Raw genomic sequence first — 53,028 nt, 5'->3', positions numbered from 1 at the left:
GCAAGGCGATGCAGACCACGATGCGCTCGGGTGCCAAGGGCATCCGGATCCAGTGCTCGGGTCGCCTCAACGGCGCCGAGATGTCGCGCACGGAGTTCTACCGCGAGGGCCGCGTGCCCCTGCACACCCTGCGTGCCGACATCGACTACGGCTTCTACGAGGCCAAGACCACCTTCGGCCGCATCGGCGTGAAGGTCTGGATCTACAAGGGCGAGGTGTCCGGCTCCCGTGCCGAGCGCCAGGCCCAGGCCGCCTCGCGCGCCGGCGTCCCCGGCCGCGGTGGCAGCAACCGCCCCGCCCGTGGTGGCGAGCGTCCCAGCCGCGGCACCCGCGGCGACCGCCCGGCCCGTTCGGACCGCGAGGGCTCGGCCCCCGCTGCCGACGCGCCGGCGCAGGCCGCTCCCGCGAGCACCCCCGCTGAGTCCACGGCCGGATCGGAGGCCTGAGAAAATGTTGATGCCCCGTCGCGTCAAGCACCGCAAGCAGCACCACCCCAAGCGGACCGGTATGGCCAAGGGCGGCACCCAGCTCGCCTTCGGTGACTTCGGTATCCAGGCGGTGGAGGGTCACTACGTCACGAACCGGCAGATCGAGTCGGCTCGTATCGCGATGACCCGTCACATCAAGCGAGGCGGCAAGGTGTGGATCAACATCTACCCCGACCGCCCGCTGACCAAGAAGCCCGCCGAGACCCGCATGGGTTCCGGCAAGGGCTCCCCCGAGTGGTGGGTGGCGAACGTCAAGCCCGGCCGCGTCATGTTCGAACTTTCCGGCGTCTCGGAGGACGTTGCTCGCGAGGCCATGCGCCGTGCGATGCACAAGCTCCCGATGAAGTGCCGGTTCATCTCGCGAGAGGCGGGTGAATTCTGATGGCCAACGGTGTCAAGGCCCACGAGCTCGACGAGATGAACGACGTCGACCTCGAGGCACGTCTGCGCGAGGCCAAGGAGGAGCTCTTCAACCTCCGGTTCCAGGCGGCCACCGGCCAGCTGGAGAGCCACGGTCGTCTGCGGACGGTCAAGAAGGACATCGCCCGGATCTACACCGTGGTGCGTGAGCGCGAGCTCGGCATCCGGACCACCCCGGGCAGCGACGAGAACGAGGACGGTGCCGCATGAGCGAGCAGGCAGTAGACAACGGCACCCCGCGCAACGACCGCAAGGTCCGCGAGGGTCTCGTCGTCAGCGACAAGATGGACAAGACCGTGGTCGTCTCCGTCGAGGACCGCGTCAAGCACGCGCTCTACGGCAAGGTGCTGCGCAAGACCAGCAAGCTCAAGGCGCACGACGAGCAGAACGAGTGCGGCACCGGCGACCGGGTCCTGATCATGGAGACCCGTCCGCTGTCGGCGACCAAGCGCTGGCGCGTGGTCGAGATCCTCGAGCGCGCCAAGTGACCCCTCGCCCCGGGCGAGAGAACAACCCCACAAGTTCGGCCAGGCTCGCCGTCCCTGAGACGCCGAGAACCGGCACGACAACCAGGAGAAATCGATGATTCAGCAGGAGTCGCGACTCAAGGTCGCCGACAACACCGGTGCGAAGGAGATCCTCTGCATCCGTGTTCTCGGCGGCTCGGGTCGGCGCTACGCCGGTATCGGCGACACCATCGTCGCCACCGTCAAGGACGCGATCCCCGGCGGCAACGTGAAGAAGGGTGACGTCGTCAAGGCCGTCATCGTGCGCACCGTCAAGGAGCGCCGCCGGGCCGACGGGTCCTACATCCGCTTCGACGAGAACGCGGCAGTGATCCTCAAGACCGATGGCGAGCCGCGCGGTACGCGCATCTTCGGCCCCGTCGGTCGTGAGCTTCGTGAGAAGAAGTTCATGAAGATCATCTCGCTCGCCCCGGAGGTGCTCTGAAGCCATGGCGAAGAGTGTGAACATCAAGAAGGGCGACACCGTCAAGGTGATCGCAGGCAAGGACAAGGGTGCCGAGGGCAAGGTCATCCAGGTGCTCCGTGAGGAGCAGCGGGTGATCGTCGAGGGTGTGAACCGCATCAAGCGCCACACCAAGGTCGTCAACCAGGGTGGGCGTGCCGGCAACACCGGCGGCATCATCACCGCTGAGGCCCCCATCCACGTCTCCAACGTGATGCTGCTCGAGGACGGCGCCACGACCCGGATCGGCTTCCGCCGCGACCAGGTCACCAAGCGTCGCCCGGACGGCTCGACCTACGAGGCCGAGCGCAGCGTCCGCATCTCGCGCAAGACCGGCAAGGAGATCTGAGATGACTGAGACCCAGACCACCGACGCGCCGGAGATCTCGGCCAAGGTGCCGCCCCGGTTCAAGACCCGCTACCGCGAGGAGATCCTCCCCGCGCTCAAGGCGGAGTTCGAGATCGCGAACGTCATGCAGGTGCCCGGCCTGACCAAGATCGTGGTCAACATGGGCGTCGGCGAGGCCGCGCGCGACTCGAAGCTGATCGAGGGTGCGGTCAAGGACCTCACCGCGATCACCGGCCAGAAGCCGACCGTGACCAAGGCCCGCAAGTCCATCGCGCAGTTCAAGCTGCGCGAGGGCATGCCGATCGGTGCGCACGTCACGCTGCGCGGCGACCGGATGTGGGAGTTCCTGGACCGGCTGCTGACCCTGGCGCTGCCCCGCATCCGCGACTTCCGGGGTCTGAACCCCGGCCAGTTCGACGGTCGTGGCAACTACACCTTCGGTCTGACCGAGCAGGTCATGTTCCACGAGATCGACCAGGACAAGATCGACCGCTCGCGCGGCATGGACATCACCGTGGTCACCACGGCCACCACTGACGACCAGGGCCGCGCGCTGCTCAAGCAGCTCGGCTTCCCGTTCAAGGAGAACTGACATGGCGAAGACCTCCCTGAGGGTCAAGGCTGCTCGCAAGCCGAAGTTCGCGGTGCGTGGCTACACCCGTTGCCAGCGCTGCGGCCGTCCCAAGGCCGTGTACCGCAAGTTCGGCCTGTGCCGCATCTGCCTGCGGGAGATGGCGCACCGCGGCGAGCTGCCCGGTGTGACCAAGTCCAGCTGGTGAACCAGACCTCACGTTCCATCTACACACGATCGCTGCAGGTCGCCCTTGAGATGCAGGGGCGATACCACGGTGGAGAAAGGGCCTCACGGCCATGACGATGACTGACCCGATCGCAGACATGCTGACCCGTCTGCGCAACGCCAACCAGGCGTACCACGACGCTGTGACCATGCCTTACAGCAAGCTCAAGCAGGGCGTCGCGGAGATCCTCAAGCAGGAGGGGTACATCACCTCCTTCGACGTTGCCGAGCCGGCTGAGGGCGAGGTCGGCAAGACGCTGACCATCACCCTCAAGTACGGCCGCAACCGCGAGCGCTCCATCGCGGGCGTTCGCCGCATCAGCAAGCCGGGCCTGCGGGTCTACGCCAAGCACACGGGTCTCCCGAAGGTGCTCGGCGGACTGGGCGTCGCGATCATCTCGACGAGCCAGGGCCTGCTGACCGACCGCCAGGCAAACCAGAAGGGCGTGGGTGGGGAAGTCCTCGCCTACGTCTGGTGACGACGAGACCGAGATAGGAGAACTTCAAGCATGTCGCGAATTGGCAAGCTCCCCGTCGCGGTCCCGTCCGGTGTCGACGTGGCGATCGACGGCCCGCTGGTGACTGTGAAGGGGCCCAAGGGCACCCTCTCGCACTCCGTGGCGAGCCCGATCACCGTCGAGCAGGGTGACGGCGTCCTCGACGTCAAGCGTCCTGACGACGAGCGCGAGTCGCGCTCGTTGCACGGACTGACCCGCACGCTGGTCAACAACATGGTCGTCGGTGTCACCGACGGCTACGAGAAGAAGCTCGAGATCGTGGGCGTGGGCTACCGCGTCCTCTCCAAGGGCCCGACCCAGCTGGAGTTCCAGCTCGGGTACTCCCACCCGATCATCTTCGACGCTCCCGAGGGCATCTCGTTCACGGTCGAGGGCCCCACCAAGCTCGGTGTCCAGGGCATCGACAAGCAGCTCGTCGGTGAGGTCGCGGCCAACATCCGCAAGCTGCGCAAGCCCGAGCCCTACAAGGGCAAGGGCGTGCGCTACGCCGGCGAGCAGGTCCGCCGCAAGGTCGGAAAGGCTGGTAAGTGACCATGGGTATCTCGCTGTCGAACAACAAGCACACTGCGACGCGCACCCGTTCGCGTCTGCGCCGTCAGATGCGCGGTCGCAAGAAGGTGCACGGCACCGCCGAGCGTCCGCGTCTCGTCGTGACCCGCAGCTCCAAGCACATCTCCGTCCAGGTCGTCGACGACCTGGTCGGCAAGACGCTGGCCAGCGCCTCCACCATGGAGGGCGACCTGCGGGGCTACGAGGGCGACAAGACGGCCAAGGCGAAGAAGGTCGGCGAGATCGTCGCCGAGCGTGCCAAGGCTGCCGGAGTCGACGAGGTCGTCTTCGACCGCGCCGGCAACAAGTACCACGGTCGCGTCGCGGCCCTGGCGGACGGCGCCCGCTCGGGCGGCCTGACCTTCTGATCGCACGTCAAGCAATAGAGAAGAGGAAAGTCTCATGAGCGGAGCCCAGCGCGGACAGCGTGGTGGCGAGCGCCGTGGTCGCGACGACCGTCGCGGTAACCAGGGTGCGGACAAGACCGCCTACATCGAGCGCGTCGTTGCGATCAACCGTGTCGCCAAGGTCGTGAAGGGTGGTCGTCGCTTCAGCTTCACCGCCCTCGTGGTCGTCGGCGACGGTGAGGGTCTGGTCGGCGTCGGCTACGGCAAGGCCAAGGAGGTGCCCGCGGCGATCGCCAAGGGCGTCGAGGAGGCGAAGAAGAACTTCTTCCGCGTCCCTCGCATCCAGGGCACCATCCCGCACCCGGTCCAGGGGGAGAAGGCGGCTGGCGTCGTCATGCTCCGCCCGGCCGCGCCCGGTACCGGTGTGATCGCCGGTGGCCCGGTGCGTGCGGTGCTCGAGTGCGCCGGCATCCACGACATCCTGAGCAAGTCGCTCGGGTCGTCGAACCAGATCAACATCGTGCACGCGACGGTCGAGGCGCTGCGCATGCTCGAGCAGCCCGAGGCCGTGGCCGCCCGTCGTGGGCTCCCGGTCGAGGACGTCGCCCCGGCGGCGCTGCTCCGGGCGCGCACCGAGGTCCCGGCGGGCGTGTCGCAGGAGGTGTCCTCCTGATGGCACAGCTCAAGGTCCAGCAGAACAAGGGCCTGGTCGGTCTCAAGGCCAACCAGCGCGAGACGCTGCGCACGCTCGGTCTCAAGCGGATCGGCGACGTGGTCGTCAAGGAGGACCGCCCGGAGATCCGGGGCATGGTCAACACGGTTCGTCACCTGGTGACCGTCGAGGAGGTCGAGTGACATGGCAACGCTGAAGCTGCACCACCTGCGCCCGGCCAAGGGCGCGAAGACCGCCAAGACCCGCGTTGGTCGCGGTGAGGCCTCGAAGGGCAAGACCTCGGGTCGCGGTACCAAGGGCACCAAGGCCCGTTACCAGGTCCCGGTCGCCTTCGAGGGTGGCCAGATGCCCATCCACATGCGGCTCCCGAAGCTCAAGGGCTTCAAGAACCCGTTCAAGGTGGAGTTCCAGGTCGTCAACCTCGACCGCCTGAGCACGCTGTTCCCCGAGGGTGGCACCGTCACCGTCGAGGACCTCGTCGCCAAGGGGGCCGTGCGTGAGGGCCACCCGGTGAAGGTGCTGGGCCAGGGCGACATCTCGGTCAAGGTCGACGTGAGCGCCCAGGCGTTCTCGGCCTCGGCCGTCTCGAAGATCGAGGCCGCCGGCGGCTCGACCACCACGGTCTGAGTCCAGGCGAGACCACGATGAGGGCGCGGGAGAGCGCCGCCGTGAGGCGGCCTCCCGCGCCCTTCGTCGTTCTCGCGCCCGGGTGCCTGCCCCGCCCGCCGGGGAGCGTGACATCGTGGCGCCGTCAGCCTGTTAGGCTTCCCGAGGCTTCCTGGGTGTGCCCGGGGAGCCGTCATTCTGTGTGGAGAAAGAGGATCTCGTGCTAGGCGCTTTCGCCAACGCTTTCAGGACGCCGGACCTGCGGCGCAAGCTGCTGTTCGTCCTGATGATCATCGTGATCTTCCGGGCCGGATCCCAGATCCCGGCACCGGGGGTGGACGTCGCCAACGTGCAGCAGTGCATCGACCTGGCCTCCCAGGGCGAGAACGCCAGCCTGTACAGCCTGGTGAACCTGTTCTCGGGCGGGGCGCTGCTGCAGCTGACGATCTTCGCGCTCGGGATCATGCCGTACATCACCGCCAGCATCATCCTGCAGCTGCTCGTCGTGGTCATCCCACGGCTCGAGGCGCTGAAGAAGGAGGGCCAGGCGGGCCAGACCAAGATCACCCAGTACACGCGCTACCTGACGCTGGGGCTCTCGGTCCTGCAGGCGACGGGCATCGTGGCGCTGGCGCGCTCGGGCAACCTGCTGCAGTGCAACCTGCCGCTGCTGCACGACGACTCCACCTCGACCTTCCTGGTCATGGTGATCACCATGACCGCCGGCACGGCCGTGATCATGTGGCTCGGTGAGCTGATCACCGAGCGCGGCGTCGGCAACGGCATGTCGATCCTGATCTTCTGCCAGGTCGTCGCGACCTTCCCGGCCGCCCTGTGGGAGGTCCAGAAGTCGCAGGGCTGGTGGCTCTTCGGCGTGGTCCTGGCCATCGGCCTGGTGATCGTGGCCGCGGTGATCTTCATCGAGCAGGCCCAGCGCCGCATCCCCGTGCAGTACGCGCGTCGGATGGTCGGGCGCAAGATGTTCGGCGGCTCCTCGACCTACATCCCGCTCAAGGTGAACCAGGCCGGCATCATCCCGGTCATCTTCGCCTCCTCGCTGCTCTACCTGCCGGCCATGGCCGTGCAGTTCAACCAGAACAGCGACTCGGGCTGGATCACGTTCGTCAGCCGCTACTTCGTCAACGGCGACCACCCGTTCTACATGATCACCTACTTCGCGCTGATCGTGTTCTTCACCTACTTCTACGTGTCGATCACCTTCAACCCCCACGAGGTGGCCGACAACATGAAGAAGTACGGCGGCTTCATCCCCGGGATCCGGGCGGGCAAGCCGACCGAGGACTACCTGTCCTACGTCCTGTCCCGCATCACGCTGCCGGGCGCTCTCTACCTGGGTCTGATCGCACTCATCCCGCTGATCGCGCTGGTGCTGATCGAGGCCAACCAGAACTTCCCGTTCGGCGGAACCTCCATCCTGATCATGGTGGGCGTCGCGCTCGACACGGTGAAGCAGATCGAGAGCCAGCTCCAGCAGCGCAACTACGAAGGATTCCTGCGTTGAGGCTGATCCTGATGGGCCCCCCGGGGGCCGGCAAGGGCACCCAGGCCAAGTTCGTGGCCGAGCACTACTCGGTGCCCGCGATCTCCACCGGTGACATCTTCCGGGCCAACGTCTCCCAGGGCACCCCCCTGGGCCTGGAGGCCCAGCGCTACATGGACGCCGGTGACTACGTCCCCGACGAGGTCACCAACTCGATGGTGGCCAACCGCATCGCCGAGGACGACGCCGAGAACGGCTTCCTGCTCGACGGCTACCCGCGCACCCTCGCCCAGGTCGAGGAGCTCGACACGATGGTCGGCGCCCGCGACGAGCGCATCGACGCCGTGGTGGTCCTGACCGTCGAGATGGACGAGATCGTGCAGCGGCTGCTGCAGCGTGCGCAGACCGAGGGTCGTGCCGACGACACCGAAGAGGTGATCCGGCGCCGCCAGGAGATCTACGCCGAGCAGACCGAGCCGCTCATCGAGGTCTACCGCGAGCGCGGGCTGCTCGTCGAGGTCGACGGCATGGGCGAGGTCGCCGAGGTGACCCGCCGGGTGCTCGAGGCGCTCGACTCCTCGCCGCGCGGCTGAGGCTGCACCGTGGGACTGCGTGACCGCGGGCTCGAGATCAAGAGCCCCGAGCAGGTCGACCTGATGCGCCGGGCCGGGCTGGTCGTGGGGGAGACCCTCGAGCTGCTGCGCTCCTCGGTGCGCGCCGGCATCTCCACCGCCGAGCTCGACGCGATCGCCGAGGACAGCATCCGCTCGCGCGGCGCGACGCCCTCGTTCAAGGGCTACTACGGGTTCCCGGGCTCGATCTGCGCCTCGGTCAACGAGGTGGTGGTGCACGGCATCCCCGACGGGCGCGTCCTCGCCGACGGCGACGTGATCTCCATCGACTGCGGTGCGATCGTGGACGGCTGGCACGGCGACGCGGCCGTGACCGTCGCGGTGGGGGAGGTCCCCGACGAGGTGCGCGCTCTCATGCGCACCACCGAGGAGGCGCTGTGGCGCGGCATCGCCGCCGCCCGTGCCGGTGGCCGCGTCACCGACATCTCCCACGCCGTGGAGACCCACGTGCGGGCCCAGGGGTCCTACGGCATCCTCGAGGACTACGTCGGGCACGGCATCGGCACCGAGATGCACCTGCCCCCCAACGTCCCCAACTACGGCAAGCCCGGCCGGGGTCCGCGCCTGGTCGAGGGCCTGGCCCTGGCCGTCGAGCCGATGATCACCCTGGGCGGCAAGGAGACCGCGGTCCTCGAGGACGACTGGACCGTGGTGACCACCGACGCGAGCTGGTCGGCCCACTACGAGCACACCTTCACCCTGACCGAGACCGGCACCTGGGTGCTGACCGCCCTCGACGGCGGCGAGGCCGCGCTCGCCGAGCTCGGCGTCGCGTTCGGCGGTCGCTGAGCGGCGTACGACGCCGGCGTCGTCGGCGACGCGGGCTTGTGTGGTCGCGCGTGCCATGATGGGCGCCGCAGGGGGGAGTATTCCTTCGTCACCGCCTCGTCAGCACGACCGGTCCTCGACCGGTCCGGGGCCGTGGGTCGCAGCAGCGGCGGGAGAGACCTCGGCGCCCTCGCCAACCCCATGACCCAGGAGGAACCCTGTGGACGTCTCCGCCCTCGAGTGGGGCATCACGATCACCGTCACGTGTGCCGTGCTGCTCTTCGACGTCATCATCATCTCGCGCAAGCCGCACGAGCCGACCATGCGCGAGAGCACCATCGCCTTCATCCTCTACATGGCCGCGGCGGTCGCGTTCGGCTTCTGGACCTGGATCTTCCACGGCCAGGAGTACGGCGTCGACTACTTCACCGGCTTCGTGGTGGAGAAGAGCCTCTCGGTCGACAACCTCTTCGTCTTCCTGGTGCTGATGGCGGCCCTCAAGGTGCCGCGCAAGTACCAGCAGGAGGCCCTGATGGTGGGCATCATCCTGGCGCTGGTCTTCCGTGGCATCTTCATCGCCGTCGGCTACGCGCTGATCCAGAACTTCAGCTGGGTCTTCTACATCTTCGGTGCCTTCCTGATCTACACCGCGATCAACCTGGTGCGCTCCTACCGCAAGCACGAGGAGGAGCACCCCGAGGACTCCCGGATCGTGAAGTTCGCCCAGAACCACCTCAACGTCGGCGACTCGTGGCACGGCCTGAAGCTCTTCTACCGCGAGAACGGGGTGCGCTTCGCCTCCCCGATGCTGATCGTCATCATCGCGCTGGGCTTCACCGACGTGCTGTTCGCGCTGGACTCGATCCCCGCGATCTTCGGCATCACCCAGGAGCCCTACCTGGTCTTCACCGCCAACGTCTTCGCGCTGATGGGCCTGCGCCAGCTCTACTTCCTCATCGGCGGCCTGCTCGAGCGCCTGGTCTACCTGTCGCTGGGCCTGTCGTTCATCCTGGCCTGGATCGGCGCCAAGCTGGTGATCCACGCGCTCCACGAGAGCGAGGTCATCGGCTGGGAGGTGCCGACGCTGCTGAGCCTGGCGGTGATCCTGGTGGCCCTGACCATCACGGCCGTGGCCAGCCTGGCCAAGACGAAGTCCGACGAGAAGGCCGAGGTGGAGGCGACCGACTCGGTGCCGCCCGCGCCCCGGCCCTCCGAGTAGCAGGCACGGAATAAGCGACCGGCCGTCGGGCGCTCCTCCCGGGTGACCTCGCCGACTCTCTCCGTCCTCGACCTGGTGCCCGTGCGCACCGACCAGACCACCTCGGACGCGGTGCGCGCCAGCCTCGACCTGGCCCGCGTCGCCGACGAGGTCGGGGCCGCGCGCTACTGGGTGGCCGAGCACCACAACATGCCGGCCGTGGCGGCCACCAACCCGCCCGTGCTGATCGGCCTGCTGGCCGCGGCCACCAGCCGCATCCGGGTCGGCTCCGGCGGGGTGATGCTGCCCAACCACGCACCGCTGGTCGTCGCCGAGCAGTTCAGCCTGCTCGAGGCCGCGTTCCCCGGTCGGATCGACCTGGGCATCGGTCGCGCGCCCGGCACCGACCCGGTCACGTCGTACGCGCTGCGCCACGGCGCGGGCGGGGTCGGCGACGACGCCGTCTCTCGCTTCCCCGAGTACGTCGACAACGTCGCGGCGATGATGGCGCCGGAGGGCGTCGGCGTCTCGGTGCAGGGCCGGACCCAGTCGTTGCGGGCCACCCCGGTGGCCGCGAGCGTGCCGACCCTGTGGCTGCTGGGCTCCTCCGACTACTCCGCACGGCTGGCCGCCGAGCGCGGTCTTCCCTACGTCTTCGCGCACCACTTCTCGGGGCAGGGGACCGCCGAGGCCCTGGCGCTCTACCGCGAGGGCTTCCGGCCCTCGGAGGTGCTCGACGCGCCGCGCACCTTCCTGACCGTCAACGCCGCCGTCGCCCCCACGACCGAGGAGGCGCAGCGGCTGGCGCTGCCGCACCTGCAGATGATGCTGGCGCTGCGCACCGGCCAGCCGCTCAGCGCCCAGCGCCTGGTCGAGGAGGCCGAGGAGGTGGGCATCCCCGAGCAGCAGCAGCCGCTGGTGGAGGCCATGTCGCGACGCTGGGTGATCGGTGACCCCGAGACCGCACGCGCCCGGATCGCCGAGCTCGCCGCCGAGCACGGGGTCGACGAGGTGATGGTGCACCCGGTGGCGTCGGCGTACGCCGGCACCGACCCGGCCACCTCGCCCGCCCGCGAGCAGACCCTGCGGCTGCTGGCGTCCTGATTAGGGATCCCGAGCAGGCCACGTCTATGCTGGCGTGTCGGCCCAACGTGGGTCTGTTTCGTGGCGCCTCGCGGCTGCCCGATGTCGTGCTCGACCATCTCGACAGAGAGGGTCAGGCACGTCCGGGTGAGGGGCCAGGGGACGACCGCACGAGGTCCACCGGCACGAGGTCCGCCTCGTCGCCGGAGGTTCCCGGGCCACCTGCCCCGGCACCCGCCGGTGCAGTGCAGCAAACGATAGACAACAGATTGTGGAGGACATGCCGAAGAAAGAAGGCGTGATCGAGATCGAGGGCTCCGTCGTGGAAGCCCTGCCGAATGCCATGTTCCGCGTCGAGCTGAGCAACGGGCACAAGGTTCTCGCCCACATCAGCGGCAAGATGCGACAGCACTACATCCGGATCCTCCCCGAGGACCGCGTGGTGGTGGAGCTCTCGCCGTACGACCTCACCCGAGGTCGGATCGTCTACCGCTACAAGTAAGCGAAGCCGACGGTTCCCGGCGGGAGCCACGAAAGGACCTCGACATGAAGGTCAAGCCCAGCGTCAAGCGCATCTGCGACAAGTGCCAGGTGATCCGTCGCCACGGCCGCGTCATGGTGATCTGCTCCAACCCGCGCCACAAGCAGCGCCAGGGCTGAGCAGGCGCCGGCCCCGGCCGGCACCACACAACTGAACAACCTCCATACGTGAACGCTTAGCCGCACACCGCGGTGAAACCACCCCCGGAGCAGAAGGCCGGGGCCCGACCTACGAGGGACGGGACGCGTCACGACCGACACCTCTGCGAACCACCGAAAGGCCATCACATGGCACGCCTCGTTGGTGTGGACCTCCCGCGCGACAAGCGCATCGAGATCGCACTCACCTACATCTACGGCATCGGCCGTACCTCCGCCCAGCAGCTGCTCGCCGAGACCGGGGTCAACCCGAACACTCGGGTGCACGAGCTCGGCGACGACGAGCTGGTCAAGCTCCGCGACGCCATCGACGCCAACTTCAAGATCGAGGGTGACCTCCGACGCGAGGTCCAGGCCGACATCCGTCGCAAGATCGAGATCGGCAGCTACCAGGGTCGCCGTCACCGCATGGGCCTCCCGGTCCGCGGTCAGCGCACCAAGACCAACGCGCGCACCCGCAAGGGTCCCAAGCGCACGGTCGCCGGCAAGAAGAAGTCCAAGTGATCGCACGCCCCCGGGCGTCTCACTGCACTTCGATCTCGAACTCACCGACCAGCTAACCCAGGAGTACATCTATGCCTCCCAAGAGCCGCACCGCGGCCGGCGCCAAGAAGGTGCGCCGCAAGGAGAAGAAGAACGTTGCGCAGGGCGAAGCCCACATCAAGAGCACGTTCAACAACACCATCGTCACCATCACCGACCCCACCGGTGCGGTGATCGCGTGGGCCTCGGCCGGCACCGTCGGCTTCAAGGGCTCGCGCAAGTCCACCCCGTTCGCCGCGCAGATGGCCGCCGAGGCCGCCGGTCGTCGGGCGATGGAGCACGGCATGAAGAAGATCGACGTCTTCGTCAAGGGCCCCGGCTCCGGGCGCGAGACGGCGATCCGTTCCCTGGGTGCGATCGGCCTCGAGGTCGGCACCATCCAGGACGTCACGCCCACGCCCCACAACGGCTGCCGCCCGCCCAAGCGCCGCCGCGTCTGACCCGCGCCCGAGAACAGGAGACTTGAGAGATGGCCCGTTACACCGGCCCCATGACCCGGAAGTCCCGCCGTCTCGGCGTGGACCTCGTCGGCGGTGACGCTTCGTTCGAGCGTCGCCCCTACCCTCCCGGCGCGCACGGCCGTGCCCGCATCAAGGAGAGCGAGTACCGCTCGCAGCTGCAGGAGAAGCAGAAGGCCCGCTTCACCTACGGCGTGATGGAGAAGCAGTTCCTGAACTACTACAAGGAGGCCTCGCGCCGCTCTGGCAAGACGGGTGACAACCTGCTCCAGATGCTCGAGTGCCGTCTCGACAACGTGGTCTACCGCGCCGGGTTCGCCCGCACGCGTCGCCACGCCCGCCAGCTGGTCTCGCACGGCCACTTCCTGGTCAACGGCAAGAAGGTCGACATCCCGTCGTTCCAGGTGACCGCGCACGACATCATCGACGTGCGGGAGAAGTCCCTGGAGATGACGCCCTTCATCGTGGCTCGCGAGACCCACGGCGAGCGCGTCGTCCCGGCCTGGCTCGAGGCGCTGCCCGAGCGGATGCGGGTCCTGGTCCACCAGGTCCCCACCCGCGCGCAGATCGACCTGCCGGTCCAGGAGCAGCTCATCGTCGAGTACTACTCGAAGAAGTAAACGCTCAGGGGCTCCGCCCCCGAGTGCCCCCGCTGGGGGCTCCGCCCCCAGACCCCCGGAACCACGTTCCGGGTGGGCGGGTCCCCGGCGGGGACCGCTCCATCTTCCTTCCACCTCGCAGTTCGGGCCCGTCAAATAGCGGTCGGACCCGGAAAGGAAAGAACCAGTGCTCATCGCACAGCGCCCCACCCTCTCGGAAGAGACCGTCGACGAGTTCCGCTCGCGCTTCGTCATCGAGCCCCTCGAGCCCGGCTTCGGCTACACGCTCGGCAACTCGCTGCGTCGCACCCTGCTCAGCTCGATCCCCGGCGCCTCGGTGACCAGCATCAAGATCGACAACGTCCTGCACGAGTTCTCGACCGTCGAGGGCGTCCGCGAGGACGTCACCGAGCTGATCCTGAACCTCAAGGGCCTCGTCGTCTCCTCCGAGCACGACGAGCCGGTGACCATGTACCTGCGCAAGTCCGGCGCCGGTGACGTCACCGCCGCCGACATCGCTCCGCCGGCCGGTGTCGAGGTGCACAACCCCGACCTCAAGATCGCCACGCTGTCCGACAAGGGCAAGCTGGAGATGGAGCTGGTCGTCGAGCGTGGCCGCGGCTACGTCTCGGCCGTGCTCAACAAGGGTGCCGACAACGAGATCGGCCGGATGCCGGTCGACTCGATCTACAGCCCCGTGCTGAAGGTGACCTACAAGGTCGAGGCCACCCGTGTCGAGCAGCGCACCGACTTCGACAAGCTCGTCATCGACGTCGAGACCAAGCCCTCGATCCGTCCCCGCGACGCGATCGCCTCGGCCGGCAAGACGCTGGTCGAGCTCTTCGGCCTGGCCCGTGAGCTCAACGTCGAGGCCGAGGGCATCGACATCGGCCCGTCGCCCGTCGACGAGCAGCTGGCTGCCGACCTCGCCCTCCCGGTCGAGGACCTGCAGCTGACCGTGCGCTCCTACAACTGCCTCAAGCGCGAGGGCATCCACACCGTGGGTGAGCTCATCGGCCGCTCGGAGCAGGACCTGCTCGACATCCGCAACTTCGGTGCGAAGTCGATCGACGAGGTCAAGGCCAAGCTGGTCGAGATGGGTCTGTCCCTCAAGGACAGCGCGCCCGGCTTCGACCCGCAGGCCGCCCTCGCGGCCTACGGCGACGACGACGACGACGCGTTCGTCGAGGACGAGCAGTACTGACGCTCAGGGGCTCCGCCCCCGAGTGCCCCCGCTGGGGGGCTCCGCCCCCCAGACCCCCCGGTCCCTGAGGACCGGGACAAGAGAAAACCGCACCCGAGCAAGCTCGAGCGCGTCTACCCCGGTACCTGGTACGGCCGGAGAGAAGAGAGAGAACGATGCCCAAGCCCACCAAGGGTCCCCGCCTCGGCGGCAGCCCCTCCCACCAGCGCCTGATCCTGGCGAACCTGGCCACCCAGCTCTTCGAGCACGGCCGGATCACCACCACCGAGTCGCGGGCCCGTGCCCTGCGTCCGTGGGCCGAGAAGCTGATCACCAAGGCCAAGAAGGGCGACCTGCACAACCGTCGCGAGGTCCTCAAGACCATCCGTGACAAGGGTGTCGTGCACGTCCTCTTCACCGAGATCGCCCCGACCTTCTCGGAGCGCCCCGGCGGCTACACCCGCATCACCAAGATCGGTCCCCGCAAGGGCGACAACGCACCGATGGCCGTGATCGAGCTCGTCACCGAGGCCTACAGCCCCACGCCGAAGGCGGCCGCGCCCGCCAAGGCCGCCCCGGCTGCCGAGGAGACGCCTGCCGAGGAGACCCCCGCCGAGGAGGCTCCCGCCGAGGAGACCGCCACGGAGGAGACCGCCACCGCCGAGGCCCCGACCGAGCTCAGCGAGGAGGCCTCCCCCGAGGAGTCCGTCGTCGCCGAGGCCGAGGCCGCCGACGAGGGCGACGCCAAGGCCTGAGTGGCCTGAGCAGCACCGCTCCACGAGGGGAGGTCCACCGGTTCGCCGGGGGGCCTCCCCTTCGGCGTACCCGGCCCCGGTACGGCCTAGACCTGCTCGCCGAGGACGGTGAGCAGGTCGGCGGCGTCCATGGCTCGCACGTCGCTGGCGTCGCGCGCCAGCCGGTTGACCGTGCGCTGGACCAGCTCGTTGGCCGGGGTGGGCACCCCGTGCAGGCGGCCCAGCAGCACCACCTCCCCGTTGAGGTGGTCGACCTCGACGTCGCCGGTGCGGCGCGCCAGGCTCTGCCACGTCGACGAGCCCGCCTCGTCGCGGCGCACCAGCGGGCGCAGCAGCTCGCCCCGCCGGGCCAGGTCGTCCTCGCGGGAGACGACCGCCACGCCGGCCGCGCGCAGCACGCGCTCGCCCTCCTCGCGCACCAGGGCGACCAGCCGCTCGGCGGCCGCACCGTCCTGGCAGGCGGCGTCGACGCCGTTGCCGAGGTTCATCAGCAGCTTGCGGTGCTTCCAGGCCATCGCGTCGGGTCGCGGGAGGCTCTCGAACCCGGCGGCGCGCAGGTCGGCGCTGAGCGCCTCGTCGACCGCGTCGACCCCGGCGGGGTAGGAGCCGACGTCGAGCAGGCCCGGCGCACCCAGCGAGTGCACGACGACCCGCCCCGGGGCCAGGTGGCTGGCCGGCATCATCACCGTCACCGCGTGCACGTGGGCGAAGTGGCGCAGCGCCGCCCGCTCGTTGCTGACCCCGTTCTGCAGGCACACCACCGGGGTCTCTGGCGGCGCGTGGGCCGCCAGGTCGGCCAGCACAGCGGCGGTCTGCTGCGACTTGACCGCCAGCAGCACCACCGTCTCGTCGTGCCAGTCGACCTCGCCGACGCTGCCGACCGTGCGCAGCCGCACCACCCGCTCCTCGTGCCCGACGCTGAGGCGCAGGCCCTCGGCCCGCAGCCGGGCCAGGTGCTCACCCCGGGCGACCGCGGTCACGTCGAGCCCGGCCTCGTGCAGCAGCGCTGCGACACCACCGCCCACGGCGCCCACCCCGACGACGACGTAGCGGTGCGGACCCCCGGCGCTCTCTGCGCTCATGGCGTCCACTCACGCTCCACGAGGCGCACCGCGTCGCCCACGCCCAGGCCCAGGCGGCGTACGACGGCCACGTAGTCGGCGGCGGCCTGCTCGGCCTCCGGAGCACCCGCCGGGGCGGCCGAGGCGACGAAGGTGCCGCGGCGACCCTCGGTCACCACGACCCCGTCGGCCTCGAGCTCGCGGTAGGCGCGCGCCACCGTGCCGCTGGCGACTCCCAGCTGCTCGGCCAGCCCGCGCACGGTGGGCAGGCGGGTGCCCGGGGGCAGGTCGCCGGAGGCGGCGCGGGTCGCGACCTGGCGACGCAGCTGCTCGAAAGGGGGTTCCGGGGAGCCGGGGTCGAGCGGCAGCACGGTCATGGCCGCACCCTACGACCCGGCGCCGGACGTGGACCGAGGTGCTCGGGCGCCCGGCACGTGGTAGACCCTGGGCATGGACGCGGACGTGATGGTGGTGGGGGAGGCCCTGGTCGACGTGGTGCGCACCGCGGACGGCGAGACGAGCGAGCACCCCGGCGGGAGCGCGGCCAACGTCGCGGTGGCGCTGGCCCGCCTCGGGCGCGGCGTGCGCTTCGCGACGTCGTACGCCGACGACGCCCACGGCCGCCTGCTCGGCGAGCACCTGCGCACCTCGGGCGTCGAGCTGGCCCTCGACCCCCACGTGGTCGAGCGCACCTCGACCGCGGCGGCCACCATCGGCGCCGACGGCGCGGCCACCTACGAGTTCGACCTCGACTGGCGCCTGGGCGAGGTCCCCCTCTCGCCGGCTCCGGCCGCCGTGCACGTGTGCTCCCTCGGGGCGGTGGTCGAGCCCGGTGCGAGCGCGGTGCTCGAGCTGGTCGAGCAGCTGCGCGAGCAGGCGACGACCACCTACGACGTCAACGTGCGCGCCGCGGTGACCGGCACCGGGTCCGAGGTGGTGGAGCGGGTCGAGCGGGTGGTCGCGCTGGCCGACCTGGTCAAGGTCAGCGACGAGGACCTCACCGAGCTGTGGCCCACCCTGCCCGTCGAGCAGGCCGCTGCCCGGCTGCTCTCGATGGGTCCGGCCGCAGTGGTGCTGACCCGCGGGGGCGAGGGCGCGACCTGGTTCGACCACGAGCGCGAGGTGACCGTCGCGCCCCGTCCGGTCGTGGTGGCCGACACCATCGGCGCCGGTGACACCTTCGCTGCCGCTCTCGTCGACGGGCTGGCCGAGGAGGGCCTGCTCGGCGGCCGGCTGCCCGCCCTGCCGGCGGAGGTCGTCGAGCGGCTGCTGGCCCACGCCGCCCAGGCGGCGGCCGTCACGGTGTCGCGGCCCGGCGCCGACCCGCCGTACCGCTCCGAGCTGGGCTGAGGAGAGGATGGGCGGGTGCGCCTGCGGATCGACCTCGCCTACGACGGCACCGACTTCCGCGGCTGGGCCACCCAGCCCGGGCTGCGCACGGTCCAGCACCAGGTCGAGAACGCCCTCGCGGTCGCGCTGCGCGTCGGGGTGCGTGACGACGACCCGCCGGGCAGCGCCCGGGTGCCCGTGGTCTGCGCCGGTCGCACCGACGCCGGGGTGCACGCGCGCGGCCAGGTCGTCCACGCCGACGTCGACGAGGCCAGGGTGCTGGCCTCCGCCGGCCGCTCGCCCGCGCCCCCGCTCGAGGCGCTGGTGCGCCGCCTCAACGGCATCCTGCCGCCCGACGTCGTCGTGCGCCGGGTCGAGCAGGCCCCCGACGGCTTCGACGCGCGCTTCTCCGCGACCTGGCGCCGCTACGTCTACCGGGTCGCCGACCGGCCCGGGTCGCTCGACCCGCTGACCCGGCGCCACGTGCTGGCCTGGCCGCGGCCCCTCGACGTCGACCTGCTGCGCAGCGCCTCCGCGCAGCTGGTGGGACACCACGACTTCGCCTCGTTCTGCAAGCGCCGCGAGGGCGCGACCACCGTGCGCACGCTGCTCGACCTCGACTGGCGGCGCACCCCGGCCGGTGTCGTGGAGGCGACGGTGCGCGCCGACGCGTTCTGCCACTCGATGGTGCGCGCCCTGGTGGGGTGCCTGCTCGCGGTGGGGGAGGGGCGCCGCCCGCCCGAGTGGCCCGCGCAGCTGCTCGTGGAGCGGGAGCGCTCGGCCCAGGTCGCGGTCGCCCACGCCCACGGGCTGACCCTCGAGGAGGTCGCCTACCCCGACGACGACGAACTGGCGCTGCGCGCCGAGCAGACCCGGGCGCGGCGTGCCGAGCTGCCCGCCTCCGGCCCTGCGTCCGACCCTGCGTCCCACACCGACGAGGAGACCACGTGAGCGACGAGCACTACTTCACCGCCGACCCCTCGGTGCCCTTCAAGCGCGCACCGGTCACGGTGCCGGTGTGGGGCCACGAGCTCGAGCTGGTCACCGGATCGGGCGTCTTCGCCCAGGGGCGCCTCGACATCGGCACCGCCGTGCTCTTCCGCGAGACGCCGCCGCCCACGGGCGGGCGGCTGCTCGACCTGGGCTGCGGCTACGGCGTGATCGGGCTGGCGGCCGCGGTGGCCGCCCCCGAGGCACAGGTGTGCGCCGTCGACGTCAACGAGCGGGCGCTGCTGCTGGCCCGTGACAACGCCCGCTCCCTCGGGGTGGCAGAGCGCTACAGCGCGCTGCTGCCCGACCAGGTGCCGGCGGAGGCGGCGTACGACGAGATCTGGTCGAACCCGCCGATCCGGATCGGCAAGCAGGCGCTGCACGGGCTGCTGCTGACCTGGCTGCCACGACTGGCACCCGGTGGCCGGGCGGTGATGGTGGTCGGCAAGAACCTCGGGGCCGACTCGCTGCAGCGCTGGCTCGGCGAGCAGGGCTGGCCCACGACGCGCCTGGCCAGCGCCAAGGGGTTCCGGGTGCTGGAGACCCGGCGCGCCGAGGACTGAGCCCGCGCCCGGCCCCCGTCAAGGGGTGAGGCCGCGGGCGAACAGCTCGGCGGCGGCGGGGTCGGCGCTGGTGCGGCGGCGGTAGGCCAGCAGCACCAGCTCGCTCGCCGGGGCGTTCACCTCGACCACGGGGCGTCCCTCGCCCACGGCGACGGGTTCGGCGTCGAGGTCGGTCGCGGTCAGCAGCAGGGTGCCCGGCAGCGGGTCGATGCGACCCATCCGCAGCTGACGGGGGTAGAAGAGCGTGACGACCTCGCGGACGGCGTCCCAGGCCAGCGGCGCCGGGACGTCCCACTCCTCGCTGCGTCCCTGCGAGTCGAGCAGGTCGAAGGTGTGCAGGGTGGTCTCGTGGGTCTGGCGTCGCGTCCACCATCCCGCGGTGCCGCGGCCACGGCCGAAGGTCCAGGTCTCCTGGTCGGGGTCGGTGCCCACCAGCACCCGCACCAGCTCGTCGGCGTGCGTGCGGAACCAGCCTGGCAGCTCGCCGAGGTCCGTGGGCGCCGGAGCGACGGCGGCCTCGGGGTCGCCGGTGCGGACGACGTGGGTGGCCCACTGGTAGACCCCGCCGATGTGCTCGACCAGGTCGGCGGCGCACCAGTCGGGGCACCCCGGCACCGGGGCGGCCGGGTCGGACTCGTCCACCAGCGCGGCCAGCCGCTGGGTGGAGGTCTGCAGGAACCTGTTCCAGTCGTGGGGCACCGGGTCATCCAAGCACGACGACGGCGCCCGGTCCGCGAGGGACCGGGCGCCGCCGTCTACGGGTCGAGCAGCGATCAGCTGCCGTCGGGGATGCCACCCTCCGGCGGGGCGTCGCTGGCCTGGTCGGAGGAGTCCTCCTCGATCGGGGCGTCACCGATGTCGCTGACCAGCACGGGGGTCAGCTCCTCGGCCTTGCCGCCCTGGAGCTCCACGACACGCATGCCGGAGATGCCCATGTGGCTGTCCGCGCTGTAGCGGAACGGCGCCAGCTGCGGGCCGGTGACGTCCTCGAAGGACTCGACGGCCTCCACGAGGCCGTCGCGGGTCAGGTCCTCGCCGGCGGCGGCGAGGGCCTGCACGAAGGCGTAGGCCTGCGACATGCCGTAGATCCGGTAGTTCGTGAGCTCGCCGCCCTCGCCCTCCTGGTCCCAGACCTCCTGCCACAGCTGCACCCACGGGTCGTCGGTCGCGTCGACGCCGGGGATGTACTCGGTGGTGAGCACGTCGTTGAGCGAGCTGTTGTCACCCTCGACAGCACCCTCGGAGAAGCGGTTCAGCAGCGAGCCGACCAGCTGGGGGTCGGAGCCGACGTTGGAGTAGAACCAGGTCGGCTCGTAGCCCAGCGCCAGCGACGTGAGCTGGGTCAGCGCGGTGTAGGAGGGGGTGTTGAAGGCGATCACCAGGTCGGCACCCTTGGCCTGCAGGCCGGCGACCTGAGGGCCCACGTCGGTGTTGCCGGAGGTGTAGCGCTCGACGCCGACGATCTGCTTGTCGAGGTACTGGCGCACGCCCTTCTCGCCGTCCTCGCCGAAGTCGTCGTCCTGCAGGAACAGGCCGACCTTGGCCTTGGGCATGTTCTCGGCGATGTACTGGCCGATGATCTTGCCCTCGATCTCGTAGTCGGGCTGCCAGCCGAAGGTGTAGGGCTTGGACTCGACGTCGTCACCCCACTGCAGGGAGCCGGAGGAGACGAAGAGGTCGGGCACGCCCTCGGAGTTGAGGAAGTCGACGACCGCGCTGTGCGTGGGGGTGCCCAGACCGCCGACCATCGCGAAGATCTCGTCCTGGAGGACCAGCTCGTTGGTGACCTGGCTGGTGTTGGTCGGGTTGTAGCCGTCGTCCTTGACGATGTACTCGATCTGGCGGCCGTTGATGCCGCCCGCGGCGTTGACGTAGTCGAAGTACGCCTGGGCGCCGGTGGGGATCTCGCTGTAGCCGGGGGCGGCCACGCCGGTGAGCGGGAAGTGGCCGCCGACGGTGACGGTGTCCTCGGTGACGCCGACGTCGGAGGCTCCGCCGCCCTCGCCGCCGCTGTCGCTCTCGCGGTCGCCTCCGGCGCCGCAGCCCGCCAGGACCATGGTGGCCGTGAGCAGGCCGGCCACAGGGGCCAGCAGTCGTGCCTTCATCGTGTACTTCCCTTCGGGGTGGTGGATCCGGACGCCTGGGGCGTGCCGGGGTCGTGCTCGTCGGAGCTGTCGTGGGGGGCAGTCGTGCCGGGGGAGCCGGTGGTCGCGCCAGCGGCGCCCGCGGCGGCCATCTGGCGCCGGGCCCGGCGTCCGGCCAGGGACATCCGCGTGGTGCCGACCAGGCCGGCCGGGGCCAGCAGGATGACCAGCACCATGACTAGGCCGTAGACCAGCGGCGCCAGCTCGGCGGCCCGGATGTCGGAGAGGCCGGCGTCGCCGCCGATGCGGGTCACGAACGGCGGCAGGAAGGTCAGCAGGCCCGCGCCGATCAGGGCCCCGGACAGGTAGCCCAGCCCGCCCAGCACGACCGCGGTGAGCAGGGTCAGGCTGAGCACGATGGTGAACCCGCTCGGGGCGGCCAGCCGTGCGGTGATGGCCAGCACGGAGCCGGCGGCACCGGCCGCGGCGGCGCTGACCATGAACGCCGAGATCCGCGCGCGGCCCAGCTGGATGCCGGCCAGCTCGGCGGAGACCTCGTCGTCGCGCACGGCGCGCCAGCGGCGCCCGACCCGGCCGCGGGCCAGGTTGGCCAGCAGCACGAAGGTGACGATGAGGGTGATCCAGCCGAGGTAGGCGACGTACTGGCTGCGCGACATCTCGGTGCCGGTCAGGAGGTACTCGAGGTCCAGCGCCCACACCGGCACGTCGGGCAGCGAGACCCGCAGGCCCTGCTCGCCGCCGAGGAAGCTGCCGAAGTAGAGCGCGATGCCGGGCACGGCGATCGCCAGCGCGAGGGTCGCACCGGCCAGGTAGGGGCCGTGCAGGCGGGCCGCGGCCACGCCGACCGCGGTGCCGACGAGCAGTGCGACGGCCGTCGAGGCCAGCACCACCAGCGAGATCGGCATCGAGGACGTCGGGTCGTCGAGGAGCAGCGCGGTCGTGTAGGCACCGAACGCCATCAGCGCGCCGTGGCCCAGCGAGATCTGGCCGTTGATGCCGGTCAGCACCGTCAGGCCGCCGGCGGCGATGCCGAGGTAGGCCATCGCGGCCAGCTGCAGGGCGCGGAAGTCGCCGACGCTCTCGAGGACCACGACCACCACGGCCAGGCCGATGAGCGCGGTCAGCAGGTGGCGGCCCAGCACCGAGTGGCGCCACACGTCGAGGAAGCGGTTCATCAGACCCTCCTGGCCGAGGCCACGGCGAACAGACCGCCGGGCTTCAGGGTGAGCACGAGCATCAGGATCAGCAGCGCGGCCAGGGCGACCAGCTCGGAGCCGAGGTAGCCGCTGACGAAGCTCAGCGACAGGCCGAGCGTCAGCCCGCCGACGACCGCGCCCACCGGGCTCTCGAGCCCGCCGAGCACGGCGGCCACGAAGCCGTAGACGACGATCGAGTCCATGTAGCCGGGGTGCACCAGGCCACCGCTGGCGATCAGCAGTCCCGAGAGCGAGCCGACGACCGCGGCCAGCGCCCACCCGAGGGTGAGCATCCGGCCGACCCGCACGCCCAGCAGGCGCGCCACCTCGGGGTTGTAGGCCGAGGCCCGCATCCGCAGGCCCACGTCGGTGTAGCGGAAGAGCAGCAGGAGCAGCACCATCACGGTGGCCACCGCGGCGATCGTGAAGATGCCCGAGGTGGTCAACCGGATCGTGGTGCCACCCACCTCGAGGCCGCGCAGGCCGAAGGGAGCGGGGAACGAGCGGAAGCGGTTGCCGAAGATGACCGCGGCCAGGGCGTGCAGGGTGATGAAGAGGCCCAGCGTCAGGATGACCGCGTTGATCTCGGGCTTGTCCTCCACCGGGCGGATGATGACCCGCTCGATCACCGCGCCGAGCACCAGGCCCGAGAGCAGGGCGGCCGCGAAGCCGATCCAGTAGGAGTAGCCGGCGTCGATCAGGGTCAGCGCGATGAAGGTGGTCACCATCGCCATCGGCGCCTGGGCGAAGTTGACGATCCGCGTGGAGCGGAAGATCAGCACCAGCGCCAGCGCGAACGCGGCGTACACGGCGCCGAGCGTGAGCCCGCCGAGGGCGGTGTTCACGAGTTGTTGCACGTCGATCTCCGTTCTTGGGGTGGGCGGTGCGGCTCAGAAGCCGAGGTAGGCGTGGCGCAGCTGGTCGTCGGCGGCCAGGACCGAGGCCTTCTCGTCGGCCACGACGCGGCCGAGGTTGAGCACCACTCCGTGGTCGGCCACCGACAGGGCGCTGCGGGCGTTCTGCTCGACCAGCAGGACGCTGAGGCCCTGGTCGTCGACGAGGCCGCGCAGCAGGTCGAAGATCTGCGCCACGATGCGCGGGGCCAGGCCCAGCGACGGCTCGTCGAGCAGCAGCAGCCGGGGCTCCGACATCAGGGCCCGGCCGATGACCAGCATCTGGCGCTCGCCGCCCGAGAGCGTGTGCGCCAGGCTGGCACGACGGTCGGCGAGGACCGGGAAGAGCTCGTAGACGCGCTCGAGGTCCTCGGAGCGCAGCTTGCCGCCCTTGGCCAGGCCGCCCAGGCGCAGGTTCTCCTCGATGGTCAGCTCGGTGATCACGCCGCGCCCCTCGGGCACGTGGACCATGCCCAGCGCCGGCATCTGCTCGGCGTTGACCTTGCGCAGCGGCTGGCCGTCGAGCGAGATGGTGCCGGACTCGGGCCGGTGCAGCCCCGACACGGTGCGCAGCAGAGTGGTCTTGCCGGCACCGTTGGCGCCCAGGACGGCGGTGATCTGGCCCTTGCCGGCGGAGAAGGTGACGTCCTGCAGCGCGGTGACGGGGCCGTAGCCGGCCGTCAGCTTGTCGAGGGTCAGCATCAGTGGGTCACCTCGTCGCCCAGGTAGGCCGCCAGCACGGCGGGGTCGTTGCGCACCTCGTCGGGGGTGCCGTGCGCGATCACCTTGCCGAAGTCGAGCACGGTGATCTCGTCGCAGACCCGCATCACCAGGTCCATGTGGTGCTCCACGAGCATCACCGACATCCGCGAGCCCAGCGACGTCACGAGGTCGCCCAGCTCGTCCATCTCGGCCGAGGACAGGCCGCTGGCCGGCTCGTCGAGCAGCAGGAGGGTGGGCTCGGCGGCGAGCGCACGGGCCAGCGCGACCCGCTTGCGCACCGGGTAGGGGAGGCTGGTGGGGTAGCGGTCGGCGTACTGCTCGATGTGCAGCTCGGCCAGCACCGCCCGGGCCCGCTCGCGCAGCGCCTTCTCCTCGCGCCCGGCGCGGGGCAGGGCCAGCAGCGAGCCGAGGAAGCCCGAGCGGGCGTGCCGGTCGGCGCCGACCACGACGTTGTCGAGCACCGTGATCCGGTCGAAGAGACCCAGGCCCTGGAGCGTGCGGGCCATCGAGAGGCCTGCGAGCTGGTGCGGGGCCAGCTTGTCGAGCACGGTGCCCTCACGCACGATCCGGCCGGTGTCAGGGGTGACGAAGCCGCAGGCGACGTTGAAGAGCGTGGTCTTGCCCGCGCCGTTGGGGCCGATGACGCCGTGCACCGAGCCGGGACGCACTGCCAGGCCGACCTCGCTGAGGGCGGTGATGCCGCCGAAGCGCACGGTGACGTCGGAGAGCTCCAGAGCCGGGACGGGGCCGCCTTCGGCGGACGGTGTGGACGACATGAGGTCCTTCCTGGAGCGGGCAGCGGAACGCGTTCGTCCGCTTGTGACGTGCACCACCTTGGTCGCAGCGCACAGATCGCGCATTAGGCGCGGAGCACAAAATTCCTTGGCATGTGCGCCATTTCACCGCCTTTACGCTGGCGCTCCTTGTGCGTTGGGTGCGAACGTGCTGCTCATGCGCGTCGACGTCGGCCCCGGACGGGCCACCCTGGAGGACGTCCAGCGCGCCTGGCTGCCCCTCGTGGAGCAGTCCGACCAGATCGCCGACAGCATCACCCTGACGCTGCTGGAGCGCGACGCCGACATCTACGACCAGGTCGGGCCCGACCTGCGCGCCGACGTCCGCGAGAGCACCCGGGTGCACATCCGGCGCGGCCTCGCGGTCCTGACCGGCCAGCCCCAGGCGGGCAGCTCGGCCGCGGCACAGGTGTGGCGCGACACCGGACGTCGCAGGGCCCAGCAGGGCGTCCCGCTCGAGCTGGTGCTCAACGCCTACACCGTCGGGGCCCGGATGCTGTGGGAGGCGCTGGTCTCCCACTCGCAGGGCAAGGACGGGCGCGGCGACGAGCCGGTGCTCCTGCTGGCTGCGCGCATCGTGTGGTCGAACCTCGACGTGCAGACCGCGGTGCTCATCGACGCCTACCGGCGCGAGAGCCTGCGCCTGACCCGGGTCGACCTGCAGCGCCAGCAGTCGGTGCTCGACGCCCTCGTGGAGGGCCGCGGCGCCGACCCCGAGTACGCCGCCGAGGTGCGCGACGCGCTGGGCGTGGATCCCGACGCGCCCGTGGGCTGCCTGGTGGCGCTGCTCGACGGCGAGGTCGACGCAGGGCTCGGACCCAGCGAGGACCGGCTCGAGCGGCTGGGCCTCATGGTGCGCTGGCACGTGCGCGGCGGCACCTACTTCGGGCTCGTCGCCGCCGCGTCCCCGGGCGCGACCGGGGGCGCCGCGTCGCCCCTGGTGGAGGAGCAGCTCGTCGACGTCGTGGGGGCGCAGGTGCGGGCCCGCGTGGGTGTGTGCGTGGCCCCCGACGGCGTGGCCGGCTTCGCGGCGGCGTACCAGCTGGCGACCCGGGCGGCCGAGACCATCACGCGCGGCACCACGGGCGCCGTCGCGGTCTCGCAACGCCTGCCCGAGGTGCTGCTGGCCGGCTCGCCGCAGGTGGCGCCGTTGCTGCTGCGCGAGACGCTGGGCCCGCTGCTGGCCCAGCCCGAGGCCCAGTCGCGCACCCTGCTCGACACGCTCGCCGCGCTGCTGCGCCACGACGGCTCACCCACGCACGCCGCCGAGGAGCTCTACTGCCACCGCAACACCGTGATCTACCGGCTCAAGCAGATCGAGGAGCTCACCGGCCGGTCCCTGGCCAGCCCCCGCGACAAGCTGCTGCTCGAGCTGGCGCTGATGGCCCGCGACCGCTGAGGCTCGCCGTTGGTCGAGCAGGGAGGAGCGCCAGCGACGAGCATCGTCGAGACCGCGTGAGTGGCCCGCGCGCCGCAACCGCGGCCGGCGTACGCCATGGGGTCACCGGGTTTCGGCGACGCTCGAGCCTTCGGCCCTCGCTGCTCAACCAACGGGGTCGTTGGTCGAGCAGGGAGGAGCGCCAGCGACGAGCGACGCCGAGACCGCGTGAGTGGCCCGCGCGCCGCAACCGCGGCCGCCGTACGCCATGGGGTTACCGGGTTTCGGCGACGCTCGAGCCTTCGGCCCTCGCTGCTCAACCAGCGGCGGGGGCGGTCAGGGGTGCAGGAGGGGGCGGAAGAGGGCGAGGGTCTCCTCCACGGCGCGGTCGGCGGCCTCGGAGTGGCGGCCCATGTCGACGAAGCCGTGGATCAGGCCGGGGAAGACCTGGTGCTGCACCGCGACCCCGGCGTCCTCGAGGGCGCGGGCGTAGGCGTTGCCGTCGTCGCGCAGCGGGTCGAGCTCGGCGGTGACCACCACGGCCGGGGCCAGGCCGTCGAGGCGGCCGTGCAGCGGCGAGAGCCGGGGGTCGGCGGGGTCAAGGTCGGCCGCGCCACCGGCGTACTGGGCGCCGAACCAGGCCATCGTGGCGGCGTCGAGGAAGTAGCCCTCGGCGTTCTCGGTGTGCGAGGGGTAGGAGCCGGCCGAGTCGGTGACCGGGTAGATCAGCAGCTGGCCGGCGAGCGGGCGGCCCTCGTCGCGCAGCACCTGGGCGGTGACCGCGGCCAGATTGCCGCCGGCGGAGTCGCCGGCCACGCCCATCGCCTCGGAGCCGCCGAGGTCGGCGAGGTTGTCGCTGATCCAGTGTGCGGCGGCGAGCACGTCCTCCAGCCCGGCCGGGAAGGGGTGCTCGGGGGCGAGGCGGTAGTCGACCGAGACCACGACGGCCTCGCAGCGCGACGCGATCAGCCGGCAGGTCAGGTCGTGGGTGTCGAGGTCGCCGATCACGAAGCCGCCTCCGTGGAAGAACGCGACCGTGGGCAGCTCCTCCAGGTCGCTCACCGGCCGGTAGACCCGGCCCGGGCGCGCTGCGGCGCCGCCGGGCAGGTGGACCTCCTCGACCGAGGCCATCTCGGGCAGCACTGAGGGGTCGCGCAGGTCGACGGACAGGGTGCGGAAGCCCAGGCGGGCCTCCTCGGCACTGCCCTCGTGCATGGGCGGGGTGCCGGCCTGCTCGAGGAACGTGAGCAGGGTGGCCAGCTGCGGGTCGATCGGCACGGTGGGTCCTCCAGGAGTGGTGCGGTGGGTGGTGAGGTGGATGGGGCTGGGGCGGGGCTCAGACGAAGGCGCTGATGCCGGTCTCGTCGCGACCGATCAGCAGCTTCTGGATCTGGCTGGTGCCTTCGTAGAGCGTCATCACGCGGGCGTCGCGCAGGTACTTGGCCGGCGGGTACTCGTCGACGTAGCCCGCCCCGCCGTGCACCTGCAGCGCGTTGTTGGCCGCGCGCACCGCCGCCTCGGAGGCGAAGAGCTTGGCCTTGGACGCCGCCACCCCGTAGGGCTCGCCGCGGTCGATCAGGTCGGCGCAGCGCCAGGCCAGCAGCCGCGCCGCGTCGGCGTCGAGCGAGATGTCGGCGATCATGTCCTGCACCAGCTGGAACCCGGCGAGCGGACGGCCGAACTGGGTGCGGGAGGTGGCGTACTCGACCGCCGTCTCGAGGCAGCCCTGGACGATCCCCACGCAGCCGGAGGCCACCGCGAGGCGGCCCTTGTCGAGGGTGCTCATCGCGATCTTGAAGCCGGTGCCCTCCTCGCCGAGCATCGCCGAGGCCGGCACCCGGACCCCGTCGAGGAACAGCTCGGCGGTGGCCTGGCCGCGCAGCCCGAGCTTGCCCTTGATCTCACGGGCCTCGAAGCCGGGGGCGTCGGTCGGCACCAGGAACGCCGAGATGCCGCGCGGCCCGTCGCTGCCGGTGCGGGCGAAGATCAGTGCCACGTCGGCCCAGGTGCCGTTGGTGATGTAGAGCTTCTGGCCGTCGATCACGTAGTCGTCGCCGTCACGGCGCGCCCGCGTGGTCAGGTTGCCGGCGTCGGAGCCCACGTCGGGCTCGGTCAGGCCGAAGCAGCCCAGCTTGGTGGCCTCCGCCAGCTGCGGCAGCCACTCCTGCTTCTGCTCCTCGCTGCCGTGGAAGAGGATCGACTTGCCGACCAGCCCGCTGGAGACCGAGACGATCCCGCGCAGCGCCGAGTCGGCACGCCCGAGCTCCTCCATGGCCAGCGAGTAGGTCACGTAGTCGCCGCCGAGGCCGCCGTACTCCTCAGGGATGGTCAGGCCGAAGAACCCGATCTCGGCCATCTTGGGCACGATCGCGAGGTCGACGGACTCGGCGCGGTCCCACTCGACGCGGTGCGGCACCGCCTCGCGGTCGAGGAAGTCGCGCGCCAGGGCACGGAAGGCCTGCTGCTCGTCGTTCAGGGAGAGGTCCATGGGGTCATCCTGCCTCGGGGGTGGGGGCGGGCAGGTCGACCAGCCGCGCCAGGTTGTCGCGGTGGGCGTCGGGACTGCCCAGGAGCACGTGGTCGGCCTTGGCCCGCTTGAGCCGCAGGTGCACCGGGCTCTCCCAGGTCATGCCGAGCCCGCCGTGCAGCTGTACGGCCTCCTCGGCGGCGTGCACGGCGACCTCGGAGCAGAACGCCTGGGCGACCGCGACCGAGACCGGTACGTCGGTCTCGCCGGCCAGCGCCGCGGCCGCGTGCGCCGCGACGGCGGAGGCCTGGCCGACCTCGGCGTAGAGGTCGGCGAGTCGGTGCTTGAGCGCCTGGAAGCCGCCGACGACGCGGCCGAACTGGCGGCGCTCCGAGAGGTGCGCGACGGTCTGCTCGAGGCACCAGGCCGCGAGCCCGGCCTGCTCCGCGGCCAGCACGCCGGCCGCGGTGGCCAGGGCGTGGTCGAGGGCGGCGGTGACCTGGTCGCCGGTGGCCAGGGGCGTGCCGGCCTCGAGGTCGAGGCGGACGTCGCTGACCGAACGGGTCGCGTCGAGGGAGGTGTGCGTGGAGACGGTCACCCCGTCGGCGTCGGCGGGCACCAGGTGCAGCGCCGCGCCGTCGGGTCCGTCGACGGGGACCAGCAGCAGGTCGGCCGGCAGGCCGACGACGCCGCGCACCTCGCCGACCAGGCGGCCGCCGGAGACCTCGACACCGGCCCGTCGGGCCCAGGCGCCGGCCGAGCCGGTGCCCGCCGGCACGACGAGCGCCGCGGTGGTGCCCTCTCCCAGGCGGGCGAGCGGCTCGGCGGCCCCGAGACGGACGAGCAGGCTGGTGGCCAGCACGGCGCTGGTCAGGAACGGCACGGGAGCGCAGGCGCGACCGCACTCCTCGGCGACCACCGCGGCCTCGCGGGGCCCGGCCCCGGCGCCGCCGTGCTCCTCGGGCACCAGCAGCGCCGCGAGACCGAGGTCGTGGGCCAGCGCCGACCAGGCGGGGCCCGAGACCTCGTCGGTGCCGTCGGCCAGGGCGACCAGCGCCTCGGTCGGGCAGGTCTTGGCGAGCACCGCGCGCACCGAGCGGCGCAGGTCGGTCTCGACGTCGCTGGGCAGCAGGTCGAGGTCAGGGGCGGCCGGGATCGGCTGGGCGGTCATCGGGGCAGGTCCTTCCACGCCACGTCCTTGTCGACGCGGGGCTCGCCGGGCAGGCCGAGCACGCGCTCGGCGATGATGTTGCGCAGGATCTCGGAGGTGCCGCCCTCGATCGAGTTCCCCTTGGCGCGCAGGTAGCGGTAGCCCGCGTCGCGGCCGGTGAAGTCGACCTTCTCGGGCCGGGTCAGGGTCCAGTCGTCGTAGCGCAGGCCGTCCTCCTCGAGCAGCTCGACCTCGAGCGCCGAGAGCTCCTGGGCGAGCCGGGCGAAGACCAGCTTGGTGGCCGACCCCTCGGGCCCGGGGGCACCGACGGCCAGCTGCTGGCGCACCCGGCTGCCGGTGATCCGGGCGGCCTCGGCCTGCACCCACAGGTCGAGGAGGCGACGGTGCGCCCCGTGCGTACGCCGCTCGGGTGCGGCACGCCAGGCGGCCGCGACCTTGCCGACCATCCCGGCCTCGCGCGGGACGGCCTGGCCGCCGATCGAGACCCGCTCGCTGTTGAGGGTGGTGTTGGCGATGCGCCAGCCCTCGCCGACCGCGCCCAGGCGCTGGGCGTCGGGGACCCGCACGTCGGTGAGGAAGACCTCGTTGAACTCGGCCTCGCCGGTGAGCTGGCGCAGCGGGCGCACCTCGACGCCCGGCTCGCGCATGCCGAGCAGGAAGTAGCTGAGCCCGCCGTGCTTGGGCACGTCGGGGTCGGTGCGCGCGACCAGGATCGCGAAGTCGGCCAGGTGGGCCGAGGAGGTCCACACCTTCTGCCCGTTGACGACCCATTCGTCGGAGGGCTCGTCGCGCACCGCGCGGGTGGCCACCGCCGCCAGGTCGGAGCCGGCACCGGGCTCGGAGAAGAGCTGGCACCAGATCTCCTCGCCCAGCCACAGCGGGCGCAGGAAGCGCTCGTGCTGCTCGGGGGTGCCGTGCGCCAGGATCGTCGGCGCGGCCATGCCCAGCCCGATCCCGTTGCGCTCAGGGGCGTTGTCGGGGGCACCGGCCGCCGCGAGCAGGTCGTCGACGTGGGCCTGCAGGTCACGGGGGAGCCCGAGGCCGCCGAGGCCCTCGGGGAAGTGCACCCAGGCCAGGCCGGCGTCCCACCGGGCGCGCAGGAACTCGGCGCGCCCGGTGGTGGCGGGGTCGTGGGCCTCGAGCAGGGCGGTGACGCGCTGCTCGAGGTCGCTGCGGTGCTGCTCGCTCATGAGGTCGCGTGCGTCTGCTTGCGGATCTCGGCCTTGGCCAGGGCGTTCTTGTGCACCTCGTCGGGGCCGTCGGCGAAGCGCAGCGTGCGGATCGAGGCGTAGGCGTTGGCCAGCGGGAAGTCCTGGGAGAGGCCGCCGGCGCCATGCACCTGGATGGCCTTGTCGAGGATCCACTGCACCGTCTTCGGCGTGGCGATCTTGATCGCCTGGATCTCGGTGTGGGCGCCGCGGGCACCCACGTCGTCCATCAGCCAGGCGGTCTTGAGCACCAGCAGGCGCAGCTGCTCGAGACGCACCCGCGACTCCGCGATCCAGTCGCGCACCACGCCCTGCTCGGAGATGGCGCGGCCGAAGGCGACCCGCGAGTCGGCGCGGGTGCACATCAGCTCGATGGCCTTCTCGGCGACGCCGATGGCGCGCATGCAGTGGTGGATGCGGCCGGGGCCGAGCCGGGCCTGGGCGACGCCGAAGCCGCCGCCCTCCTCGCCGATCAGGTTCGAGACCGGCACCCGCACGTCCTCGAAGCGCAGCTCGGCGTGGCCGCCGTGCTCGTGGTCGTCGTAGCCCATCACGTGCATCGGGCGCACCACGGTCAGGCCCGGGGTGTCACGCGGCACCAGGATCTGGCTCTGCTGACGGTGCCGCGAGGCGCTGGGGTCGGTCTTGCCCATCACGATGAAGACCTCGCACTGCGGGTTCATCGCGCCGGTGATCCACCACTTGCGCCCGTTGATGACGTACTCGTCGCCGTCGCGCACGATCGAGGTCTCGATGTTGGTGGCATCGGAGGAGGCCACGTCGGGCTCGGTCATCGCGAAGGCCGAGCGGATCTGCCCCTCCATCAGCGGGCGCAGCCAGCGCTCCTGCTGCTCGGGGGTGCCGAACATCGCCAGCACCTCCATGTTGCCGGTGTCGGGCGCGGCGCAGTTGAGGGCGGCCGGGGCCAGGTGGCCGGCGCGGCCGGTGATCTCGGCGAGCGGGGCGTACTGCAGGTTGGTCAGCCCGGCGCCCAGGTCGCCGTAGTGCCCGACCGGCAGGAAGAGGTTCCACAGCCCGCGGCTGCGGGCCTCGGCGCGCAGCTCCTGCAGCACCGGAGCGGTCGACCAGGCCCAGCGGTCGTCGAGGCCGGCGAGCTGGTCGGCGAAGACCTTCTCGTTGGGGTGGACGTGGGTGTCCATGAAGTCGAGCAGGCTCTCGCGCAGCTCCTGCGTACGGGCGTCGAAGGCGAAGTCCATGGTGGGTCCCTCCAGGGGGTCGGGTCGGGTCAGAGGTGCGAGGTGGCGGCGAGCCCGGCCGCCAGCAGCGGCGGCACCGCCTCGCCGATGGCGTCGAAGCCCTCGCCCACGGTCTGGCCGTGGGCGTGGCGGTAGTGGATGCCCTCGAGGATGACGGCGAGCTTGAGGTGGGCCAGGCCGAGGTGGAAGTCCATCGGGCCCAGGTCGCGCCCCGAGGCGGCGGCGTACGCCGCGAGCTGGTCGTCGGCCGACGGGTAGCCGGGGGCGGTGGAGACGTCGGCGAGCCCGGCGTCGGCGACCGAGGCGCCGGACCCGGCGACCAGGCCCGCGAGCCGGTCGTAGACGACCAGCAGCGCCAGGTCGGTGAGCGGGTCGCCCAGCGTGGCCATCTCCCAGTCGACGACCGCGCGCACCGGCCGCGGGTGGTCGGGGTCGACGAGCAGGTTGTCGAGGCGGTAGTCGCCGTGCACCACGGCGGGCGCGGCGTCGGGCGGCACGTGGGCGGCCAGGCGCTCGAGCAGCAGGTCGGCGTCGGGCAGGTCGCGGCTGCGCGAGCCCTCGAGCTGGCGGCCCCAGCGGCGCACCTGGCGCTCCAGGAAGCCGGCCGGGCGACCGAGGTCGCCCAGGCCGACCGCGTCGGGGTCGACGGCGTGCAGGTCGGCGAGCACCTCGACCATCCGCCCGACCAGCGCCCGGGTGCGCTCGGGACCCAGGGGCTCGATCTCCTCGGCGCGGCGCAGCGCCACCCCGTCGACGACCTCCATCAGGTAGAACGGCGCGCCGAGCACGGCGTCGTCGGCGCAGTGCGCGTGCATCGCCGGGACCGGCACCGCGGTGTCGGCCAGGGCGTCCATCACCCGGTACTCACGGCCCATGTCGTGGGCGGTGGCCTGCACGTGGCCCAGCGGGGGCCGGCGCAGCACCCAGCGCCGCGAGGAGTCCTCGCGCACGTGCAGCGCGTAGGTGAGGTTGGAGCGCCCGCCCGTCAGCAGCCGCGCCTCGAGGGCGTCGGCGCCCGGCATCTCGCCGGGACGCTGCGCGTCGTACCAGGCCTGGACCGCGACCAGGTCGAGGCCGGGCAGGGCGCCGCTCACGCGGGGCCCGCCAGGTGCTCGTCGAGCTTGGCCTGCAGCCGGCGCATCCCGCCCAGCCAGCGGTCGGTGTCGGTGGCCCGGGCGGCGTAGTAGGCGGCGACCTCGGGGTGCGGCAGCACCAGGAAGCGGTCGTCGGCCAAGGCGTCGACCCAGCAGCCGGCGACGGTCTCGGGGGCCAGCGCCTCGTCGTGGGAGAGCAGCTCCTGCAGCGGGCCGGCCTCCTCGAGCATCCGGGTGCGCACGCCCTGCGGGCAGATCGCCTGCACGGTGACGCCGCGGTGGCCGTAGGTCACCGAGAGCCACTCGGCGAAGCCGACCGCGGCGTGCTTGGTCACCGAGTACGGCGCGCTGCCGATCATCGTCAGCAGTCCCGCGGCCGAGGCGGTCACCACGAACCGACCGCCCTCGCCGCCGGCCTCGGCGGAGGCGACCCACTCGGGCACCAGCAGCCGGGCGGCGCGCACGTGGGCCATCACGTTGACGTCGACGACCCGCTCCCACACGTCGTCGGGCGCCTGCAGGCTGTCGGGGCCGCCGGCCCCGTCGATGCCGGCGTTGGCCAGGTAGACGTCGATGCGGCCGAGCTCGGCCGTGGCCTCCTCGACCAGGGCGCGCACGCCCGCGTCGGAGGAGCAGTCGCCGGGCACGGCGACGGCGCCGATCTCCTCGGCCGTGCGGCGTACGGCGTCGGCGTCGAGGTCGTTGACCACGACCCGGGCGCCCTCGGCGACCAGGCGGGTGGCCAGCGCGCGACCGATGCCGCCGGCGGCGCCGGTGACGACCGCGCCGCGGCCGGCCAGCGCCTCGTGGCCGGTCATCACACGCCGCCGGTGAGGGTGACGCCGCCGTCGATGAGCAGGGTCTGGCCGGTGACCCAGTCGGCGTCCTGGGACAGCAGGAAGGCGACCGCGCCGGCGACGTCCTCAGGCACGCCGAGGCGCTTGAGGGGGTACTGCGAGGACACCTCGTCCTCGCGGCCCTCGTAGAGCGCCGTGGCGAACTGGGTCTTGACCACAGCCGGGGCGACGGCGTTGACGCGGATGGTCGGGCCGAGCTCGACGGCCAGCGACTCGGTCAGCGAGATCATCATGGCCTTGCTGGCGCCGTACATCGAGATGCCCGGGGCGGGCTTGACGCCGCTGACCGAGGAGATGTTGACGACCGAACCGCCGTGCTCACCCATCCAGGCGCGGTGCGCGGCCTGCACCCAGGCCAGCGCGCCGATGGCGTTGACCTCGACGATCTTGCGCGCGGCGTCGAGGTCGAGGTCGACGAGGGGGCCGTAGGCGGGGTTGATGCCGGCGTTGTTGACCAGCAGGTCGAGGCTGCCGAAGGTCTCGACGGCGCGGGTCACGACCTCCTCGCGGTGAGCGGGGTCGTCGGCCTTGCCGGCCACGGCGAGGGCCACGTCGGGACCACCCAGGGCGCTCACGGCCTCCTCGAGGGCCTCGGGCTTGCGGGCGGTCAGCACGACGCGCGCCCCCTCGTCGACGAGTCGCTGGGCTATGCCCAGGCCGATCCCGCGGCTGGCGCCGGTCACGACGGCGGTGCGGCCCTTGAGTCCCTGCATGGTGCTCCCTCTCGAGTGGGTCGTTGCGCTCTGACTAAGCGCTTGCTTACTCTGACGCCATGGCCGCCGCTCGTCAACCCTCCACCACCGACGCGCGCGAGCGCCTGCTCGAGGCGGCGGTGGCCTCGTTCGCGGCCCGCGGATTCCACGGCACCACCACCCGCGACATCGCGGCCGGCGCGGGGATGAGTCCGGCCGCGCTCTACGTGCACCACCGCTCCAAGGAGGAGCTGCTGCACCAGATCTCCCGGGAGGGCCACCTGCGCACCCTGGCGCTGGTCGAGGCCGCGGTCGCCGACGAGACCGGCCCCGTCGGGCAGCTGACCCGGCTGGTCGAGGAGTTCGTGCGCCACCACGCCCTGACCCACACCACCGCGCGGATCATCAACTACGAGATGGCCGCGTTGAGCCCCGAGCACCTCGACGAGATCATGGACCTGCGCCGGCGCATCGACGCGGTCGTGCGCGACGTGATCGAGCGGGGCGTGGCCGCCGGGGTGCTGGCCACCCCCGACCCGGCGATGACCGCCACCGCGCTGCTGTCGCTGGGCATCGACGTGGCGCGCTGGTACCGCGACGACGCCGGCTGGACGCCCGAGCAGGTCGCCGCCCACTACCGCGACCTGGCGCTGCGGATGGCCGGCGCCTGAGGCTCGGCGTACGGCGGGTGGCTCAGGCCTCCTCGAGGGAGTCGACGACCAGGTCGGCGACCTCGGCCGCGTCGTCGGCGTCGGCGGAGGTCACGGTGATGGTGACGACGTCGTCGCCCACCTGGGCCAGCAGCACCACGAACTGGCCCGCGGTGCCGTTGATGTCGAGCTCGTAGTCGGCGCGCAGCACGTCGCCGACCGCCGAGTCGACGGTGGTCACCTCGCCCGTGGCGTCGGCGAACTGCTCGAGCTGCTGGGCGAACTGCTGCTCCTCGGGCAGCTCGCCCGGCTGGTGCAGCACGTTGACGTTGGTCAGCACCCCGCCCTGGGCGCCGCCGCCGGCGACCGCGACCAGGTCGACGTTCTGCAGGGTGGCCTCGAGCTGCGCGGGCGGCACCCCGAGCCGCTCGGCGATCGGAGCGAGCGCGCCGTCCTCGCCGTCGGCCTCGGCCAGCGCCTCCTGGGCCTCGAGGCTCTCCCAGTCCTCCGGGAGGCGCAGCCGCACCTGGTCGGTGCTGACCTCCTGGGTGCCGTCCTCGGTCGCGGTGTCATCGGAGGAGTCCTCGGAGCCGTCCTCGGGGCTGTCCTGGGAGGGGGCCGACGGCGACTCGGCTGCGGAGCCGGTGTCGGCGTCGTCGCCCCCGCAGGCGGCCAGGCCGCCGACAGCGAGGACGGCGAGCAGGGCGAGGGAGGCGGGCGCGGTGCGCGGACGTGGCTTCACCCCCGGACGGTACCCACCTGCCCGGGCCCCACACCCGGCTGCCGCTCCCAGAGGCCGGCGACGGCCACTACGGCCAGCGCCAGGACGGCCCCGGCCACGATGTCGACGACGTAGTGCTCGGCGAAGTAGACCAGTGCCAGGCTCATCAGGGCCGGGTAGGCCAGCAGCAGCCACCGCCAGGGCGAGCGCAGCCGCTGCACCGCGTGCACGGCGACCAGGAAGGCGATCCCGGCGTGCAGGGACGGCATCGCGGCCACGGGGTTGCCCACGCCCTGCAGGAACAGGTCGAGACGGCCGATGCCCAGGTCGTCCCAGCCCCGGCCGGTGAGCCGGGTGACCTCGCCCACCAGGCCCTCGCGCGCGGCCATCCACGGCGGGGCCATCGGGTAGAGGACGTAGACGACCAGGGCCCCGAAGCAGATCATCAGGTAGCGCCGCATCCACTGCACCCAGGCGGCGCGGTCGCGCACCCACAGCACCGCGGCCAGGCTCAGCCCCACCAGGAAGTGGCTGGCGTAGACGGTGGTCAGCACGACGTCGTACCAGGAGGGCGACGCAGCGCGCAGGCACGGGCGCCCGCACCACGCGGACTGCAGGTGCTCGGTGGGGGTGGTGCCGCCGCCGAGCCACTCGTCCACCCGGATCGGCATCGTCCAGTGCACCGGCAGGCCGAGCTCGTCGGTCAGGCCGCGGGGCAGCCGGCGGGTGCGACCGGTGGTCGGGGGCGCGACCGTCTCCGGCGCGTCCCCGGTGACGGCTGGGGCCATGGCAGGAGCCTAGGCACAGCGACGGCCGGGCGGCGCCCCGTGGGCGCCACCCGGCCGTGGCCGTCGGTCAGGTCGGACCAGGGTCAGGCGATGGCCAGCGGGTCGAGGTCCTCGTGGTCGGTGACGCGCTCCGCGAGCCCGCCGAGGTGGTGGCTGCCGTCGCCGAGCAGGTGCTCGAGCATCGTCAGCACCGACATGTAGGAGCCCACGGCGTACTCGGCGGTCATGCCGATGCCGCCGTGCAGCTGGATGGCCTCCTGGCCCACGTGGCGTCCGGCCCGGCTGACCTGCAGCCCGGCGCGCGCCGCGGCGTCGCGCACGGCGACCGCGTCGCCGCTCTCGACGACCATCGTGGCCCACTGCACGAGGCTGGTGGCCAGCTCGAGCGAGACGTACATGTCGGCGGCCCGGAAGGTCAGCGCCTGGAAGGTGCTGAGCGGCACCCCGAACTGCTTGCGGCTCTTGAGGTACGACGTGGTCTGCGCCAGCGCGACCTCCATCGCCCCGATCGCCTGGTTGCCGACCATGATGCGGCCCAGGTCGAGGATCGTGGCGATGCTGTCGGTCAGGTCGCGGCCCGGCTCGCCCAGCGGCGTGGCCGGGGTGGCGTCGAGCACCACCTTGGCCACGCGGCCACCGTCGTACGTCGGATAGGCGCTGCGGGTGGCCGCCTCGCCGTCGACGACGAAGAGGCCGGTGCCGCCGTCGGGCAGCCGGGCGCTGACCACGAGGGTCTCGGCCCGGGCGCCCTGCACGACCGGCTCCTTGGTGCCGCTCAGGCTCCACGAGCCGCCGTCGTCGGTGGCGGTGACCGCGGAGGCGGTCGGGGCCCAGCGCGAGCCCGGCTCGTCGTGGGCGAAGGCCAGCAGCCGCTCAGCGGAGGCCAGCGAGCCGAGGAGCTCGCTGCGCTGCTCGGCGCTGCCGCAGGCCTGCACCAGGCCGCCGGCGAGCACCACCGCGGTCACGTAGGGCTCGGGGGCGACCACGCGGCCCAGCTCCTGGCACACGATCGCGATCTCGACCGGCCCGGCGCCCACGCCGCCGTCGTCCTCCGAGAACGGCAGGCCCAGCAGGCCCATCTCGGCCATCTGGGTCCAGGTCTTCTCGGAGAAGCCCGGGTCGGCCTTGGTGGTCTGGCGGCGCTGCTCGAAGTCGCCGTACGCCTTGGTCAGCAGGCCGCGCACCGCGTCGCGGAGGGCGTTCTGCTCGTCGTCGTAGGTGAAGTCCATGTCTGCTCCTCAGAGTCCCAGGATCGTGCGGGCGATGATCTGGCGCTGGATCTCGTTGGACCCGCCGTAGATCGAGGCCTTGCGCAGGTTGAGGTACGTCGGCGTGGTGTGGTGCGTCCACTCCTCGAGGGCGCTGTCGGCACCCGCGCCGGAGGCGATGCTCGCGGGGCCCGCGAGGTCGACCATCAGCTCGCTGACCGCCTGCTGCAGCTCGGTGCCGCGCAGCTTGAGCACCGACGAGGCCGGGTGCGGCTCGCCGTCGGCGGAGTGGGCGACCACGCGCAGCGCGGTCAGCTCGAGGGCCAGCAGGTCGTTCTCGAGCTCGGCGATGCGGGCCGCGAGCAGCGGCTCGGAGGCCCGCTCGCCGGCCAGCGACTTGGCGCGGGCCAGGACGCGCTTGGTGGTCCCGACCGGCGCGACGCCGACCCGCTCGTTGCCGAGCAGGAACTTCGCGATCGTCCAGCCGCTGTTGAGCTCGCCGACCATGTTGTCGGCCGGCACCCGCACGTCCTCGAACCAGACCTCGTTGACCTCGTGGCCGCCGTCGATCAGCTCGATGGGGCGCACGGTCAGCCCGGGGCTGGTCATGTCGATGAGCAGCATCGAGATGCCGGCCTGCTTCTTCACGTCGGGGTCGGTGCGCACGAGCGTGAAGATCCAGTCGCCGTGCTGGCCCAGCGTGGTCCAGGTCTTCTGGCCGTTGACGACCCAGTCGTCGCCGTCCTTGACCGCGGTGGTGCGCAGGCTGGCGAGGTCGGAGCCGGCGTCGGGCTCGGAGAAGCCCTGGCTCCACCAGATGTCGAGGTTGGCGGTCTTGGGCAGGAACCGCTCCTTGATCTCCTGGCTGCCGAACTGGGCGATCACCGGGCCGATCATGCTGGCGTTGAAGGCCAGCGGCGTGGGCACGCCGGCGCGCTGCATCTCCTCGTTCCAGATGTGGCGCTGCAGGTCGCTCCAGTCCTGGCCGCCCCACTCGGTGGGCCAGTGCGGCACGGCGAGCCCGGCCTTGTTGAGCGTCTGCTGGCTCTCGACGATCTGCTCCTTGGAGAGCTCACGTCCCTCGATCACCGCGCGCCGGATGTCCTCGGACACCTCGGTGGTGAAGAAGGTGCGCATCTCCTCGCGGAACTTCTGGTCCTCGGCGGACAGGGCAAGCTGCATCCGGGCCTCTCTCGGATCGGGTGGCGCCTCGGGGGACGAGGAGCGGTCGCCTCCATCATGCCCCCGCGCACCACGCGTGGGGCACCCGCACCGCTGCTGCCGCGCAGCCCGTGGCGGCCCGACCAGTCGCCGTTGTGGCCGGCGCCCAAAGCGGGGCCGCTCGGCTCACACGTCGACCGCGACCTCCTCGCCGAGACGGGCTCCGTGGCGCAGCTCGAGGTCGTCGCCCGACCAGAACCGGCCCGGGTCGTAGTAGTTGCTGGGCAGGTCGTCGGGCAGCAGCCCCATGGCGACGTACGCCGTCGCGACCACCTCGGCGCAGTAGGTCAGCTCGGCCGGCGCCGCGCGGCGTACCCGACCCCGGGCCCAGCGGCCCACGAGCGCCGCGGTGCTGGGGAAGGGGGTGCCGTCGAGGCGGGCGATGCTGCTCAGCAGCGCGTCCTCCATGGCCGGGGTGACCTCGGCGTCGAGCTGGCGCAGCCACGCCCGCTGCTCGTAGCGCCCCGTCCACTGGCCCACGGCCTCGCGCAGGTCGTGCAGCTGGACCCCGCGCTGGTGCTTGCCGCTCCACACGTCGAGCAGGCCCTTGCCCAGCTCGGCGTGCCACATCAGCGGCGGCAGGTCGTCGATCACCACGGCCATCCCGACGTGGTTGACGGGGGCGTTGGTCAGCACCCGGATCGCCTGGTCGGCCGCCGAGCGGCCGCGGAAGAGCCACAGGTCGCCGGTGCGGGTGAGCTCGACGGCCTCGTCGAGGCCGATCCCGCCGCCCGCGCGGTGCCGACCCGGGCCACGGTGTCGTGGGTGCTCCATGGTGGGAGAGTCTGGGCCATGAGGGCGAGCAGGGTGTGGAAGGTGCTGGGCGTGGCCGGGCTGGCCGGGGTGGCCGCGACCGGGGCGGTGGTCGCGCGCGACCAGCGGCGGCGTACCCGCCTGAGCCCCGACGAGGTGCGGGCCCGCCTGCACCGACGAGTCGCCGAGGCCGCCTCACACGAGACCCGCCAGGTCGACTGACCCCTCAGGCACCGGCCGAGCGGGGTCGGGGGTGCCTGGAGGGTCACTCGAACGGGTTCCCCGGGTACCCGGGGAAACCGCAGCCTCACTGGCCGAGCATCGCCCCGACGCGCTGGCGCTGGAAGCCGGGGAAGACGACGGCGGGGGAGGCGGGGGTGCGGGCGGCGACGACCTCGGCGAGCACGGAGCGGTAGTCGGTGGTGACGGGCACGTCGGCGTCGAGGCCGGAGCCCAGCGGCGTCCAGGAGCCGTGGTAGCCGCCGCGGACTCCGGCCCCGGCCAGGAGCATCACGGTGCCCCAGCCGTGGTCGAGGCCGTGGTTGGCGTTCTCGGCGACCCGGCGCCCGAACTCCGAGACCGTCACCAGCGTGACCCGGTCGGCGACGGGCCCGAGGTCGTCGAAGAAGGCGGCGATGCCGCGGGCCAGGGAGTCGCCCTCGCGGCGCATCCGGCCCCAGGCCAGGGTGCCGAGGTCGGTGTGCATGTCCCAGTCGCCGTGATCGACGGTGACCAGCGAGACGCCCACGTCGCCGCGCAGCGTGCGCGAGACCGAGGCCAGGGCGCGACCCAGGTCGTCGTCGGGGTACGACGCGTTGCGGTCGGCCTGCGCCCGCGCCGGCTCGAGGTCGCCGACCGCCTGCATCGCCGAGCGGAAGGCGCGTCCCATCGAGGTCGGCGACTTCTTCCACATCCGCTCCAGCGAGCGCACCCGGGTGCCGTTGGGGTCCCACTGGTCGTCGCCGGCGATGCCGGTCTGGTCGAGGGAGCGGAATCCCATCACCGGCTCGGGGCCGAAGAGCGAGGTGGGCACCTCGGCCCGACCGGCCGCGAGGCCCTGCAGCGGGGAGGAGCCGGGCAGCTCGCCGAGCAGCCGGTTGAGCCAGCCGACCCGCTCGGTGGAGCCCGGCGCGGCGTCCTCGACGGCCTCCATCGCCGCGAAGTGCGACCGATTGACCACCGGCAGGCCGGTGCCGTGCACCGCGGCCAGCCGCCCCGAGCGCCACAGCGGCAGCAGCGGCTCGAGCGAGGGGTGCAGGCCGAAGAAGCCGTCGGGCACCAGCAGCTTCTCGGCCGGTACGGCGATCCGGGGGCGCGCCGCGTAGTAGGCCGGGTCGCCGTGGGGCACGACGAGCGAGAGCCCGTCGGCCGCGCCGCGCAGCGACAGCACGACCAGCACCGAGCCGGCGCCGGTGGTCGACGTCGTCGCCGCGGTCGGTGCGGCCGCGGCGGCCGGGCCGGCAGCGCTGACCACGGCGGAGCCGACGCTCCAGGTGAGCCCGGCGGCGCCGAGGCCGCGCAGCAGGCCGCGCCGCGACAGGGCGGCGTACTCGGGGCAGCCGCAGGGGGCGGGGCTGCCGGGGACGGTGAGCTGGGGGGTGCTCAAAGGGGGGTCCTCAGCGGTGGTAGTGGTGCGGGTGGTCGAGCAGCACGCCCAGCAGCCGGTTGAACTGCCAGGCCATCAGCCGGTGGTCACGGGTGATCCGCTCACCGGGCCGGGCCTCGACCGCCTCGCACGCCGCGCGCAGCAGCTGGCGGCTCGAGCGGCGCCCGTGCACGGCGCGGGAGAGGTGGTCGACCAGGTCGCGGAACTCGATGGGCAGCTCGGGGGTCCAGTCCTGGGGGGACTGCCAGGTGACGCCCTTCTTGGGCCACCAGCCGCCGGCCAGCGACCAGTGCACGTCCATCGAGGCCAGCGCCCGGCTGGGGGAGGCCCACGGGTCGCCGTGCAGGGGCGGGCCGTCGGGGCGGGGCCAGGCGGCCGGGCGCAGCCCGACGGCGTCGCTCTGCCACAGCACCGCGTTGGCGGCGTGGTCGCCGGCTTGCGGCGCGACCACGCGCGCGCCGAGCGCGCGGTAGGAGGCCACGACGTCCTCGGCGGGGTCGCGCAGCTTCTGGCCCTTGGCCTGGCGGAACTCCTGGGTGCGCACCAGCGCGCGCAGCACCGGCACCACCGCGGTGTCGTTGGCCAGGTAGACCGCCGCGAGCTCGTCGACGACCTGCTCGGAGGGGGTGTCGCTGATGAACTTGACCGCCAGCCTGCGCGCGATGCGCCGCGCGGTGGCGGGCTGCCGGGCCAGGTGGCGCAGGTAGCGGCGGGTCAGGGCGCGGCCGTCGGGGTCGGCGTTGGCGTCGCGGAAGTCGCCGACCGCGACCGGACCGGTCCAGTGGTCCTTCGGCGAGTAGGAGGCCTCCCAGGTGCGCCACAGGTCGACGCGCCAGCCGGTGAGGATGCGCGCCGAGGCCTTGACGTCGTCCTCGGTGTGCGCGCCGACGCCGACGGTGTGCAGCTCGAGCAGCTCGCGGCCGAGGTTCTCGTTGGGGTGCGACTTCGTCGAGGTGGCGTTGTCGAGGAAGACCAGCATCGCCGGGTGCGTGATGGCCTCGACGAGCAGCTCGTCGAAACGGCCCAGGGCGTGGCGGCGCACGACGTCGCCGTACGACGAGCGCCACACGCCCTGCGCGTCGCCGTTGGCCGGCACGTGCAGGTGCGACTCCCAGAAGTCGGTCATCACCTCGTGCACCTGGTGGGTCGAGGTCATCCGGCGCACCAGCAGGCGCCGGGCGTAGTCGGCCATCACCTCCCACGTGCCGCGCCCGCCGCTGACCTGGCGCTGCCAGATGGTGGCGGCGTCGAGGTGCAGGTCGGGCCACCAGTCGCACAGCCGGGCGTCGGCGGCGGCGTCGTAGGGCCGGTCGAGCTGGGCGTCGAACCAGGCGAGCCCGCCGCCGGCGCGCTTGACCGAGGTGACGAGCTCGGGGGTCAGCCCGTAGGAGAAGCGCAGTGCCAGGTGCCGGGCGGCACCCCCGAGCGTGGGGGTGGTCCGGTAGCGACCGGGTGCGTACGGCGACGGCACGGGGACCTCTTCTCAGGGCCGGAGCGGGGGGAGGTGGAGCGGGGGGGGCGGGGGGAGGTGGAGCGACGCCGGGGGATGACGTGGGGTCCACTGTGGGCTCCCTCGCGGCGGTCCGGGGGGTCTCCGGGCCTGTTCCGGCCGCTCGACGCCGAGATCTGTCCGACCGGGGCGGGGCATGGCCCGAACGGACTACGTCGGTCGCAGCCGAGGGTCGGTAGGGTCGGCCGACCAGACCTGTCCCACCCCAGATCCGTCCCAGCCCGCACCGTGGAGGCCACCCGTGTCCGAGCAGAACCCCTTCCCGCCGCCTCCGCCCCCGTCGGGAGAGCCGCAGCCGGCCCAGCCGCCGCCGCCCTACGGGTACGCGCCGCAGGCCTACGCCCAGCCCCAGCCGCCGGTGCCCGGCCAGGGGCCGGTCGGCGAGGTGCGCAGCACCGGGGTGGCGATGCTGCTCTTCGTGGTGACCTTCGGGATCTACGGCTGGTACTGGTGGTTCAAGGTGCACGAGGAGATGAAGCGCCACACCGGGCAGGGCATCGGCGGCGTGGTCGCCCTGGTGCTCGCCATCTTCGTCGGCATCGTGATGCCCTACCTGACCTCCGCCGAGGTCGGCACGATGCAGGAGCGGGCCGGGCGCCGGCGCACGGTGAGCGGCGTGACCGGGCTCTGGTACTTCCCGGGCATGTTCATCCTGGTCGGCCCGATCATCTGGTTCGTCAAGACCAACGGCGCGATCAACGACTACTGGGAGTCGCTGGGCGCTCGCGGCTGAGCCCCGGCACGTCCGCGAGGTCCCACAGGTGCCGGCTGCTCGGCACCAGGTCGAGGTCGCGGTCGGCGCCCATGCGGGCCACGCTGGCCATCAGCTGCTCGAGGCGCCGGCCCAGCTCGGCGTCGTCCCCGCCGCTGCCGTAGAAGGCGTGCACGTCGCGCACGGCGGCGGCGGGGAACAGCTCCTCGACCAGCGCCTCGACGCGCTCGTCGGCCGGAGCCGGTGTGCCGAGCGGGGCCGTGCAGATGTTCTGCACGTAGCCGGTGGTGGCCTGGGTGCGGATCGCCACGCCGGTGTGCTCGACCAGCCACCGGTGCAGCCAGGTCTCGCGGTCGAGGTCGGCGGGACGCCGCAGCACCGCGACGTTGGCCAGCTCCTCGGCCCGGGCGCCGTCGTAGCGCTCGGCGGGGTCGAGGCGGCGGCGCTCGTCGACCACCCAGCCCGAGGTCGCCCCGACCGCGTCGGCGACGACCGCGGCCACGCCGGCCGGGTCGTGCGCGGGGTCGGACCAGACGCTGAGCACCGCGCTCACCGGGGCGGCGGTGGCCAGCCGCAGCGCCGGCGCGACGTGCTCGTCGTCGACGTTGAGCTGCACCCGCACCGCGCCGGCCCCGGCCAGCTCGTCGCGCAGCGCGGCGGCGCGCAGTGGCGCCGGGTCGGCGCGCACCACGAACATCGTCTTGGTCGTGCCCGCCGGCAGCCAGGTCGTCATGCGCGGCAGCCTAGGGGAGCGGCTCCTCAGGCCCCGGGCAGCGCGTGCACCAGCCCGCGCACCAGGTCGTACGTCGCCCGGTCGGCCGCCGCGACCAGTCCCGCGGGGGCCGGCTCCTGGGGGCGGTAGGGCCCGCCCTCGAAGGTGCCCAGCACCCCGCCGGCCTCGCTGAGCAGCAGCGAGCCCGGGGCGTGGTCCCACGGCTTGGTCTTGCGGTAGAGCGCGTAGTCGGCCCCGGCGTCGCCGCCCTCGACCACCCGCGGGTAGTCGACGCCGCAGCAGACCCAGGTCAGCTCCAGCGCCTCGAGGGTGCCCAGCGCCCGCCCGATCCAGCCGCGGCGCGAGGTGACGCCGCGCAGCCGCTCGCCGACCGGCGGCCGGGTGATCCGCTGCCCGTCGCGCCAGGCGCCGCGCCCGCGCTCGGCGACGTACGCCGTGCGGTGCTGGGGCTGCCAGATCCAGCTGCGCTCGACCTCTCCGCCGCGCAGCTCGGCGATCATCATCGCGTGGTCGGGCGAGCCCTTGACGAAGTTCTTGGTGCCGTCGACCGGGTCGATCGTGAACGCGTGGTCGGCGTCGGCGAACCGCGCCAGCACGGACTCGTCGTCCTCGGCGGCCTCCTCGCCCAGGATGACCGCGCGGGGGTAGGCGCCCTGGAGCACCTCGGTGAGCCGGACCTCGGCCTCGCGGTCGGCCACGGTGACGAGGTCACCGGGGTTCTTCTCCTCGACCTCGGCGTCGCCGAGGCTGCGGAAGCGGGGTTCGACGACCTCCTCGCCCACGGTCCGGAGCAGGGTCAGCACGTCGGATGTCTGCACGTGCTGACCGTACCCAGGTCGGGCTCAGGCCGAGGCGGGCAGGCCCTGTGCCGGCAGGTCGTCGACGGGCAGGGGCACCAGCCGCTGGTCGGTGGCCAGGTGCACCACGTCGGAGACCACGCCGGCGCGCCGGCAGGCCCGGCCCAGCTCGCGCGCCCACGTGCGGTCGAGGTCGTCGGGGCCGTGCCGCCCGGGCCGGCTGCGCAGGAAGACCCAGCGCCCCGGCGGGGTGCCGCCGACGCGCAGCAGGAGGGTGGTCAGCGAGTCGAGGTCGTCGCGGACCGGCTCGTCGGCGCAGTCCTCGATCTCGAGCAGCCGCCGGGTGGGGCGGTCGTCCTCGTCGAGGTGCAGCACCCACGTGGAGGTGCGGGTGAATCCGAGCTCGCCCATCAGCGCCCGCCACAGCCGCAGCAGGTCGCTCTGGCTGCGCACGGGGGCGGGGTCGTGGGAGAGGGGCGTGGGGTCGGGTGTGGTGTCCATGGCGAGCACGCTGCCCCCTCGCGACCCCGCCCGCGACCGGCTCTCCACAGGGCACCCGGGGAGCACCTCGGTGGCCGCCGGTCGTCCACAGGCGGGCGTCGCGGGCCTTGACAGGCCCGACCGGCCAGGCCTCACAGCACCGAGCGGTAGACCTCCATGGTCCGCTCCGCGATGGCCGGCCACCCGAAGGACTCCACGGCGCGCCGGCGCCCGGCCCGGCCCATCGCCGCGGCGCGGTCGGGGTCGGTGACCAGCGAGGTCAGCGCCTCGGCGAAGTCGGCGACGTAGCGATCGGGGTCGAGCGGGGTGCCGCTGCCGTCGTCGGCCTGCTCGATCGGCACCAGCAGCCCGGTGGGCTCCGCGGCGCCGTCGGGTGCGACGACCACCTCGGGGATGCCGCCGGTCGCGGTCGCGACCACCGCGGTCTCGCAGGCCATCGCCTCGAGGTTGACGATGCCCAGCGGCTCGTAGACCGACGGGCAGGCGAAGACGGTCGCAGCGCTGAGCAGCGCGACCACGTCGGCGCGCGGCAGCATGTCGGCGATCCACACGACACCGTCGCGCCCGGCACGCAGGTCGGCGACCAGCGCCTCGACCTCGGCCATGATCTCGGGGGTGTCCGGCGCCCCGGCGCAGAGCACCACCTGCACGCCGGGCGGCAGCGCGGCCACGGCCCGCAGGAAGAGCGGCAACCCCTTCTGGCGGGTGATCCGGCCTACGAAGACCACCGAGGGCCGGTCGGGGTCGACGCCGAGGCGGCGTACGCGCTCGGGGTCGTCGACCGGGGTCCACAGCGCGGTGTCGATGCCGTTGTGCACCGTGTGCACGCGGTCGGGGTCGACGGCGGGGTAGGAGCGCAGCACGTCGTCGCGCATCGCGGCGGACACCGCGATCACCGCGGCCGCCGACTCGTACGCCGTCCGCTCGACCCACGAGGAGAGCCGGTAGCCGCCGCCGAGCTGCTCGGCCTTCCACGGCCGCAGCGGCTCCAGGGAGTGCGCCGAGACCACGTGCGGCACGTCGTGCAGCAGGCCGGCCACGTGCCCGGCGAAGTTGGCGTACCAGGTGTGGGAGTGCACCAGGTCGGTGCCGGCGCACCCGGCGGCGATGGCCAGGTCGACGCCCATCGTGCGCAGCGCGGCGTTGGCGTCCCCGAGATCGGGGAGATCGGCGTAGGAGGAGGTCAGCGGCTCCTCGCGCGGCGCGCCGAACGCGTGGACCCGGGCGGTCAGGTCGTCGCGCGCCCGCAGCGCACGCACCAGCTCGGCCACGTGCACGCCGGCGCCGCCGTACACCTCGGGCGGGTACTCCTTGGACAGCACGTCGACTCGCACCCCACGAACCTACTCGCCCCACGCCGGTCCTGTGCAGACCCAGCGTGTCGGGAGTCACAGCGCAGTACGGTGTCGCCATGAGCTCCTCGGCGCGCAAGAAGGTCCTGGCGATCGTGCTGGCCGGCGGTGAGGGCAAGCGGCTGATGCCGCTGACCGCCGACCGCGCCAAACCGGCGGTGCCCTTCGCCGGGATCTACCGGCTCATCGACTTCGCGCTGAGCAACGTCGTGAACTCCGGCTACCTCAAGGTCGTCGTGCTGACCCAGTACAAGTCGCACAGCCTCGACCGGCACGTCACCCAGACCTGGCGGATGTCGACCCTGCTGGGCAACTACGTCACCCCGGTGCCGGCGCAGCAGCGGGTGGGCAAGCACTGGTACCTCGGCAGCGCCGACGCGATCTTCCAGTCCCTCAACCTGATCAAGGACGAGAAGCCCGACATCGTCGTCGTGGTCGGCGCCGACCACGTCTACCGGATGGACTTCGCGCAGATGGTCGACCAGCACGTCGAGAGCGGCGCCGCCTGCACCGTGGCCGCCATCCGGCAGCCGATCGGGATGGCCGACCAGTTCGGCGTTATCGACGTGCACCCCGAGGCGCCCTCGCGCATCCGCGACTTCCTCGAGAAGCCCACCGACCCCGTCGGCCTGCCCGACAGCCCGGGCGAGGTGCTGGCCTCGATGGGCAACTACGTCTTCGACGCCGACGCGCTGGTCGACGCGGTGACCCGCGACGCGACCACGACCGGCTCCAAGCACGACATGGGCGGCGACATCGTGCCCGCCTTCGTGCGCCGCTCGCAGGCGGGCGTCTACGACTACAAGGACAACGTGGTGCCCGGCGCCACCGACCGCGACAAGGGCTACTGGCGCGACGTCGGGACCCTGGGCTCCTACTACGCGGCCCACATGGACGTCGTCTCGCCGCTGCCGGTCTTCAACCTCTACAACTTCGACTGGCCGATCTACACCTCCTACGGCCCGCAGCCGCCGGTCAAGGTGGTGCAGGGCGCCGGGGGCGTGCCGGGCGTGACCGACGAGGCGGTGCTCTCGCCGGGCGTGGTGGTGACCGGCGGGCAGGTACGCCGCTCGGTGCTCTCGCCGGCCTGCTGGGTCGACAGCGGCGCCGACGTGAGCGGCTCGGTGCTGCTCAACGGCGTGATCATCGGGGCCGGTGCGGTGGTGCGCGACGCGATCCTCGACAAGAACGTGGTCGTGCCCGCGGGCGCGCGCATCGGGGTCGATCCCGAGGAGGACCTGGCCCGCGGGCTGATCGTCCAGGACGGACTGACCGTGATGGGCAAGGACCAGCAGCTGCCGCGCTGAGCCTGGGGTCCCTCGGGGTCCCTCAGCCCGGGGCGGCCGGGAGGATGCCGGCGGCGCGCCCCACCTCGGCGTACGCCTCGGCGAGGGTGGCGACGGTCTCGTGCGCGTTGAGGCCCGAGGGGTTGGGCACCACCCACAGCTCGCTGCCGGCCATCGGCTCGGGCTGGCGCCCGACCTGTGCCTTGGCGTCGCCGAAGGCGCTGCGGTACGCCGTCACACCCGCCACCGCGACGACGCGGGGGCGCACCTCGGAGACCAGCGCGTGCAGGCGCTCGCCGCCCTCGACCAGCTCGGCGCGCGAGAGCTCGGAGGCCTTGGCCGTGGCGCGGCGCACCAGGTTGGTGATCGCGATGCCGCGCCGGCGCAGCACGTCGCGCTCCGCCTCGCTCATCCCGGCCGCCGGGTCGATCGGCTCGTCGATCACCCCCGCGCGCAGCAGCGCGGGGTAGAAGCGGTTGCCGGGGTGGGCGAAGTGGGTGCCGGTCGCCGCGGTCCACAGCCCGGGGTTGATGCCCACGAAGAGCAGCCGCACGTCGGGGCCCAGCAGGTCGGGCACCTCCGCGTCACGGAAGGACTCCAGCTCGGCGCGCGAGAACGATCGACCCACGCCCCGAGCCTCCCACGCCCCGCCGCCCCAGCGCCGAGCCGGCCCGTTCGAACCGGCCGGCTCGGCGTGGAACCGGGGCGGCGTGGGTACCGTCGCATCCTCATGCGACCTCTCGGAGCCCTCCTGCACCTGCCCGCTGCGGTCCTGCTGACCGCCTCCCTGGCGGCGTGCGGCGGCGAGGCGGCGGACGAGCGCGCCGAGGACGGCGCTGTCGGCACGGACGCCGGCGTGGGCGAGGGTGCGGGCGCGCCAGTGGTGCTGCGCGAGCGCCTGGTGACCGCCACCGATGCGGGGGAGGGGCCCGGCGAGGTGGCGGTGCCGGTGGGTGACGACGCGGCGCTGGCCGGCTTCACGGCCGACTTCACCGAGGGCTTCGCGAGCGACGTGGTCGAGGCGGCCGCGGCCCTCGAGGTCGAGGGCGACGAGGAGCTGGCGGCCCAGGTGGTGGCGATCGGCTGCGACGAGCCGACCAGCGTCGCGGCCCGTCGTACGCCGGCGGGCGTGGTGCTCGAGCCGGGCCCGCTGCCGAGCCCCGGGCGGCAGTGCTTCGCGCCGATGACGACGGTCGCGGTGGTGGTGCTCGAGGCGGGCGCCCTCAGCGCTGGGTGACGACCAGGCCGTTGGCGACCTGGCGCAGCGACCCGTCGGAGGGCGAGTTCTGCACCTGCAGCGAGCCCGACTCGCGCGCCACCATGGTGCTCGAGCCGCCGCCGTCGAGGTTCAGCGCCTCGTCGGCGCCGAGCTCGACCATGGTGCGGGCGAGCTCGACGAGGGTCTGCCCCCGGCTGGTCGAGGAGCGCCCGTCGACGACCAGCAGCAGCACCTCGTTGGTGTCGCGGTCGATGCCGACCGCGGTGCGCGGGTGCATCTCGCTGTCGTCGACGACCTGCACGACGCCCTCGTCGATGAGGGCCTTGCTGCCGGTGACGACCATGGAGGGCCGCCCGGCCAGCCACCAGCTCACGGTGGCGCTGCCGGTGCGCAGCTTGCGCAGCTGGCGCGCGCCCTCGCCGCGCCCGACGAGCACGAGCCCACGGATCTTCGACCCGGGGCGCAGCCTGGCCCGGTTGGAGACGACCTTGCCGCCGCGGACCTCGACCATCCGGATGTCCTTCTCCTGGCCCTGGGTGACGGCGTAGCCGGGGGAGGCGCCCCAGCGCTGCGTGTAGACGCCGATGCCGCCGGGGGCCACGAAGTGGGAGTTGAAGTTGGTGACGCTGGCCTGCGGGCGCTCCTTGATGGCGCCGCGCAGGTTCACCTCGCCGACCTGCGCGCGGCCCTTGCGGGTCAGGTAGAACGCGGCGTTCCAGCCGCTCTCACGGGCGTTGAAGAGCCCCCGGGTCACCGAGCGGCCCACCCCGAGCGGGGCGCCGGTGCGGCCGATGTCGAAGAAGTCGCCGTTGACCGCGGCGATCGCCTGGCGGGCCCGGGCCAGCGACATCACGTCGTCGGTGGCGGCCACCTTGGTCGGCGCCGCGTAGTCGAGGCGCAGGCTGCTCTCGTCGAGGTCGACGGCGAGCAGGTGGGAGCGCACCGGTCCGCGCGCGTCGGTCTCGCTCCACGACGAGAACCGCACGCCCGGGGCGATGCGGCGCTGCTCGAGCACCACGCGCGTGGTCGGCTCGTCGTCGTACGCCGATGCGCGCGGCGCGACCCGACCGCGCAGCCCGTCGGAGCTGTGCGGGCCGTCGACACCCGCGTGCACCGGCAGGCCCGGGTCGATGCGGCCGCCGGGACCCGTGCGGTCGGTGGGGTCGGTGGGGGAGTCGTCGGCGAGCGCGGGCGCGCCGAGGCCCGCGAGCACGACGGCGAGCGCGAGGGCGGTGGTCCGAGAGCGGGGAAGCACCGCCCAAGGTTAAGCGCGCCCGGGGCCCGTCCGGCGCAGGTGCAGCACCGTGTCCTCGAGCACGATCGCGCCCGGGGTGCGGCTGCTCATGCCGACGAAGGTCTCGCTGAACGGGCTGGCCAGCAGGTAGAGGTTCTGGCCCGCCGGCACGCGCACGCCGACCGCCGGCAGCGGGATGCGGCGCCGCTCGCCGACGACCGGCAGGGCCTCGCGCAGCGGCAGCACGTTGTTCTGCACCAGCCGGGCGTTCAGCGGGCTGGTGCCGACGGCCAGGCCGTAGAAGGCCCGGTTCTCGACGCCGGCCGCGGTGACGTCGGCGGTGAGGTACGCCGAGCCGGCCACCTCGATGGGGCCCTCGGCGACGAGGGTCCCGACCGGGACGCCCGCAGCGGTCGAGGTGGCGACGGTGCCGAGGTCGACCTTGCGGTTGGTGCGCTCGGTGCGGGTGGTGATGCACTCGTCGGTCGGGGTCGCGATGTGCAGGCGGCCGTAGCCGCCCAGCCCGGTGCGGCGCCCGCGCAGCTGCTCGTCGAAGAAGCGCAGCGAGAGCTGCTCGAAGTCGCCGCCGGCGAGCTCGGCGCTGCACGGGTCGGAGGTGATCGAGACGCCCATCGGCAGCACCGCCGGCAGCACGTGGCCGCCGTTGTAGCCGACGAAGATGCTGTCGCGACGGGCCCGCTTCGTCAGGGCCGTGCGCCAGTTCTCCAGACCCTCCTGGAGGGGGAAGAGCCCGTCGGTGGTGCCCTGGCCCAGCAGCACCGGGATGTCGAGGCGACGGCCGTTGGCGACGTGCCACGCGGGCCCGTTCTTCTTCATGAACGCGACCATGTCCTCGGTGCCGGGCACCGAGCCGTCGGGCCACTGGCCGAGCGCGGCACCCTCGACGAGGGCCTTGTAGACGTTGCGGGGCAGGGCGTCGTCGGGCACCGAGGCGGCCGCCAGCAGCAGCGCCCACTCGGTGCGCACCACGCCCTCGGGAGCCAGGCTGGTGAACAGGTCGTTCCAGGTGATCTGCGGGGCGAGCGCGTCGAAGACGGGCCGGCCCTTGGTGCGCAGCGACTCGAACGCGCCGAGGAACTGGTAGCCGCCGCCGTAGGAGCCGCCGATCGCGCCCAGGCGCGGGTCGCCGGGCCGGTCCTGCTGCACCCACCCGAGCCGGCTGACCAGCCGCACCAGGCGGCGTACGTCGTGGCCCTCGAAGGCGGGGTTCTCGACGTGCGCGTGGCCACCGGACTCGCCCCAGCCGCGCTGGTCGAAGGAGAGCACGCCGTAGCCCGCCTCGAGGAAGGTGTCGAAGGCGGCGGCGTCGGTGGTGCGCGAGCCGCCCCAGCCGTGGCTGTGCACGATCATCGGCACCGGGCGCTTGCGGGTCGCGCCCGCCGGGCGGAACAGCGAGTAGCAGATCTCGACCGCGTCGCTCTCGCCCGGCTCGGGCACGCTGCTGACGCAGCCGTCGCTGACCCGCACCTGCTCCACCGACGCGGCGTACGCCGACGGCGCGACCGACCCGCCCGGTCCGAGGCCCAGGGAGGTGAGCCCCAGGGTGGCCAGGGTGGCGGCCGCGGTGGCCAGGGCGGTGACTCGACGCATGTGTGCTCCCGGGTGGATGGTGACGACCGGCACAACGAGCACACGGACCCGGGGTCACGCGACCCGGCGCCAGTTCACGGCGTATGCCGCTCCGTTGGTCGAGCAGGGAGGAGCGCCAGCGACGAGCGACGCCGAGACCCCGTGAGGTGCCCACTCGCCCTACGCCATGGGCTCACCGGGTCTCGAGACGGTTGCTGCGCAACCTCCTCGACCAACGACGCCGGTGGTCGAGCAGAGCGGAGCGCAAAACA

Annotated in this window: 65 protein-coding genes (1 of these 65 only partly in view); 35 read left to right on the top strand and 30 right to left on the bottom strand. The window is 72.5% G+C overall.

Translation table 11 applies throughout. From position 1 onward, the window contains the following. The 26 genes from rpsC to rplQ all read left to right on the top strand — a co-directional run. Nucleotides 1-446, top strand: the 3' portion of a protein-coding gene (rpsC, locus tag QWJ41_RS17295; protein ID WP_302709662.1) for a 30S ribosomal protein S3. Its footprint begins 400 nt before the window's first position; only the last 446 of its 846 coding nucleotides appear in the window; its start codon lies beyond the left edge, outside the window; the stop codon is at nt 444-446. A gap of 4 nt (nt 447-450) precedes the next feature. Further along, complete coding sequence (gene rplP / locus QWJ41_RS17290; protein WP_179614236.1) at nt 451-870, top strand: 50S ribosomal protein L16; 420 nt, start codon at nt 451-453, stop codon at nt 868-870. Beyond that, the gene (gene rpmC / locus QWJ41_RS17285; RefSeq protein WP_193668493.1) at nt 870-1,118 is read left to right on the top strand and encodes a 50S ribosomal protein L29; all 249 of its coding nucleotides are present in this window, start codon (nt 870-872) and stop codon (nt 1,116-1,118) included. Before rplP ends, rpmC begins: the two co-directional genes overlap by 1 nt. Further along, entirely contained in the window at nt 1,115-1,396 is a 282-nt protein-coding gene (rpsQ, locus tag QWJ41_RS17280; protein ID WP_179614235.1) for a 30S ribosomal protein S17, read from the top strand. Before rpmC ends, rpsQ begins: the two co-directional genes overlap by 4 nt. 94 nt (nt 1,397-1,490) lie before the next feature. After that, entirely contained in the window at nt 1,491-1,859 is a 369-nt protein-coding gene (gene rplN, locus QWJ41_RS17275) for a 50S ribosomal protein L14 (RefSeq protein ID WP_068105909.1), read from the top strand. Nucleotides 1,860-1,863: 4 nt separating this feature from the next. Then, nucleotides 1,864-2,226 carry a 50S ribosomal protein L24 gene (rplX, locus tag QWJ41_RS17270; RefSeq protein ID WP_302709660.1) on the top strand — a complete coding sequence of 121 codons (363 nt, stop codon included), beginning with the start codon at nt 1,864-1,866 and terminating at the stop codon, nt 2,224-2,226. 1 nt (nt 2,227) lies between these two features. Then, the gene (gene rplE / locus QWJ41_RS17265; protein WP_204797247.1) at nt 2,228-2,818 is read left to right on the top strand and encodes a 50S ribosomal protein L5; all 591 of its coding nucleotides are present in this window, start codon (nt 2,228-2,230) and stop codon (nt 2,816-2,818) included. 1 nt (nt 2,819) lies between these two features. Next, on the top strand, nt 2,820-3,005 hold the full coding sequence (locus QWJ41_RS17260; protein WP_302709657.1) for a type Z 30S ribosomal protein S14: 186 nt from the start codon (nt 2,820-2,822) through the stop codon (nt 3,003-3,005). Between the two features lie 91 nt (nt 3,006-3,096). Then, nucleotides 3,097-3,504 carry a 30S ribosomal protein S8 gene (gene rpsH, locus QWJ41_RS17255; RefSeq protein WP_179614234.1) on the top strand — a complete coding sequence of 136 codons (408 nt, stop codon included), beginning with the start codon at nt 3,097-3,099 and terminating at the stop codon, nt 3,502-3,504. 30 nt (nt 3,505-3,534) lie between these two features. Then, complete coding sequence (gene rplF / locus QWJ41_RS17250; RefSeq protein WP_302709656.1) at nt 3,535-4,074, top strand: 50S ribosomal protein L6; 540 nt, start codon at nt 3,535-3,537, stop codon at nt 4,072-4,074. 2 nt (nt 4,075-4,076) lie between these two features. Further along, nucleotides 4,077-4,460 carry a 50S ribosomal protein L18 gene (gene rplR, locus QWJ41_RS17245; RefSeq protein ID WP_302709655.1) on the top strand — a complete coding sequence of 128 codons (384 nt, stop codon included), beginning with the start codon at nt 4,077-4,079 and terminating at the stop codon, nt 4,458-4,460. A 34-nt stretch (nt 4,461-4,494) separates the two neighbouring features. Continuing rightward, entirely contained in the window at nt 4,495-5,112 is a 618-nt protein-coding gene (gene rpsE / locus QWJ41_RS17240; protein WP_302709654.1) for a 30S ribosomal protein S5, read from the top strand. Beyond that, nucleotides 5,112-5,294, top strand: coding sequence for a 50S ribosomal protein L30 (gene rpmD, locus QWJ41_RS17235; protein WP_193668491.1), 183 nt, complete (start codon nt 5,112-5,114; stop codon nt 5,292-5,294). Before rpsE ends, rpmD begins: the two co-directional genes overlap by 1 nt. A 1-nt stretch (nt 5,295) precedes the next feature. After that, nucleotides 5,296-5,739 carry a 50S ribosomal protein L15 gene (rplO, locus tag QWJ41_RS17230; protein WP_302709652.1) on the top strand — a complete coding sequence of 148 codons (444 nt, stop codon included), beginning with the start codon at nt 5,296-5,298 and terminating at the stop codon, nt 5,737-5,739. Between the two features lie 199 nt (nt 5,740-5,938). Next, nucleotides 5,939-7,240 carry a preprotein translocase subunit SecY gene (gene secY, locus QWJ41_RS17225; protein ID WP_302709651.1) on the top strand — a complete coding sequence of 434 codons (1,302 nt, stop codon included), beginning with the start codon at nt 5,939-5,941 and terminating at the stop codon, nt 7,238-7,240. Continuing rightward, nucleotides 7,237-7,812 carry an adenylate kinase gene (locus QWJ41_RS17220; protein WP_302709650.1) on the top strand — a complete coding sequence of 192 codons (576 nt, stop codon included), beginning with the start codon at nt 7,237-7,239 and terminating at the stop codon, nt 7,810-7,812. Before secY ends, QWJ41_RS17220 begins: the two co-directional genes overlap by 4 nt. 9 nt (nt 7,813-7,821) lie before the next feature. After that, complete coding sequence (map, locus tag QWJ41_RS17215) at nt 7,822-8,640, top strand: type I methionyl aminopeptidase (protein ID WP_302709649.1); 819 nt, start codon at nt 7,822-7,824, stop codon at nt 8,638-8,640. A gap of 199 nt (nt 8,641-8,839) precedes the next feature. Then, nucleotides 8,840-9,838, top strand: a complete 999-nt coding sequence (locus tag QWJ41_RS17210; protein WP_302709647.1) for a TerC family protein — start codon at nt 8,840-8,842, stop codon at nt 9,836-9,838. 42 nt (nt 9,839-9,880) lie between these two features. Then, nucleotides 9,881-10,921, top strand: coding sequence for an LLM class flavin-dependent oxidoreductase (locus QWJ41_RS17205; protein ID WP_302709645.1), 1,041 nt, complete (start codon nt 9,881-9,883; stop codon nt 10,919-10,921). 259 nt (nt 10,922-11,180) lie between these two features. Next, on the top strand, nt 11,181-11,402 hold the full coding sequence (infA, locus tag QWJ41_RS17200) for a translation initiation factor IF-1 (protein ID WP_068114187.1): 222 nt from the start codon (nt 11,181-11,183) through the stop codon (nt 11,400-11,402). 44 nt (nt 11,403-11,446) lie between these two features. Continuing rightward, on the top strand, nt 11,447-11,560 hold the full coding sequence (gene rpmJ / locus QWJ41_RS17195) for a 50S ribosomal protein L36 (RefSeq protein WP_179614223.1): 114 nt from the start codon (nt 11,447-11,449) through the stop codon (nt 11,558-11,560). A gap of 168 nt (nt 11,561-11,728) precedes the next feature. Continuing rightward, nucleotides 11,729-12,103 (top strand): 30S ribosomal protein S13, encoded by a 375-nt coding sequence (gene rpsM / locus QWJ41_RS17190; RefSeq protein WP_179614222.1) that lies wholly within the window; start codon nt 11,729-11,731, stop codon nt 12,101-12,103. Between the two features lie 71 nt (nt 12,104-12,174). Beyond that, complete coding sequence (gene rpsK, locus QWJ41_RS17185; RefSeq protein ID WP_302709644.1) at nt 12,175-12,582, top strand: 30S ribosomal protein S11; 408 nt, start codon at nt 12,175-12,177, stop codon at nt 12,580-12,582. 29 nt (nt 12,583-12,611) lie between these two features. Next, nucleotides 12,612-13,220, top strand: coding sequence for a 30S ribosomal protein S4 (gene rpsD, locus QWJ41_RS17180; protein WP_179614221.1), 609 nt, complete (start codon nt 12,612-12,614; stop codon nt 13,218-13,220). A 166-nt stretch (nt 13,221-13,386) separates the two neighbouring features. Next, nucleotides 13,387-14,403 carry a DNA-directed RNA polymerase subunit alpha gene (locus QWJ41_RS17175; protein ID WP_302709643.1) on the top strand — a complete coding sequence of 339 codons (1,017 nt, stop codon included), beginning with the start codon at nt 13,387-13,389 and terminating at the stop codon, nt 14,401-14,403. Nucleotides 14,404-14,558: 155 nt separating this feature from the next. Beyond that, complete coding sequence (gene rplQ / locus QWJ41_RS17170) at nt 14,559-15,137, top strand: 50S ribosomal protein L17 (RefSeq protein WP_302709642.1); 579 nt, start codon at nt 14,559-14,561, stop codon at nt 15,135-15,137. Between the two features lie 86 nt (nt 15,138-15,223). On the opposite strand, the gene QWJ41_RS17165 is transcribed toward rplQ, so the two are convergent. Both QWJ41_RS17165 and QWJ41_RS17160 read right to left on the bottom strand, forming a co-directional pair. Beyond that, nucleotides 15,224-16,219 carry a ketopantoate reductase family protein gene (locus tag QWJ41_RS17165; protein WP_302709641.1) on the bottom strand — a complete coding sequence of 332 codons (996 nt, stop codon included), beginning with the start codon at nt 16,217-16,219 and terminating at the stop codon, nt 15,224-15,226. Continuing rightward, nucleotides 16,216-16,575 (bottom strand): GntR family transcriptional regulator, encoded by a 360-nt coding sequence (locus QWJ41_RS17160; protein ID WP_302709640.1) that lies wholly within the window; start codon nt 16,573-16,575, stop codon nt 16,216-16,218. The genes QWJ41_RS17165 and QWJ41_RS17160 overlap by 4 nt, the downstream gene beginning before the upstream one ends. A gap of 73 nt (nt 16,576-16,648) precedes the next feature. On the opposite strand from QWJ41_RS17160, the gene QWJ41_RS17155 reads away from it, so the two are divergent. From QWJ41_RS17155 to QWJ41_RS17145, 3 genes are read left to right on the top strand one after another with little or no spacing between them, the layout of a single operon-like run. Beyond that, nucleotides 16,649-17,548: a carbohydrate kinase family protein gene (locus QWJ41_RS17155; protein ID WP_302709638.1), complete on the top strand. Its 900-nt coding sequence runs from the start codon at nt 16,649-16,651 to the stop codon at nt 17,546-17,548. 15 nt (nt 17,549-17,563) lie between these two features. Continuing rightward, on the top strand, nt 17,564-18,478 hold the full coding sequence (truA, locus tag QWJ41_RS17150) for a tRNA pseudouridine(38-40) synthase TruA (protein ID WP_302709637.1): 915 nt from the start codon (nt 17,564-17,566) through the stop codon (nt 18,476-18,478). Continuing rightward, nucleotides 18,475-19,080: a class I SAM-dependent methyltransferase gene (locus QWJ41_RS17145; RefSeq protein ID WP_302709635.1), complete on the top strand. Its 606-nt coding sequence runs from the start codon at nt 18,475-18,477 to the stop codon at nt 19,078-19,080. Before truA ends, QWJ41_RS17145 begins: the two co-directional genes overlap by 4 nt. A gap of 18 nt (nt 19,081-19,098) precedes the next feature. On the opposite strand, the gene QWJ41_RS17140 is transcribed toward QWJ41_RS17145, so the two are convergent. The 6 genes from QWJ41_RS17140 to QWJ41_RS17115 all read right to left on the bottom strand — a co-directional run bounded on the left by QWJ41_RS17140 (nt 19,099) and on the right by QWJ41_RS17115 (nt 24,773). Beyond that, nucleotides 19,099-19,779 (bottom strand): maleylpyruvate isomerase family mycothiol-dependent enzyme, encoded by a 681-nt coding sequence (locus QWJ41_RS17140; protein WP_302709634.1) that lies wholly within the window; start codon nt 19,777-19,779, stop codon nt 19,099-19,101. Between the two features lie 74 nt (nt 19,780-19,853). Next, nucleotides 19,854-21,185, bottom strand: a complete 1,332-nt coding sequence (locus QWJ41_RS17135; protein WP_302709633.1) for an ABC transporter substrate-binding protein — start codon at nt 21,183-21,185, stop codon at nt 19,854-19,856. Continuing rightward, nucleotides 21,182-22,360 carry a branched-chain amino acid ABC transporter permease gene (locus QWJ41_RS17130; RefSeq protein ID WP_302709632.1) on the bottom strand — a complete coding sequence of 393 codons (1,179 nt, stop codon included), beginning with the start codon at nt 22,358-22,360 and terminating at the stop codon, nt 21,182-21,184. The genes QWJ41_RS17135 and QWJ41_RS17130 overlap by 4 nt, the downstream gene beginning before the upstream one ends. After that, nucleotides 22,360-23,226, bottom strand: coding sequence for a branched-chain amino acid ABC transporter permease (locus tag QWJ41_RS17125; protein ID WP_302709630.1), 867 nt, complete (start codon nt 23,224-23,226; stop codon nt 22,360-22,362). The genes QWJ41_RS17130 and QWJ41_RS17125 overlap by 1 nt, the downstream gene beginning before the upstream one ends. Nucleotides 23,227-23,271: 45 nt before the next feature. Beyond that, nucleotides 23,272-23,976 carry an ABC transporter ATP-binding protein gene (locus QWJ41_RS17120; protein ID WP_302709629.1) on the bottom strand — a complete coding sequence of 235 codons (705 nt, stop codon included), beginning with the start codon at nt 23,974-23,976 and terminating at the stop codon, nt 23,272-23,274. Further along, nucleotides 23,976-24,773 (bottom strand): ABC transporter ATP-binding protein, encoded by a 798-nt coding sequence (locus tag QWJ41_RS17115; RefSeq protein WP_302709628.1) that lies wholly within the window; start codon nt 24,771-24,773, stop codon nt 23,976-23,978. The genes QWJ41_RS17120 and QWJ41_RS17115 overlap by 1 nt, the downstream gene beginning before the upstream one ends. A gap of 175 nt (nt 24,774-24,948) precedes the next feature. Here QWJ41_RS17115 and QWJ41_RS17110 point away from each other — a divergent pair, with 175 nt between their 5' ends. Beyond that, complete coding sequence (locus QWJ41_RS17110) at nt 24,949-26,190, top strand: PucR family transcriptional regulator (RefSeq protein ID WP_302709697.1); 1,242 nt, start codon at nt 24,949-24,951, stop codon at nt 26,188-26,190. A 315-nt stretch (nt 26,191-26,505) separates the two neighbouring features. On the opposite strand, the gene QWJ41_RS17105 is transcribed toward QWJ41_RS17110, so the two are convergent. Genes QWJ41_RS17105 through QWJ41_RS17070 form a run of 8 tightly spaced genes read right to left on the bottom strand, consistent with a single transcriptional unit; the run spans nt 26,506 to nt 34,896 of the window. Then, the gene (locus tag QWJ41_RS17105; RefSeq protein WP_302709627.1) at nt 26,506-27,447 is read right to left on the bottom strand and encodes an alpha/beta hydrolase; all 942 of its coding nucleotides are present in this window, start codon (nt 27,445-27,447) and stop codon (nt 26,506-26,508) included. Nucleotides 27,448-27,505: 58 nt separating this feature from the next. Beyond that, a complete protein-coding gene (locus tag QWJ41_RS17100; protein WP_302709626.1) occupies nt 27,506-28,657 on the bottom strand; it encodes an acyl-CoA dehydrogenase family protein in 1,152 nt (383 codons plus the stop codon). 4 nt (nt 28,658-28,661) lie between these two features. Beyond that, nucleotides 28,662-29,807: an acyl-CoA dehydrogenase family protein gene (locus QWJ41_RS17095; RefSeq protein WP_302709625.1), complete on the bottom strand. Its 1,146-nt coding sequence runs from the start codon at nt 29,805-29,807 to the stop codon at nt 28,662-28,664. Beyond that, nucleotides 29,804-30,997 (bottom strand): acyl-CoA dehydrogenase family protein, encoded by a 1,194-nt coding sequence (locus QWJ41_RS17090; RefSeq protein ID WP_302709624.1) that lies wholly within the window; start codon nt 30,995-30,997, stop codon nt 29,804-29,806. The genes QWJ41_RS17095 and QWJ41_RS17090 overlap by 4 nt, the downstream gene beginning before the upstream one ends. Next, on the bottom strand, nt 30,994-32,232 hold the full coding sequence (locus QWJ41_RS17085) for an acyl-CoA dehydrogenase family protein (protein WP_302709623.1): 1,239 nt from the start codon (nt 32,230-32,232) through the stop codon (nt 30,994-30,996). The genes QWJ41_RS17090 and QWJ41_RS17085 overlap by 4 nt, the downstream gene beginning before the upstream one ends. 29 nt (nt 32,233-32,261) lie before the next feature. Beyond that, entirely contained in the window at nt 32,262-33,326 is a 1,065-nt protein-coding gene (locus QWJ41_RS17080; RefSeq protein ID WP_302709622.1) for a phosphotransferase family protein, read from the bottom strand. After that, on the bottom strand, nt 33,323-34,144 hold the full coding sequence (locus QWJ41_RS17075) for an SDR family NAD(P)-dependent oxidoreductase (protein ID WP_302709621.1): 822 nt from the start codon (nt 34,142-34,144) through the stop codon (nt 33,323-33,325). Before QWJ41_RS17075 ends, QWJ41_RS17080 begins: the two co-directional genes overlap by 4 nt. Continuing rightward, nucleotides 34,144-34,896, bottom strand: a complete 753-nt coding sequence (locus tag QWJ41_RS17070) for an SDR family oxidoreductase (RefSeq protein WP_302709620.1) — start codon at nt 34,894-34,896, stop codon at nt 34,144-34,146. The genes QWJ41_RS17075 and QWJ41_RS17070 overlap by 1 nt, the downstream gene beginning before the upstream one ends. Before the next feature lie 59 nt (nt 34,897-34,955). Here QWJ41_RS17070 and QWJ41_RS17065 point away from each other — a divergent pair, with 59 nt between their 5' ends. Then, complete coding sequence (locus QWJ41_RS17065; protein WP_302709619.1) at nt 34,956-35,546, top strand: TetR/AcrR family transcriptional regulator; 591 nt, start codon at nt 34,956-34,958, stop codon at nt 35,544-35,546. A 22-nt stretch (nt 35,547-35,568) separates the two neighbouring features. Here QWJ41_RS17065 and QWJ41_RS17060 read toward each other — a convergent pair whose 3' ends face one another. From QWJ41_RS17060 to QWJ41_RS17040, 5 genes are all read right to left on the bottom strand, one after another. Next, nucleotides 35,569-36,267 carry a hypothetical protein gene (locus QWJ41_RS17060; RefSeq protein WP_302709618.1) on the bottom strand — a complete coding sequence of 233 codons (699 nt, stop codon included), beginning with the start codon at nt 36,265-36,267 and terminating at the stop codon, nt 35,569-35,571. Further along, nucleotides 36,264-37,034 carry a phosphatase PAP2 family protein gene (locus QWJ41_RS17055; protein ID WP_302709617.1) on the bottom strand — a complete coding sequence of 257 codons (771 nt, stop codon included), beginning with the start codon at nt 37,032-37,034 and terminating at the stop codon, nt 36,264-36,266. The genes QWJ41_RS17060 and QWJ41_RS17055 overlap by 4 nt, the downstream gene beginning before the upstream one ends. Nucleotides 37,035-37,117: 83 nt before the next feature. Further along, nucleotides 37,118-38,263: an acyl-CoA dehydrogenase family protein gene (locus QWJ41_RS17050; RefSeq protein WP_302709616.1), complete on the bottom strand. Its 1,146-nt coding sequence runs from the start codon at nt 38,261-38,263 to the stop codon at nt 37,118-37,120. Nucleotides 38,264-38,272: 9 nt separating this feature from the next. After that, entirely contained in the window at nt 38,273-39,424 is a 1,152-nt protein-coding gene (locus QWJ41_RS17045) for an acyl-CoA dehydrogenase family protein (protein WP_302709615.1), read from the bottom strand. Between the two features lie 165 nt (nt 39,425-39,589). Next, complete coding sequence (locus tag QWJ41_RS17040) at nt 39,590-40,237, bottom strand: hypothetical protein (protein ID WP_302709614.1); 648 nt, start codon at nt 40,235-40,237, stop codon at nt 39,590-39,592. An 18-nt stretch (nt 40,238-40,255) separates the two neighbouring features. Here QWJ41_RS17040 and QWJ41_RS17035 point away from each other — a divergent pair, with 18 nt between their 5' ends. After that, nucleotides 40,256-40,438, top strand: a complete 183-nt coding sequence (locus QWJ41_RS17035) for a hypothetical protein (RefSeq protein ID WP_302709613.1) — start codon at nt 40,256-40,258, stop codon at nt 40,436-40,438. 85 nt (nt 40,439-40,523) lie between these two features. On the opposite strand, the gene QWJ41_RS17030 is transcribed toward QWJ41_RS17035, so the two are convergent. Both QWJ41_RS17030 and QWJ41_RS17025 read right to left on the bottom strand, forming a co-directional pair. Further along, nucleotides 40,524-41,822, bottom strand: a complete 1,299-nt coding sequence (locus QWJ41_RS17030) for a DUF1501 domain-containing protein (RefSeq protein ID WP_302709612.1) — start codon at nt 41,820-41,822, stop codon at nt 40,524-40,526. A 10-nt stretch (nt 41,823-41,832) separates the two neighbouring features. Then, nucleotides 41,833-43,293, bottom strand: coding sequence for a DUF1800 domain-containing protein (locus tag QWJ41_RS17025; protein ID WP_302709611.1), 1,461 nt, complete (start codon nt 43,291-43,293; stop codon nt 41,833-41,835). 280 nt (nt 43,294-43,573) lie between these two features. Between QWJ41_RS17025 and QWJ41_RS17020 the strand changes: the two genes are divergently transcribed. Next, the gene (locus QWJ41_RS17020; RefSeq protein ID WP_302709609.1) at nt 43,574-44,065 is read left to right on the top strand and encodes a DUF4234 domain-containing protein; all 492 of its coding nucleotides are present in this window, start codon (nt 43,574-43,576) and stop codon (nt 44,063-44,065) included. On the opposite strand, the gene QWJ41_RS17015 is transcribed toward QWJ41_RS17020, so the two are convergent. The 4 genes from QWJ41_RS17015 to glgA form a co-directional block, all read right to left on the bottom strand. Then, on the bottom strand, nt 44,028-44,777 hold the full coding sequence (locus tag QWJ41_RS17015) for a hypothetical protein (RefSeq protein ID WP_302709608.1): 750 nt from the start codon (nt 44,775-44,777) through the stop codon (nt 44,028-44,030). The genes QWJ41_RS17020 and QWJ41_RS17015 overlap by 38 nt on opposite strands. A gap of 26 nt (nt 44,778-44,803) precedes the next feature. Continuing rightward, nucleotides 44,804-45,595, bottom strand: coding sequence for an inositol monophosphatase family protein (locus QWJ41_RS17010; protein ID WP_302709607.1), 792 nt, complete (start codon nt 45,593-45,595; stop codon nt 44,804-44,806). 24 nt (nt 45,596-45,619) lie between these two features. Continuing rightward, the gene (locus tag QWJ41_RS17005) at nt 45,620-46,075 is read right to left on the bottom strand and encodes a hypothetical protein (protein WP_302709606.1); all 456 of its coding nucleotides are present in this window, start codon (nt 46,073-46,075) and stop codon (nt 45,620-45,622) included. A 131-nt stretch (nt 46,076-46,206) separates the two neighbouring features. Further along, a complete protein-coding gene (glgA, locus tag QWJ41_RS17000; protein WP_302709605.1) occupies nt 46,207-47,409 on the bottom strand; it encodes a glycogen synthase in 1,203 nt (400 codons plus the stop codon). Between the two features lie 77 nt (nt 47,410-47,486). On the opposite strand from glgA, the gene QWJ41_RS16995 reads away from it, so the two are divergent. Then, entirely contained in the window at nt 47,487-48,734 is a 1,248-nt protein-coding gene (locus tag QWJ41_RS16995) for a glucose-1-phosphate adenylyltransferase (RefSeq protein ID WP_302709604.1), read from the top strand. A gap of 22 nt (nt 48,735-48,756) precedes the next feature. On the opposite strand, the gene QWJ41_RS16990 is transcribed toward QWJ41_RS16995, so the two are convergent. Then, on the bottom strand, nt 48,757-49,341 hold the full coding sequence (locus QWJ41_RS16990; protein ID WP_302709602.1) for a mismatch-specific DNA-glycosylase: 585 nt from the start codon (nt 49,339-49,341) through the stop codon (nt 48,757-48,759). A gap of 102 nt (nt 49,342-49,443) precedes the next feature. On the opposite strand from QWJ41_RS16990, the gene QWJ41_RS16985 reads away from it, so the two are divergent. Then, nucleotides 49,444-49,950: a hypothetical protein gene (locus tag QWJ41_RS16985; RefSeq protein WP_302709601.1), complete on the top strand. Its 507-nt coding sequence runs from the start codon at nt 49,444-49,446 to the stop codon at nt 49,948-49,950. Here the strand turns inward: QWJ41_RS16985 and QWJ41_RS16980 are convergent. Further along, on the bottom strand, nt 49,937-51,187 hold the full coding sequence (locus QWJ41_RS16980; protein WP_302709600.1) for a phosphodiester glycosidase family protein: 1,251 nt from the start codon (nt 51,185-51,187) through the stop codon (nt 49,937-49,939). The genes QWJ41_RS16985 and QWJ41_RS16980 overlap by 14 nt on opposite strands. A gap of 9 nt (nt 51,188-51,196) precedes the next feature. After that, nucleotides 51,197-52,777, bottom strand: a complete 1,581-nt coding sequence (locus QWJ41_RS16975) for a CocE/NonD family hydrolase (protein WP_302709598.1) — start codon at nt 52,775-52,777, stop codon at nt 51,197-51,199. Nucleotides 52,778-53,028 lie beyond the last annotated feature (251 nt).

This window comes from Nocardioides cremeus, from assembly GCF_030518195.1.
Taxonomy (GTDB): Bacteria; Actinomycetota; Actinomycetes; order Propionibacteriales; family Nocardioidaceae; genus Nocardioides; species Nocardioides cremeus.
Note: the sequence above shows the minus strand (reverse complement) of the source record. Positions and strands in the feature narration are given on the sequence as shown.

Coding starts and splice junctions, on each gene's coding strand:
- rplP (WP_179614236.1), top strand. CDS start 451: ATGTTGATGCCCCGTCGCGTCAAGCACCGCAAGCAGCACCACCCCAAG.
- rpmC (WP_193668493.1), top strand. CDS start 870: ATGGCCAACGGTGTCAAGGCCCACGAGCTCGACGAGATGAACGACGTC.
- rpsQ (WP_179614235.1), top strand. CDS start 1,115: ATGAGCGAGCAGGCAGTAGACAACGGCACCCCGCGCAACGACCGCAAG.
- rplN (WP_068105909.1), top strand. CDS start 1,491: ATGATTCAGCAGGAGTCGCGACTCAAGGTCGCCGACAACACCGGTGCG.
- rplX (WP_302709660.1), top strand. CDS start 1,864: ATGGCGAAGAGTGTGAACATCAAGAAGGGCGACACCGTCAAGGTGATC.
- rplE (WP_204797247.1), top strand. CDS start 2,228: ATGACTGAGACCCAGACCACCGACGCGCCGGAGATCTCGGCCAAGGTG.
- QWJ41_RS17260 (WP_302709657.1), top strand. CDS start 2,820: ATGGCGAAGACCTCCCTGAGGGTCAAGGCTGCTCGCAAGCCGAAGTTC.
- rpsH (WP_179614234.1), top strand. CDS start 3,097: ATGACGATGACTGACCCGATCGCAGACATGCTGACCCGTCTGCGCAAC.
- rplF (WP_302709656.1), top strand. CDS start 3,535: ATGTCGCGAATTGGCAAGCTCCCCGTCGCGGTCCCGTCCGGTGTCGAC.
- rplR (WP_302709655.1), top strand. CDS start 4,077: ATGGGTATCTCGCTGTCGAACAACAAGCACACTGCGACGCGCACCCGT.
- rpsE (WP_302709654.1), top strand. CDS start 4,495: ATGAGCGGAGCCCAGCGCGGACAGCGTGGTGGCGAGCGCCGTGGTCGC.
- rpmD (WP_193668491.1), top strand. CDS start 5,112: ATGGCACAGCTCAAGGTCCAGCAGAACAAGGGCCTGGTCGGTCTCAAG.
- rplO (WP_302709652.1), top strand. CDS start 5,296: ATGGCAACGCTGAAGCTGCACCACCTGCGCCCGGCCAAGGGCGCGAAG.
- infA (WP_068114187.1), top strand. CDS start 11,181: ATGCCGAAGAAAGAAGGCGTGATCGAGATCGAGGGCTCCGTCGTGGAA.
- rpmJ (WP_179614223.1), top strand. CDS start 11,447: ATGAAGGTCAAGCCCAGCGTCAAGCGCATCTGCGACAAGTGCCAGGTG.
- rpsM (WP_179614222.1), top strand. CDS start 11,729: ATGGCACGCCTCGTTGGTGTGGACCTCCCGCGCGACAAGCGCATCGAG.
- rpsK (WP_302709644.1), top strand. CDS start 12,175: ATGCCTCCCAAGAGCCGCACCGCGGCCGGCGCCAAGAAGGTGCGCCGC.
- rpsD (WP_179614221.1), top strand. CDS start 12,612: ATGGCCCGTTACACCGGCCCCATGACCCGGAAGTCCCGCCGTCTCGGC.
- rplQ (WP_302709642.1), top strand. CDS start 14,559: ATGCCCAAGCCCACCAAGGGTCCCCGCCTCGGCGGCAGCCCCTCCCAC.
- QWJ41_RS17165 (WP_302709641.1), bottom strand. CDS start 16,219: ATGAGCGCAGAGAGCGCCGGGGGTCCGCACCGCTACGTCGTCGTCGGG.
- QWJ41_RS17160 (WP_302709640.1), bottom strand. CDS start 16,575: ATGACCGTGCTGCCGCTCGACCCCGGCTCCCCGGAACCCCCTTTCGAG.
- QWJ41_RS17155 (WP_302709638.1), top strand. CDS start 16,649: ATGGACGCGGACGTGATGGTGGTGGGGGAGGCCCTGGTCGACGTGGTG.
- QWJ41_RS17135 (WP_302709633.1), bottom strand. CDS start 21,185: ATGAAGGCACGACTGCTGGCCCCTGTGGCCGGCCTGCTCACGGCCACC.
- QWJ41_RS17130 (WP_302709632.1), bottom strand. CDS start 22,360: ATGAACCGCTTCCTCGACGTGTGGCGCCACTCGGTGCTGGGCCGCCAC.
- QWJ41_RS17120 (WP_302709629.1), bottom strand. CDS start 23,976: ATGCTGACCCTCGACAAGCTGACGGCCGGCTACGGCCCCGTCACCGCG.
- QWJ41_RS17115 (WP_302709628.1), bottom strand. CDS start 24,773: ATGTCGTCCACACCGTCCGCCGAAGGCGGCCCCGTCCCGGCTCTGGAG.
- QWJ41_RS17110 (WP_302709697.1), top strand. CDS start 24,949: ATGCGCGTCGACGTCGGCCCCGGACGGGCCACCCTGGAGGACGTCCAG.
- QWJ41_RS17100 (WP_302709626.1), bottom strand. CDS start 28,657: ATGGACCTCTCCCTGAACGACGAGCAGCAGGCCTTCCGTGCCCTGGCG.
- QWJ41_RS17095 (WP_302709625.1), bottom strand. CDS start 29,807: ATGACCGCCCAGCCGATCCCGGCCGCCCCTGACCTCGACCTGCTGCCC.
- QWJ41_RS17090 (WP_302709624.1), bottom strand. CDS start 30,997: ATGAGCGAGCAGCACCGCAGCGACCTCGAGCAGCGCGTCACCGCCCTG.
- QWJ41_RS17085 (WP_302709623.1), bottom strand. CDS start 32,232: ATGGACTTCGCCTTCGACGCCCGTACGCAGGAGCTGCGCGAGAGCCTG.
- QWJ41_RS17075 (WP_302709621.1), bottom strand. CDS start 34,144: ATGACCGGCCACGAGGCGCTGGCCGGCCGCGGCGCGGTCGTCACCGGC.
- QWJ41_RS17070 (WP_302709620.1), bottom strand. CDS start 34,896: ATGCAGGGACTCAAGGGCCGCACCGCCGTCGTGACCGGCGCCAGCCGC.
- QWJ41_RS17065 (WP_302709619.1), top strand. CDS start 34,956: ATGGCCGCCGCTCGTCAACCCTCCACCACCGACGCGCGCGAGCGCCTG.
- QWJ41_RS17055 (WP_302709617.1), bottom strand. CDS start 37,034: ATGGCCCCAGCCGTCACCGGGGACGCGCCGGAGACGGTCGCGCCCCCG.
- QWJ41_RS17050 (WP_302709616.1), bottom strand. CDS start 38,263: ATGGACTTCACCTACGACGACGAGCAGAACGCCCTCCGCGACGCGGTG.
- QWJ41_RS17045 (WP_302709615.1), bottom strand. CDS start 39,424: ATGCAGCTTGCCCTGTCCGCCGAGGACCAGAAGTTCCGCGAGGAGATG.
- QWJ41_RS17040 (WP_302709614.1), bottom strand. CDS start 40,237: ATGGAGCACCCACGACACCGTGGCCCGGGTCGGCACCGCGCGGGCGGC.
- QWJ41_RS17035 (WP_302709613.1), top strand. CDS start 40,256: ATGAGGGCGAGCAGGGTGTGGAAGGTGCTGGGCGTGGCCGGGCTGGCC.
- QWJ41_RS17015 (WP_302709608.1), bottom strand. CDS start 44,777: ATGACGACCTGGCTGCCGGCGGGCACGACCAAGACGATGTTCGTGGTG.
- QWJ41_RS17005 (WP_302709606.1), bottom strand. CDS start 46,075: ATGGACACCACACCCGACCCCACGCCCCTCTCCCACGACCCCGCCCCC.
- QWJ41_RS16995 (WP_302709604.1), top strand. CDS start 47,487: ATGAGCTCCTCGGCGCGCAAGAAGGTCCTGGCGATCGTGCTGGCCGGC.
- QWJ41_RS16985 (WP_302709601.1), top strand. CDS start 49,444: ATGCGACCTCTCGGAGCCCTCCTGCACCTGCCCGCTGCGGTCCTGCTG.
- QWJ41_RS16975 (WP_302709598.1), bottom strand. CDS start 52,777: ATGCGTCGAGTCACCGCCCTGGCCACCGCGGCCGCCACCCTGGCCACC.